The sequence below is a fragment of the Sphingobacterium sp. B29 genome (assembly GCF_001952815.1).
In the GTDB taxonomy this organism is placed as follows: Bacteria; Bacteroidota; Bacteroidia; order Sphingobacteriales; family Sphingobacteriaceae; genus Sphingobacterium; species Sphingobacterium siyangense.
Genome location: NZ_CP019158.1, coordinates 2,306,857 through 2,364,527 on the forward strand (window position 1 = coordinate 2,306,857; position 57,671 = coordinate 2,364,527).

At 38.5% G+C, this 57,671-nt stretch carries 48 protein-coding genes, 2 tRNA genes and 1 pseudogene (1 of these 51 running past the window's edge); 25 read left to right on the top strand and 26 right to left on the bottom strand.

The window, feature by feature from the left end:
* Positions 1 to 7: 7 nt before the first annotated feature.
* Together BV902_RS09550 and BV902_RS09555 are read left to right on the top strand one after the other, a co-directional pair.
* The gene (locus tag BV902_RS09550; RefSeq protein ID WP_075991732.1) at positions 8 to 349 is read left to right on the top strand and encodes a hypothetical protein; all 342 of its coding nucleotides are present in this window, start codon (positions 8 to 10) and stop codon (positions 347 to 349) included.
* Between the two features lie 46 nt (positions 350 to 395).
* On the top strand, positions 396 to 3,128 hold the full coding sequence (locus BV902_RS09555) for a carboxypeptidase regulatory-like domain-containing protein (RefSeq protein ID WP_237242053.1): 2,733 nt from the start codon (positions 396 to 398) through the stop codon (positions 3,126 to 3,128).
* A gap of 255 nt (positions 3,129 to 3,383) precedes the next feature.
* On the opposite strand, the gene BV902_RS09560 is transcribed toward BV902_RS09555, so the two are convergent.
* Complete coding sequence (locus tag BV902_RS09560) at positions 3,384 to 3,965, bottom strand: thymidine kinase (RefSeq protein ID WP_075991734.1); 582 nt, start codon at positions 3,963 to 3,965, stop codon at positions 3,384 to 3,386.
* A 234-nt stretch (positions 3,966 to 4,199) separates the two neighbouring features.
* Here BV902_RS09560 and BV902_RS09565 point away from each other — a divergent pair, with 234 nt between their 5' ends.
* The gene (locus BV902_RS09565; RefSeq protein ID WP_075991735.1) at positions 4,200 to 5,246 is read left to right on the top strand and encodes a hypothetical protein; all 1,047 of its coding nucleotides are present in this window, start codon (positions 4,200 to 4,202) and stop codon (positions 5,244 to 5,246) included.
* Positions 5,247 to 5,314: 68 nt separating this feature from the next.
* Here the strand turns inward: BV902_RS09565 and BV902_RS09570 are convergent, their stop codons facing one another.
* A complete protein-coding gene (locus BV902_RS09570; RefSeq protein WP_075991736.1) occupies positions 5,315 to 5,941 on the bottom strand; it encodes a hypothetical protein in 627 nt (208 codons plus the stop codon).
* 185 nt (positions 5,942 to 6,126) lie between these two features.
* Here BV902_RS09570 and BV902_RS09575 point away from each other — a divergent pair, with 185 nt between their 5' ends.
* The gene (locus BV902_RS09575) at positions 6,127 to 6,441 is read left to right on the top strand and encodes a YbaB/EbfC family nucleoid-associated protein (protein WP_075991737.1); all 315 of its coding nucleotides are present in this window, start codon (positions 6,127 to 6,129) and stop codon (positions 6,439 to 6,441) included.
* 10 nt (positions 6,442 to 6,451) lie between these two features.
* The gene (locus BV902_RS09580; RefSeq protein WP_075991738.1) at positions 6,452 to 7,135 is read left to right on the top strand and encodes a metal-dependent hydrolase; all 684 of its coding nucleotides are present in this window, start codon (positions 6,452 to 6,454) and stop codon (positions 7,133 to 7,135) included.
* A gap of 80 nt (positions 7,136 to 7,215) precedes the next feature.
* On the opposite strand, the gene BV902_RS09585 is transcribed toward BV902_RS09580, so the two are convergent.
* From BV902_RS09585 to BV902_RS09595, 3 genes are all read right to left on the bottom strand, one after another.
* Positions 7,216 to 7,833: a UDP-2,3-diacylglucosamine diphosphatase gene (locus BV902_RS09585; protein ID WP_237242055.1), complete on the bottom strand. Its 618-nt coding sequence runs from the start codon at positions 7,831 to 7,833 to the stop codon at positions 7,216 to 7,218.
* 625 nt (positions 7,834 to 8,458) lie between these two features.
* Positions 8,459 to 9,322: an N-acetylglucosamine kinase gene (locus tag BV902_RS09590; RefSeq protein WP_046671899.1), complete on the bottom strand. Its 864-nt coding sequence runs from the start codon at positions 9,320 to 9,322 to the stop codon at positions 8,459 to 8,461.
* Between the two features lie 241 nt (positions 9,323 to 9,563).
* Complete coding sequence (locus BV902_RS09595; protein WP_075991739.1) at positions 9,564 to 11,291, bottom strand: MFS transporter; 1,728 nt, start codon at positions 11,289 to 11,291, stop codon at positions 9,564 to 9,566.
* A gap of 305 nt (positions 11,292 to 11,596) precedes the next feature.
* On the opposite strand from BV902_RS09595, the gene rho reads away from it, so the two are divergent.
* Together rho and pssA are read left to right on the top strand one after the other, a co-directional pair.
* Positions 11,597 to 13,096, top strand: a complete 1,500-nt coding sequence (gene rho, locus BV902_RS09600; protein ID WP_075994695.1) for a transcription termination factor Rho — start codon at positions 11,597 to 11,599, stop codon at positions 13,094 to 13,096.
* 74 nt (positions 13,097 to 13,170) lie between these two features.
* Positions 13,171 to 13,857, top strand: coding sequence for a CDP-diacylglycerol--serine O-phosphatidyltransferase (gene pssA / locus BV902_RS09605; protein WP_075991740.1), 687 nt, complete (start codon positions 13,171 to 13,173; stop codon positions 13,855 to 13,857).
* Here the strand turns inward: pssA and BV902_RS09610 are convergent.
* Both BV902_RS09610 and folK read right to left on the bottom strand, forming a co-directional pair.
* Positions 13,854 to 14,198: an Hpt domain-containing protein gene (locus tag BV902_RS09610; protein ID WP_075991741.1), complete on the bottom strand. Its 345-nt coding sequence runs from the start codon at positions 14,196 to 14,198 to the stop codon at positions 13,854 to 13,856. The genes pssA and BV902_RS09610 overlap by 4 nt on opposite strands.
* 56 nt (positions 14,199 to 14,254) lie before the next feature.
* A complete protein-coding gene (folK, locus tag BV902_RS09615; RefSeq protein ID WP_237242057.1) occupies positions 14,255 to 14,683 on the bottom strand; it encodes a 2-amino-4-hydroxy-6-hydroxymethyldihydropteridine diphosphokinase in 429 nt (142 codons plus the stop codon).
* A gap of 241 nt (positions 14,684 to 14,924) precedes the next feature.
* Between folK and BV902_RS09620 the strand changes: the two genes are divergently transcribed.
* The 4 genes from BV902_RS09620 (at position 14,925) to BV902_RS09630 (ending at position 19,134) form a co-directional block, all read left to right on the top strand.
* A complete protein-coding gene (locus BV902_RS09620; protein ID WP_335682264.1) occupies positions 14,925 to 16,178 on the top strand; it encodes a S49 family peptidase in 1,254 nt (417 codons plus the stop codon).
* Positions 16,141 to 16,692 (top strand): S49 family peptidase, encoded by a 552-nt coding sequence (locus BV902_RS28545; protein ID WP_335682275.1) that lies wholly within the window; start codon positions 16,141 to 16,143, stop codon positions 16,690 to 16,692. The genes BV902_RS09620 and BV902_RS28545 overlap by 38 nt, the downstream gene beginning before the upstream one ends.
* 216 nt (positions 16,693 to 16,908) lie before the next feature.
* Positions 16,909 to 18,099 (top strand): phosphoglycerate kinase, encoded by a 1,191-nt coding sequence (locus tag BV902_RS09625; protein ID WP_075991742.1) that lies wholly within the window; start codon positions 16,909 to 16,911, stop codon positions 18,097 to 18,099.
* Between the two features lie 165 nt (positions 18,100 to 18,264).
* Entirely contained in the window at positions 18,265 to 19,134 is an 870-nt protein-coding gene (locus BV902_RS09630) for an endonuclease/exonuclease/phosphatase family protein (protein ID WP_083663543.1), read from the top strand.
* On the opposite strand, the gene BV902_RS09635 is transcribed toward BV902_RS09630, so the two are convergent.
* A complete protein-coding gene (locus BV902_RS09635) occupies positions 19,131 to 21,941 on the bottom strand; it encodes a hypothetical protein (RefSeq protein WP_237242059.1) in 2,811 nt (936 codons plus the stop codon). The two genes, BV902_RS09630 and BV902_RS09635, sit on opposite strands and share 4 nt — an antisense overlap.
* Before the next feature lie 684 nt (positions 21,942 to 22,625).
* On the opposite strand from BV902_RS09635, the gene mgtE reads away from it, so the two are divergent.
* The 3 genes from mgtE (at position 22,626) to BV902_RS09650 (ending at position 25,293) form a co-directional block, all read left to right on the top strand.
* Positions 22,626 to 24,002, top strand: a complete 1,377-nt coding sequence (gene mgtE, locus BV902_RS09640) for a magnesium transporter (protein WP_075991745.1) — start codon at positions 22,626 to 22,628, stop codon at positions 24,000 to 24,002.
* 245 nt (positions 24,003 to 24,247) lie between these two features.
* Positions 24,248 to 24,321, top strand: a tRNA-Asn gene (locus BV902_RS09645).
* A gap of 57 nt (positions 24,322 to 24,378) precedes the next feature.
* Positions 24,379 to 25,293, top strand: a complete 915-nt coding sequence (locus BV902_RS09650) for a PfkB family carbohydrate kinase (RefSeq protein ID WP_075991746.1) — start codon at positions 24,379 to 24,381, stop codon at positions 25,291 to 25,293.
* Here the strand turns inward: BV902_RS09650 and BV902_RS09655 are convergent, their stop codons facing one another.
* The 3 genes from BV902_RS09655 to murB form a co-directional block, all read right to left on the bottom strand.
* Positions 25,294 to 25,539, bottom strand: coding sequence for a cytochrome b5 domain-containing protein (locus BV902_RS09655; RefSeq protein WP_075991747.1), 246 nt, complete (start codon positions 25,537 to 25,539; stop codon positions 25,294 to 25,296). It abuts the gene before it with no gap.
* A 31-nt stretch (positions 25,540 to 25,570) separates the two neighbouring features.
* A complete protein-coding gene (locus tag BV902_RS09660; RefSeq protein ID WP_075991748.1) occupies positions 25,571 to 26,080 on the bottom strand; it encodes an RNA polymerase sigma factor in 510 nt (169 codons plus the stop codon).
* 263 nt (positions 26,081 to 26,343) lie between these two features.
* Positions 26,344 to 27,360: a UDP-N-acetylmuramate dehydrogenase gene (gene murB, locus BV902_RS09665; protein ID WP_083663802.1), complete on the bottom strand. Its 1,017-nt coding sequence runs from the start codon at positions 27,358 to 27,360 to the stop codon at positions 26,344 to 26,346.
* A 104-nt stretch (positions 27,361 to 27,464) separates the two neighbouring features.
* Here murB and BV902_RS09670 point away from each other — a divergent pair, with 104 nt between their 5' ends.
* Positions 27,465 to 28,082: a TetR/AcrR family transcriptional regulator gene (locus BV902_RS09670; protein ID WP_075991750.1), complete on the top strand. Its 618-nt coding sequence runs from the start codon at positions 27,465 to 27,467 to the stop codon at positions 28,080 to 28,082.
* On the opposite strand, the gene BV902_RS09675 is transcribed toward BV902_RS09670, so the two are convergent.
* Together BV902_RS09675 and BV902_RS09680 are read right to left on the bottom strand one after the other, a co-directional pair.
* Positions 28,075 to 29,055 carry a YpdA family putative bacillithiol disulfide reductase gene (locus BV902_RS09675; protein ID WP_075991751.1) on the bottom strand — a complete coding sequence of 327 codons (981 nt, stop codon included), beginning with the start codon at positions 29,053 to 29,055 and terminating at the stop codon, positions 28,075 to 28,077. The genes BV902_RS09670 and BV902_RS09675 overlap by 8 nt on opposite strands.
* 31 nt (positions 29,056 to 29,086) lie before the next feature.
* On the bottom strand, positions 29,087 to 31,279 hold the full coding sequence (locus tag BV902_RS09680) for an FUSC family protein (protein ID WP_075991752.1): 2,193 nt from the start codon (positions 31,277 to 31,279) through the stop codon (positions 29,087 to 29,089).
* 386 nt (positions 31,280 to 31,665) lie between these two features.
* Here BV902_RS09680 and BV902_RS09690 point away from each other — a divergent pair, with 386 nt between their 5' ends.
* From BV902_RS09690 to BV902_RS09715, 6 genes are all read left to right on the top strand, one after another.
* The gene (locus BV902_RS09690) at positions 31,666 to 34,242 is read left to right on the top strand and encodes a phosphoenolpyruvate carboxylase (protein ID WP_075991754.1); all 2,577 of its coding nucleotides are present in this window, start codon (positions 31,666 to 31,668) and stop codon (positions 34,240 to 34,242) included.
* A 75-nt stretch (positions 34,243 to 34,317) separates the two neighbouring features.
* Complete coding sequence (locus BV902_RS09695; RefSeq protein WP_070570475.1) at positions 34,318 to 34,860, top strand: hypothetical protein; 543 nt, start codon at positions 34,318 to 34,320, stop codon at positions 34,858 to 34,860.
* Positions 34,861 to 35,226: 366 nt separating this feature from the next.
* A complete protein-coding gene (locus BV902_RS09700) occupies positions 35,227 to 36,105 on the top strand; it encodes a Ppx/GppA phosphatase family protein (RefSeq protein ID WP_075991755.1) in 879 nt (292 codons plus the stop codon).
* A gap of 74 nt (positions 36,106 to 36,179) precedes the next feature.
* Positions 36,180 to 36,263 (top strand) — tRNA-Leu (locus tag BV902_RS09705).
* A 767-nt stretch (positions 36,264 to 37,030) separates the two neighbouring features.
* A complete protein-coding gene (locus tag BV902_RS09710; protein WP_157625992.1) occupies positions 37,031 to 37,279 on the top strand; it encodes a hypothetical protein in 249 nt (82 codons plus the stop codon).
* 203 nt (positions 37,280 to 37,482) lie between these two features.
* A complete protein-coding gene (locus BV902_RS09715) occupies positions 37,483 to 38,508 on the top strand; it encodes a hypothetical protein (RefSeq protein ID WP_075991757.1) in 1,026 nt (341 codons plus the stop codon).
* Between the two features lie 131 nt (positions 38,509 to 38,639).
* Here BV902_RS09715 and BV902_RS09720 read toward each other — a convergent pair whose 3' ends face one another.
* Positions 38,640 to 39,092, bottom strand: coding sequence for an SRPBCC family protein (locus BV902_RS09720; RefSeq protein WP_075991758.1), 453 nt, complete (start codon positions 39,090 to 39,092; stop codon positions 38,640 to 38,642).
* Positions 39,093 to 39,096: 4 nt separating this feature from the next.
* Positions 39,097 to 39,765: a DinB family protein gene (locus tag BV902_RS09725; RefSeq protein WP_075994696.1), complete on the bottom strand. Its 669-nt coding sequence runs from the start codon at positions 39,763 to 39,765 to the stop codon at positions 39,097 to 39,099.
* Between the two features lie 269 nt (positions 39,766 to 40,034).
* On the opposite strand from BV902_RS09725, the gene BV902_RS09730 reads away from it, so the two are divergent.
* Positions 40,035 to 42,020: a glycoside hydrolase family 97 protein gene (locus BV902_RS09730; RefSeq protein WP_083663546.1), complete on the top strand. Its 1,986-nt coding sequence runs from the start codon at positions 40,035 to 40,037 to the stop codon at positions 42,018 to 42,020.
* 102 nt (positions 42,021 to 42,122) lie between these two features.
* Here BV902_RS09730 and BV902_RS09735 read toward each other — a convergent pair whose 3' ends face one another.
* Entirely contained in the window at positions 42,123 to 44,486 is a 2,364-nt protein-coding gene (locus tag BV902_RS09735) for a glycoside hydrolase family 127 protein (protein WP_075991759.1), read from the bottom strand.
* A 285-nt stretch (positions 44,487 to 44,771) separates the two neighbouring features.
* Here BV902_RS09735 and BV902_RS09740 point away from each other — a divergent pair, with 285 nt between their 5' ends.
* Together BV902_RS09740 and BV902_RS09745 are read left to right on the top strand one after the other, a co-directional pair.
* Positions 44,772 to 45,362 carry a TIGR00730 family Rossman fold protein gene (locus BV902_RS09740; protein ID WP_075991760.1) on the top strand — a complete coding sequence of 197 codons (591 nt, stop codon included), beginning with the start codon at positions 44,772 to 44,774 and terminating at the stop codon, positions 45,360 to 45,362.
* Positions 45,363 to 45,561: 199 nt separating this feature from the next.
* Positions 45,562 to 45,906: a hypothetical protein gene (locus tag BV902_RS09745; protein ID WP_075991761.1), complete on the top strand. Its 345-nt coding sequence runs from the start codon at positions 45,562 to 45,564 to the stop codon at positions 45,904 to 45,906.
* A gap of 243 nt (positions 45,907 to 46,149) precedes the next feature.
* On the opposite strand, the pseudogene BV902_RS27100 reads toward BV902_RS09745, so the two are convergent.
* The 10 genes and pseudogenes from BV902_RS27100 to BV902_RS09800 form a co-directional block, all read right to left on the bottom strand.
* Positions 46,150 to 46,395: pseudogene (locus BV902_RS27100) on the bottom strand (heterodisulfide reductase-related iron-sulfur binding cluster); the annotation flags it as partial.
* 428 nt (positions 46,396 to 46,823) lie between these two features.
* Positions 46,824 to 47,618: a (Fe-S)-binding protein gene (locus BV902_RS09755; RefSeq protein WP_075994698.1), complete on the bottom strand. Its 795-nt coding sequence runs from the start codon at positions 47,616 to 47,618 to the stop codon at positions 46,824 to 46,826.
* Between the two features lie 7 nt (positions 47,619 to 47,625).
* Positions 47,626 to 48,924: a 4Fe-4S dicluster domain-containing protein gene (locus BV902_RS09760; protein WP_075991762.1), complete on the bottom strand. Its 1,299-nt coding sequence runs from the start codon at positions 48,922 to 48,924 to the stop codon at positions 47,626 to 47,628.
* 192 nt (positions 48,925 to 49,116) lie between these two features.
* Positions 49,117 to 49,791, bottom strand: coding sequence for a TetR/AcrR family transcriptional regulator (locus BV902_RS09765; RefSeq protein WP_075991763.1), 675 nt, complete (start codon positions 49,789 to 49,791; stop codon positions 49,117 to 49,119).
* A gap of 361 nt (positions 49,792 to 50,152) precedes the next feature.
* A complete protein-coding gene (locus BV902_RS09770) occupies positions 50,153 to 50,656 on the bottom strand; it encodes an OmpH family outer membrane protein (protein WP_237242062.1) in 504 nt (167 codons plus the stop codon).
* A 167-nt stretch (positions 50,657 to 50,823) separates the two neighbouring features.
* Complete coding sequence (locus BV902_RS09775; RefSeq protein WP_046671928.1) at positions 50,824 to 51,357, bottom strand: OmpH family outer membrane protein; 534 nt, start codon at positions 51,355 to 51,357, stop codon at positions 50,824 to 50,826.
* 423 nt (positions 51,358 to 51,780) lie between these two features.
* Positions 51,781 to 54,345: an outer membrane protein assembly factor BamA gene (bamA, locus tag BV902_RS09780; RefSeq protein WP_075991764.1), complete on the bottom strand. Its 2,565-nt coding sequence runs from the start codon at positions 54,343 to 54,345 to the stop codon at positions 51,781 to 51,783.
* 113 nt (positions 54,346 to 54,458) lie between these two features.
* Entirely contained in the window at positions 54,459 to 55,196 is a 738-nt protein-coding gene (locus BV902_RS09785; RefSeq protein ID WP_075994699.1) for an isoprenyl transferase, read from the bottom strand.
* Between the two features lie 310 nt (positions 55,197 to 55,506).
* Positions 55,507 to 56,391: an NAD kinase gene (locus BV902_RS09795; RefSeq protein WP_075991766.1), complete on the bottom strand. Its 885-nt coding sequence runs from the start codon at positions 56,389 to 56,391 to the stop codon at positions 55,507 to 55,509.
* Between the two features lie 46 nt (positions 56,392 to 56,437).
* Positions 56,438 to 57,100 (bottom strand): CBS domain-containing protein, encoded by a 663-nt coding sequence (locus BV902_RS09800; protein ID WP_075991767.1) that lies wholly within the window; start codon positions 57,098 to 57,100, stop codon positions 56,438 to 56,440.
* Positions 57,101 to 57,353: 253 nt separating this feature from the next.
* Here BV902_RS09800 and BV902_RS09805 point away from each other — a divergent pair, with 253 nt between their 5' ends.
* Positions 57,354 to 57,671: the 5' portion of a 1-acyl-sn-glycerol-3-phosphate acyltransferase gene (locus tag BV902_RS09805; protein WP_075991768.1), read on the top strand. Its footprint extends 516 nt past the window's final position; only the first 318 of its 834 coding nucleotides appear in the window; its start codon is at positions 57,354 to 57,356; its stop codon lies off the right edge, out of view.

Consider the following 57,671-nt stretch of genomic DNA (forward strand, 5'->3'; position numbering starts at 1 on the left):
TTGGAATATGACTGCAATTGAACATGAAACTCTGATTTTTGATAAACTCAAGAGTGTAGTGAACCAAAAGGAATTTATTGAAACACTAGAGAATCAACTCATCTTAATCAATAGTACTAAAGATGCTGTAACGCAAATTTCTAATCTAGGTAATGAAGTTATTAATGACTTGGAGAATAAGCTAGAAAAAAAGACTAGTGCAAAAGAAATCGCTAAAGAGGTGTATAATGAATTATTTATCAATAATACGAAAGTGAGAGCCGAGAATTTAGGTCAAAGCGAAAAGGAAATTAAGTTTAATTTGAAACTTCAAAAACAATACGCTAAAAAAAGTGGGCTGAAATTTTAAGGACACAATTTAGGATACATTGAATAATTAAATCACTAATAATTAGATGCTTAAGTTAAATACTATAAAACTGTTGACTTTATCGATAGGACTGTTAGGAATGGGGACGGCTTATGCCCAGACGACACCTACGTTGCCTATTAATACGATCGTAGAACGAGTTCAGAAATATTTTCAGGTCTACCCAGTTGAAAAGGTACATTTACATTTCGATAAGCCATATTATGCGGTAGGGGATACCCTTTGGTTTTCGACCTATTTATCCCGCAATTTGGCCGAATATGAGCCGAGTAAAATAGCTTATGTGGAAGTACTGAACAGTCGTGATTCCCTGATTCAGACACTAAAAATTCCATTGGATAAAGGGGTAGGAAATGGGCAGATTGTACTTGATCCTCAATTTATGTCGCAGGACAATTATCGATTTAGGGCTTACACAAAATGGATGGCCAACTTTGATAATGCCTACTTCTTTAATAAAGTGGTGCCAATCGGTGATGTTATCAATAAGAAATTGATTACAAACATTGAATTTCAAAATAACATTGGTGGCAATAAAACCCAAGCTGTCATACAGTTCCGCGATCGTACGGGAAAACCGATGATCAATTCAAAAATCAATTGGGAGTTTGTCTCGGGATGGGAAACGTTCGACAAGGGTAAAGGTGAGACGGATGGTCTAGGGAAAGTAACGATAAATTTGTCTGCAAAGGAAAAAGCAAATTTGGAGAAAGGACAACTGAAGATTAGCATTCAGGAGAATAAAAATGAAAAACCTTTGTCTAGTTCTTTCTTGCTCAAAAATGCCTTATGGGATGCAGACGTGCAATTCTTTCCTGAAGGGGGAGATATTATCGCCGGATTGGCAAAAAAAGTGGCATTTAAAGCCCTCGGATCCGATGGGAAAGGGCTAAAGGTAAAAGGAAGTATTTTAGATTCAAAGGGCAAGTCTGTAGCGGAGTTTGCGGACTTCGGAACTGGAATGGGCTATTTTTCTCTTCTGCCGCTCGCGGGAGAAAATTATCAAGCTGTTGTGAAGTTTGAGAATGGACAGGAACGCAAATACAAATTGCCGGCTGTTGTCAATGACAAGGCAAATGTTGTTTTTGTAAAACAGGATGCTACGAATGCTGAGTTTGCCGTGGTAACCAGTGAAGAGAATTTTTCAAAAAACCAAGGGCAATCCTATTATGTTTTGGTTCAGTCGAATGGACATCTCTGTTTTGGCGCGCAGGTGAATTTGAAATCTTCATCCGCATTGGTCAATATTCCGAAAGAGCGTTTACCAAATGGTATTGTTCAGGTTACCTTATTGAGTCCTGACGGAAAGCCTATCAGTGAACGCTTGGCATTTGTTCAAAGCGAAAAGCTTTTAAATATTCAGGTTACCAGCGATAAGCAAAGTTATAAGGCTAAAGACTTGGTCAATCTTAAACTTGCTGTAGACAACAATGGGCAGAAGTTCCCGGGAAGCTATTCAGTAGCTGTAATAGACGAATCCAAAGTTCCCTATAATGATCAGGCAGATCTATCGATTGTGAGCAACTTTTTGTTGACTTCGGACCTCAAAGGAAATGTAGAGAACCCTAATTCATATTTTGATGAAAAAAATCCCAATCGGGATAAAGCTTTGGATGCTTTATTAATGACGCAGGGATTTCGCCGATTTGACTACCCGACGCTCATAGCGGAGAAGTTGCCGCAGATCAGTTTTCTTCCTGAACAGGGAATCGAATTGTCCGGTATCCTGCGGATGAATACGGGACGTCCTTATCCAAACGGTGGATTACTTTTGACGATACCTTCCCGCAACATTAAGAAGGATGTGTATACAGATCAAAATGGACGTTTCGCCTTTAAGGATCTTGTGTTCCCGGATTCGTCCAAAGTAACGGTTAATGCCCGATCGAATGACAATTACCGAAGCTTGGTTATCAATATGGACCAGAGCTTTTACCCCGAGATCGATAAGAATAATGGCTATAAGAGTTATTTTGTACCTAATATAGACCAGGCTTTTGCTCCTTATTTGGCGAATAGCCGAAAAGAGTATCGAAAATCGATTCTCTTGGATGAGGTCGAAGTGACGGCTGTAGTGAAGAAAGTAATCACCAATAAAGATTTCCCTTCTATTTCGGGACTGTCCATGCCGGAACACCGTATTGAACCCGAACGTTTGACCGGTTGTAACGTGTTGACTATGTGTCTTCAAACGGTATTGACGGGCATTACCTATGATCCACAGACATTGAAATATTATGTTTCTCGTGATTATAATGCGGGTGGGCGTACACCTGTTCAATTCTTTCTGAACGGTATGGCTATTGATGAGCCCGGATTGAATAGCATCAATGTCGCCGATATAGAAGGTATCGAAATCTTCTTACGTGATGAATTGGGTACAGTCTCCAGAATGTATCAAAATAATGGTGTTGTGTCAATCTATACGAAGAAAGTGGAAGCGAAGAAACCACGGATGTCATTGAGTGAGATTGAAAGCTTATTGCCTAAATCAAATGTAATCGATATGTATCCATTGGGGTATATTAAAGAGCGGAAGTTCTATGTTCCGAAATATGATACGCCGGAAAGAAAGGCTGCAAACGATTTGAGAACGACCATTTACTGGAATCCTAAAGTCTCGATCACAGAGACCGGGGAGGCGGCTATTCAGTTTTATAATGCCGACGGAAATGGAAATTACAAGGTAATCGTCGAGGGAATGGATCAAACAGGGAATATTGGCCGTAAGGTAATAAACTACGGTGTTCAGCCTTAAACCTTGTATATAGGAGTTGATCAAAAAAAGAACGCTGTTCTCAGTCAAAGAGAGCAGCGTTCTTTTTTTATTAAAAAAACACCTCCTTGATGGGCAAGGAGGTGCTAACTAACCAATTATAAACCTAAATTATGAAAAGTATTTTGTCGCTATTAATAGCGCTAATCTTCTTATTTATAAAGTATATTTCAAATCTTATGCCAAATAGTTTTTATAGCACTTTTGGCAGATTTTTAGTTGACTTTTTTGATCAGGCTATTTATTCAAATGGAAATAACAGGGTCTACAACGTGGTTCATAAGCGTCTTTTTCACCTAAAAGTACGGTTTCCGTATCCTTGGTCAGGCGATAGGAATAATTCGCTGGAGCGCCACATTGCATGCAAACCGCATGTACTTTCGTAACGTGTTCGGCTACTGCCATTAGATTGGGAATTGGGCCAAATGGTTGCCCTTGAAAATCCATATCGAGCCCGGCAACAATTACCCGGATACCACTATTTGCCAATTTGACACACACCTCTGTCAAACCGTCATCAAAAAATTGTGCCTCATCGATTCCGACAACTTGGGTAGATGAACTCAAAAGTAGGATCGCTGAAGAATGATCAACGGGTGTTGACGGGATGCTATTACTATCGTGAGAAACGACCAACTTTTCATCGTATCGTTTGTCAACAGATGGTTTAAAGATTTCGACATTCAAACGTGCATATTGTGCTCGTTTGAGCCTGCGAATCAATTCTTCTGTCTTGCCTGAGAACATCGAGCCACAGACAATTTCAATGCTACCATATTGAGCGGGGCGCAAAGCCAAATTATGTTCGGAAAAAAGCATTTGATTAATTTAATTTTGTCGGAAGGTCTGCAAATAAGGTGATTTTTGTAAAATGACCTCCCATTATATTCTGTTTTTGACACTGCTAATATCAGAATTAAATATTAAATTTGGGTAGCAAAAAAGTGAACGTAAATCCAAATATTTCTAAATCAAAGGATTGAGTTTTCCACTTTTCGGTCGGTTGAAGGTATAAGTATTATAAATGATTAATTGGTGATTTCAAATAGAACTATGGGTACTAAAGAGGAAATTTTTAATAAGATAGGCGATTTATTACAGGATTTAAATGGACAGTATTTAAGCTTGTCAGAGCAGGGGAGTTTGTCCGAAATTAACGAATTAGTAACACTGGAAGCGAAAGCACAGGCTGTAGCGGCTTACATAACTTTACTCAAGACCAAGGCTGTTCTTCAGGAAGGTCAATCGCAGCATGCTTTAAGTAATGCAGCCTTGGACAGTAAGAAGATTTCTTTCAACGATTATTTTACCCCACCTTCTACCATTAGAACATCAGCGCAGCAAGTTGTTGCTGAACAGCCCCAAAAAGAGGTTCAAGAAGCTCAACCAGTTGAAGATTTCAGCCGTGAAAATGAAGAAGCGATCGTGGAGGAAAAAGAGACCCCATTTGTCTTTGAAAGTGAACCTGTAAAATCGAAAGAGCCAGAAACTCCATTTGTTTCTGAAAGTGAACCTTTACAATCGGAGGAGCCTAGTCCTGCAATTGCTGAACCTGTCGGTCCGCCAGTTGTTGCAACTCCGCCGGTTTTTGAAGCTGCTCCAGTGGAGGAATTAGCTTATCAGGCAGAAAAGGAAGTTAAAGCGCAAGTTGAAGAACCTACTGTCTTCGTTACAGAAGTAATCGAAGAACCAAAAGAGGTCGTTATTGAACAGCCGCAAGAAGTTCTTATTCAGGAGGAAATCAATACGGTCATTGAGGAAGCTCCAGCGAGACCATTGACCTTAAATGAAATTATCTCTCAACAGAAACAAGCTGGTGTACAGAATCGTGTTTATCAGGTGAATCAATCTGGACAGAGCGATAAACTCACGGATATTAAAACAGGGATAAGTTTAAATGATAAGCTCTTATTTATTAAGGATTTGTTTAATGGGTATAGTTTAGCATATAGTGAGGCTGTCGAATTGTTGAATAGGTTTACAAGCTACGCGGAAGCGGATGCATTTTTGCAGACAAATTATGCTATTAAAAATAAATGGGCAGATAAGCCGCATACCGTTGAAAAATTATACAATGTCCTGCGCAGAAGATATAACTAGAATTATAAAACATAAAAAACAGCTCTCGTTCTACCGGAGCTGTTTTTTTATGCCTATATTTTGGTTCTTTAGCTTAGTTGAAATTGTAGCCAATCGTTCCCTTCATGACCATAAACGAAATATTTTGGTTGAAGAATTTCGGCTAAGGATTCGAGTTCGCTCAAATAATTGTATCCGGGAATTTGTGCAAATTGTTCACTGGTCATAATAAAGACCTGATCAAGCTCGATAGCTTTGGATGAAGCGATAGCTGCCGTATTCAACAATTGTGGAATTTGGATAAATGTCTGTTCCCCATTGCCGATGACGATGATTTTATCGGCATCATGTTCTGTCGTAACTGGAATACCACCTGCAATTTTTATGGCTTCCTGCAGATAGGCAGAACGGTTTATTTCAAGGGGCTGTATTTGGTCCAGCACCAGTACTTTGGGCCTGTCAGTGGCCGAAATAAACTTAAGCTTGTGGATTAGAATACTTGTTTCGTCTTCAATTTTTTCAACCAGTTCAACTGTTTTATCGATGGCATCGAGATCAGTCCCGATACGTTTGATATAGGAGATCATATCATCGATGTCGACAAGTTGAGGGCGATCTGAAATCAATGTGTCGTAGGTTTCAGCTGGAATAGCTGCCGGATTTAGGTCCAACTGGTCCAAAATATGGGCGACTAGTTTTTCTTGATTGCTTTGCATGGTGCAAAAATACAAAACCTTCATGACTTCGAAGACACCAAGCGCAATGAAAGCGAACTGAAGGTTCTTTCTGGTCAATAAGACCAGTCACTTTCAGAAAAAAAAGGAGGCATTGGCGAAAGTAAATTAGCAATAGTAGGTATGCGCAGATTTTTGTAAATTGGCCTGAAATAAATGATATAAATATGTTTGACAAATTATTTCAAGCCCAGCAAAAGGCGGAGGAAATCAAGAAAAGATTGGATTCAATTTCTGTGTCTGGTGAAGTGGAAGGTGGTTTAATCCGTGTGGTAGCGACAGCAAACAAAGAGATAAAAGAGGTTACCATCGATCCTGTATTTTTATCAAACGCAGATAAGGAAGAATTGGAGGAGTTGCTTGTGGTTGCTCTGAATAAGGCAATTGCTCAAGCTGAGAATATCAGCCAGGCTGAAATGCAGGCAGCAAGCAAGGATATGTTGGGTGGACTAGGAGGACTAAGCGGATTATTTAATCAATAGCGATATTATCATGAAAGCAACTTATTACGGACAATCATGTGTGGAGTTTGATTTTGACGGAACGAAGGTTCTTTTAGATCCATTTGTTACGTATAATCCACTTGCAAAAGAAATCGATGTAAATACAATTAAACCGGATTATATCTTTTTAAGTCATGGACATCAGGACCATGTGGCAGATATGGCGACGATTCAAAAAAACAGCGGTGCCACTGTTTTAGCGATTGTTGAAACGGCAGGCTGGGTGAGAAGACAGGGAGTACCTGATGATAAAGTTATCGAGTTTAACTTGGGCGGAACGGTTCAACTACCTTTTGGTTCGGTAAAGATGGTATATGCCGCACATACCAATAGTACACCTGATGGTCAATACGGTGGGTTTCCTGTAGGTTTTGTCTTTAATGTAAAAGGCAAGCGAATTTATTTTGCTGGAGATACGGCATTAACCATGGAAATGAAATTGCTGGCAGACATGAAGCTGGATTGGGCATTTTTGCCTATTGGTGGGCATTATACAATGGATGTGGATGATGCAATTAAAGCCGCTGAATTTGTGAATTGTGCTCGGGTAGTTGGTATTCATTACGATTCATTTCCGCCAATAACGATCGATAAACAACAAGCTTTGGATAAATTCCAAAATGAGGATATTTCATTGTCATTGCCGGAAATCGGTTCAACATTTGAGTTATAAACAATACAACAAAAAGCCGAGCTAGCTCGGCTTTTTGTTGTATTGTTTTCTTGATTTTATGCAGATCTGCGTTGTGTTCATTAAGATATGACAATCTTTTTAAGATCTTCCAGGCTGAAAAGAGGGATATCGATGATTTTATTCTTCAGGATTTGTTCTTTGTTTTCTTCAAAATAGAACAGCTTCCATTCCCCATTTTTATATTCTAAACTACTGAGATTTTCAATCCAGTCCCCTGAGTTCATATAGGTGCAGGTTCCTTTTCGCGTTATAACTTCTTTGATTTGAGGTTGATGGATGTGTCCACAGATAACGAAATCGTAATTTTTTTCAATCGCTAGTTCAGTAGCTGTATGTTCAAAATCCGATATATACGTGACGGCCTTTTTAACCGAGTTTTTGATCTTTTTAGAAAGAGAATATTTCTCCTTACCCATTTTATCTAGGCAGTAATTAATGATATTATTGAGCTGTATAAGTTTGTCATAGCCCCATCCACCCAGCTTGGCCAACCATTTAGAATGATGAATGGATGCGTCGAAAACGTCCCCATGAAAGATCCAAACTTTTTGATTATTGAGTGAGAGAAGTAGTTTATTGCTCAGCTTGATATTACCTAATTTTAGATCGGTAAATTTTCGCAGCATTTCATCGTGATTGCCCGTGATGTAATGCACCTCTGTGCCCGAAGAGCTCATGTCAATGATTTTTTTGATGACTTTGAGATGTTCCTGTGGGAAATAACTTTTTTTTAAATTGCCAAATGTCTACGATGTCTCCATTGAGTATCAGTATTTTGGGAGATACGGATTCTAGGTAAAGTAAAAGCTCTTTAGCTCTACTACCGTAGGTACCTAGGTGTAAATCTGAGATTACAAGTATATCAAGGCTTCTTTTCATTTGCAATAAATTTGTTTATTCATCTATGTCTACAAAGATGTCTCAACCTTTGTTGATTTTGTTGTTTGCCCCGCTGTTGAGGACTATAGTTCACCTTTGACGGATTTGCCTGAAATGAATCGATCATGAGCGGTCTATTTTACCGTTTTTTGTATTATTGCATGCCACGATTTTTCATTCAATAAATCTGTTATCTTCTTTTACAAAAAAAGGATACTTTTATTTTGTACCGATGAAATTCCTGTTATTAAATCATTAAAATGTCTTGTAAAACGGTATGAATTAGTTTATTGGAAATTAATATTAGCGGGCGATTTTCATGGAGGAGAAGACCATAAAGTCAGGAGAGTGGGGGAAGAGCAACAAAAAAGGTATCCAATTTTATTGAATACCTTTCATTATGTTAAAGATTATTTTTCTTTTTTATTTGGCAGTTGCTGCCGCTCTATCGATGTGGAATTGTACTAAATCGTCGATAGGAGAACGTAAGATCTTGCCTACTTTCATTCCATATTGCTCAGCTTTTTCAGCCAAAACATTTCTGAAATTATAACCTACCGAACCGATACAGTTGAAAGTATAGCTTTGATAATTAGGGTATTTGCTAACAAGATTTCTGAAAAATGCTTCAAAAGCTTCATCAACGATATTACGTGTATATTCGATATTTACGTTGTTGTCATAAACAAATTTGCTAAAGCTAGCACAAAAACGATTTGGCATAGGTTTGGTATAAACCGCGTCCATAATTTCGTCTTTTGTCATTTTATACGTGTTATAGAATACTTCTTTAACATCTTTAGGCATCAAATTACGAACATAGTCTGCCAATAATTTTTTACCAATATAACTACCAGAACCTTCATCACCTAAAATGTAAGCACCTGAGTCGATGTTTAATGTGATTTCTTTGCCGTCATAGAGACAAGAGTTTGTTCCTGTTCCTAAGATTGCAGCAAACCCGGCTTGAGTTCCTAATAATGCTCTTGCTGCTGCAAGAAGATCGTGTCCTACTTCAACTTCAGCTGTAGTAAATACTTGTTTTAAGGCATCAACTACAATTTGTGCTTTTTCCTTGTTATGAACACCTGCACCATAATAGTTTACTTCTGAGATTTTTTCAAAAGGTAAATCTTGCGGTAGTCCTTTTTTTAGGGAGTTTACAATGTATTCACTATCAACAAAATAAGGGTTATATCCTTCTGTGTTGAAGTAGATTTTTTTATTCGAATCGTCTAACAAACACCAGTTTGTTTTTGTTGATCCCCCGTCAGCAATGATTATCATTATTGAGTAGTTTTAATTGTGTTTATCGTTATAAAATGAGTAATCAATTCATTAATCAATTCCCCGAAAATACATTTTTTAATTTTAAATATCATAATTTATCCACGTATTTTTCAAAAAATAAATTTTTGTACTTTGGTGACTATATAAAAAAACTGGCTTAACGATATTGTTAAGCCAGTTTTTGAGCTGTGTAATAAAATTGTTTAAATAGTGTACTATTTACAATTAGTGAGGGGTATTAATGGCCCCCTTCAGCCTCTATTTCGTCAATATTGATTCCTTGTTTTGTTAATATTCCCTTAACAAATATCGCAAAGAAAACAACATAACAAAATCCGATTAACGGTAGAATATACGAGTTATGGATGCCGATAATATCCGCTAATTTTCCTTGAATCGGAGGAAGAACTCCACCACCAAGAATCATCATGACAAGAAATGCCGAACCTTGAGCGGTATATTTACCTAAACCTACAATCGATAAACTGAAAATCGAGGACCACATAATTGAACATGCAAGACCGCCTGATAAGAAAGCGTAGATTGCAATAGTACCCGATGAGAATAGGCCAATTAACATCGCTATGATTCCAAATAATCCGAAAATAATCAATGTACGAGCAGGTTTTTCTTTACTTAGATAGAATGCTACAATTTGAAGAAGAATACATACTACGTAATAATAGAGATGTGACATTTCAAATCCTGCAAGCGTATTTACTCCGATGATAATGGAGAATGCAATCAGAGGAACGATAATTAATAATCCATTTTTAGCCGATTTACTCAAGTTAAAGGCTGTAATTGCACCGGCCCAACGACCAATCATCATACTCCCCCAATACATAGATACATAAGGTGTAATTTGCGATGATTGCAAATGACCAAATTCCTTCAATGTCAATAATTCCCCGAGGTTACTACCGATAGCAACTTCGATACCGACATAGATAAATAGGGCGAGCATACCCAAAGCCAATTGTGGATATTTCATCGCACCCCAGCCTTCTGGATTTTTTTGTGCACTCTTATTGGAGAACAATAAACCGCCGATCACAACGACCAATGCTCCGGCCAACCATAGCATACGTTGCATTTCGAGTGGTTTGGCAACTTCTTTAATGTGCAATTTGAGTTGGTCAATCTGAACCTGATCTGTTAAACTTGAAACCTGCTTATGTAACTGCTCTACCTGCAAGGCTAAATCGCTCTTATAGCTTAGAAAAACCGGTGTGAACATACCAAAAAGTAGTACGGTCATAATGATCAATGTACGTAAAGCTTTATTAGCCTTTTCCATTGGTTCATCACTAATGCCGGCAGGGACTTTTTTACTGAAATTAAATAATGCTGCAGCAAGTAGGAACAATAGACCAACACCTATGTAAAGATAAACCACCTTGTTTAGAGGAAGGTTGGCGATCTCGGAGTCAGAAATAGGCTCAAAAGTTCCGAATAAGGAAAATCCGATAACAAGAGGTCCTATTGTTGTACCAAATGAGTTGATACCACCACCTAGGTTAACACGGGAAGCACCTGTTTTTGGATCGCCCAATAAAACGGCAAATGGATTTGCTGCAGTCTGTTGTAATGAAAAACCAAGGGCTACAACGAATAGTCCCAACAACATACCAACATACAAGTTTACTTCGACAGCAACAATCATGGCTGCTGCACCCAAGGCCGAGAAAAGTAAACCGTAAACGATACTCTTTTTATATCCCCATTTTCCAACCAGGTCCTTTCCTCCGATTGAACTGAAGATAAATAGTAACAATGCACCAATATAATAGGCTGTATAAAAAGCAAAGTCTATTAACTGGGATTGAAACTGGTCTAAATGAAAGTAATTTTTGCAGAACGGTATAAAAACACTGTTCCCTGCCGCAATGAACCCCCAAAAGAAAAACACAATAATCAATGTGTAGAGTGCGGGGTAATTGGTTTTAGTTTGTTGCTGTTCCATATAAGGGATCTAAAAACTTAAATTTTGAAAGGTACGAACTTATGAAAAAAAATATAAAATTCAATCTAAAAATGTTGTTAAATCGTTTTACTAGCTACAATAGTAAATATTTTTTTTTGAAATATTTTGAAATAACAAAATTTGTTTTTTTTCTTTGTCTAGGTTCTCAATATTTAATCCACTTCGGGTTTAAAAGAAATCATTAAGTTCTTCATCACATTTAATCATGGAAACTTGTTTAAGTGTGTAATCAGAATTCAGAAAAAAGCTCAAAAAAAAATCCAAAAATCATACACAACACATTAATGGATATTAACGAATTAAACGCTAAACTCGTATCGGAATTGCGCGAGATTGCTAAGTTGATCGGTATCGCAGATGCTGATAAATTGCGTAAACAAGAATTAATCGAAAGAATTAGCAATACTGGTGGGGAAGAGGAAGCAGCTCCAGCGCCAGCTGAAAAAGCAGCTAAAGTAGAGGAAGATAACCAGGAACATGCTGAACGTACACGTAAACGTGTGCGGACCGTAAAGACTGCGGAACCTGTCACGGTAAGAAAACGTGAAGTTTCTGAGCAAGACGAAACCCCGGTTGCAACCGAAGACGCACCATCAGCAGATAAAGGTCCCCAACCTGAAAAAGCAACACAAACTCCTAAAGCAGAAAACACTTCTTCAAGTACAGATTTCGATAATGTGATCGTTAATGAGGGTGTATTGGAGATTATGCCTGATGGTTACGGCTTCTTACGTTCATCAGATTACAACTATTTGACTTCTCCTGATGATATTTATGTATCACAATCTCAGATCAAATTATTTGGTTTGAAAACTGGTGATACGGTACGTGGTAGTATTCGTCCTCCTAAAGAGGGTGAAAAATACTTTCCTTTGGTAAGGGTTGAAGCTATCAATGGGCAAAATCCTGCTGAGGTACGGGATCGTGTGCCATTTGATTATTTGACACCATTATTCCCTGATGAGCGTTTAAATTTGGATATGGGTGTTGGAAACTATTCGACACGTATCATGGATTTATTCACGCCAATAGGTAAAGGTCAACGTGGGTTAATCGTTGCTCAACCGAAAACGGGTAAAACAAACTTGTTGAAAGAGGTTGCAAATGCTATTGCAAAGAATCACCCAGAAGTTTATTTGATTATCTTATTAATTGATGAGCGTCCTGAGGAGGTTACTGATATGGCGAGAAGTGTGCGCGCTGAAGTTGTTTCTTCAACATTTGATGAGCCGGCTGACCGCCACGTGAAAATCGCTAATATCGTGCTTGAGAAAGCGAAACGTATGGTAGAGTGTGGACATGATGTCGTTATTTTGTTAGACTCAATCACAAGATTGGCTCGTGCATATAACACAGTTGCGCCTGCGTCAGGTAAAATTTTGTCAGGTGGTGTGGACGCTAACGCTTTACATAAGCCAAAACGTTTCTTTGGTGCTGCCCGGAATATCGAAAACGGTGGTTCATTGACAATTTTAGCAACAGCATTAACAGATACAGGTTCTAAAATGGATGAAGTTATCTTTGAAGAATTCAAAGGTACAGGTAATATGGAATTACAGTTGGATCGTAAGTTGGCGAACAAACGTATCTTCCCTGCGATCGATATCACAGCTTCCAGTACACGTCGCGATGATCTATTGACTGACAAAGAAACATTACAACGTATTTGGGTACTTCGTAATCACTTATCTGATATGAATTCTACAGAGGCCATGGAATTTTTACAAGGTCAATTGCGTGGAACTAAATCAAATGAAGAATTTTTGATCAGTATGAATGGGTAATCCCATCAAATTTTGATATTTTAGCCATCATTTTTAATCGAATGATGGCTTTTTTTATAAAATAGATCCTGTAAATGAAAAAACATATCCCAAATCTACTGACTTGCCTAAATTTATTTAGTGGCTGTATCGCTGTATTGATGGCATTGCAAGGCAATATTCAAGTGGTTACTATTTGTGTTTTTGCGTCAGGGATATTCGATTTTTTTGACGGAATGGTGGCGCGGCTTCTTCATGTTAAATCACCAATCGGAAAAGAGCTTGATTCGTTGGCCGATATGGTCAGTTTCGGGTTTTTACCTGGGACAATCATGTTTACCCTATTGACAAAGGTATTTCCTGATGGCTCTCTGTTGCCTTATCTAGGGTTTATCATTACTGTTTTCTCGGCCTTACGTTTAGCAAAGTTCAACCTGGATGAGCGTCAAACTTCTGATTTCATTGGCTTGAATACGCCAATGAATACATTTTATGTACTTTCACTGCCTTATATTGCAGACAAGTACCCGCAATTGGTTTTAAATCCGATTGTATTAATCGTTAGTATTCTTCTAACCAGTTATCTATTGGTGAGTGAAATTAGGTTGTTTTCGATGAAATTTAGTTCGATGGACTGGAAAACGAATAAGTTTCGCTTTATATTTTTGATCATGACGTTGATCTTGTTTGTTGTTGGTCAATTTATGGCTTTACCGATTATTTTAGTTTTATATTTCCTATTATCGGCATTGCATTTCAATAAAGAAAACGATCTGGTTTAGATCGTTTTTTCATATTGTTCCAATTCAAACAGGAGCTCTTTCATTTCGATATCTATAATATCGAAGGTGGCCTGAAGGCCCTCGAGAGACTCTTCATATTTTGCATTGGTCTCTAATTCCTCAAATTTTTCTTTTAAGTGAAAGGCACCGATATAGTCCATTGTCGGTTTGATATGATGGGCTGTATCACCAATCTTTTGAAGATCACCTTCAGCTACCGCTTGTCGGAGCTTGTCGAGATCCACAGGTGTTTGGATAAGATACATGGATACAAATTGTTTGATTAATTCGTGGTTGTCAAACATGTTTTGGCGGATCAGTTCAATGTCGATATGGTTCATCGTCGCTAATTTTCTTTACGGGTAAGTCGTCTTTGCATTTATCCATTAAATATACGTTATTTTTTTTTGTAAACGGGATGGATATAGCCCGGAGCTATTTCTACCAATGGTTCGAGTGTGAACCTCCGTTCGGCGATATAAGGGTGTGGAATCTGCAGTGCGGGCAAGTCGATGATTTCCTGATTAAAGTAGAGTATATCGATGTCAATTACTCTTTCACCCCATTTTTTTATACGGATACGTCCTAATTCCTGTTCGATATGTTGTGTTAGATTTAAACATGCCAAAGGCTGTAACTCGGACGCTACTAAAACGACCTGATTCAAAAAGGCTGGTTGGTCCTCGACTCCCCAGGCCGCTGTTTCATAAATCGAAGAAACTTCAATAATTTCTCCAACGCGTGTTTCAAGTTGTTTTCTCGCTAGATCAAGCTGTTGAAAACGGTCTCCGAGGTTAGTGCCCAAAAGTATATAAATCTTATTCATAATGCTAAATTAAGCTTTTGGGGAACTTAGTTGTTTGAATTTCGGCTATTTCTTTGGATTTAGGGTATTGATGATCTTTGGATAGGTAGATTTCTTTCAGGCTAGGCTCCTTAATTTCGCGAATAAAATGTGGTGTAGATGAAATAAAAGACTGGGTGAATAAAAAATATTGCCTTACCTTTAGTGAAAAATAGGTCTTTCTCTTGGAAGATATCTTATGGATCGGATTTAATTACAAAATATGAAATCATTTTTTAAGTACGTACTGGCAACAATTACGGGGATTGTGATCTCTTTTGTTGTGTTGTTTATTGTTTTGATGGGGATAATTGGGGCGATTATCAGCTCGGCGTCCTCTGATCAGGAGATTGTTGTTAAAAGCAACTCGGTTTTATACCTATCTTTTGATTATGATATTACAGAGCGAAGTGAAGCGAATCCTTTGGGTAGTCTCAATCTTCCAGGTTATTCTACTAAAAATATTGGGTTGGACGATATTTTGGCGAGGATCAAGTATGCAGCTACGGATGGGAATATTAAAGGGGTCTATTTAGATGCTAGTCATATCGGAGTTGGTTTTGCGAGCTTAAAGGAAGTCAGGGACGAACTTTTGGCCTTTAAGAAAACCGGGAAATTTGTTGTTGCTTATAATGCCGGGTATGACCAAAAGGCCTATTATGTAGCGAGCACCGCCGATAAAGTATATGTTAATCCACAAGGCACGATTGATTTCAGAGGCTTGGCAAGTTCTACTATGTTCTATAAAGACCTCTTGGATAAGGTTGGAGTAGAGATGCAGATTGTGAAGGTGGGTACATTTAAAAGTGCCGTTGAACCTTACTTTTTGAATAAAATGAGTGATCCCAATCGTTTGCAGGTAACATCATATTTGGGAAGTATATATAATACTTTTATTAATGAAATAGCAGCGAGCAGAAATATTGCTGCCGATTCATTACGGGCTATAGCAAATGACTATCGCGTTCGGGATGCGGACGATGCGGTAAAATATAAGCTTGCGGATGCCAAGCTGTATAAAGACGAACTTTTGTCAGACTTGAGAAAACGTTTGAAAATTTCGGAAAAAGATGAAATATCGTTTGTCTCCTTATTGGATTATAATAAAAAGATAAAAGACGATGCGAGTGGATCTGAAGTTGCGGTTCTTTATGCTGCCGGAGAAATTGTTGACGGTGAAGGAACGGGACCTGGAATAATCGGCGGTGATAAATTCTCCCGCGAACTACGAAAATTAAGAGAAGACGATGCGGTTAAAGCTGTTGTTTTGCGCGTCAATTCACCCGGTGGATCTGCTTTGGCTTCAGATATTATTTGGCGGGAGGTTATCTTGACCAAGAAAGTGAAGCCTGTCATTGTTTCCATGGGAGATTTAGCTGCATCGGGGGGGGTATTATATCTCAGCGGCAGCGGATTCGATATTTGCCGAACCTACTACGATTACAGGATCTATTGGCGTATTTGGCGTGATTCCTAATTTCCAAAATCTGATGAACAATAAGATTGGAGTACATTACGATGGTGTAAAAACGGGTAAGTTTGCCGATTTGATGACTTCTTTTGATCGCCCGTTGACAGCGGAAGAAAGGGATATCATCCAGCGGGAAGTTGATAAAGTATATGGTACATTTACGAAAGTTGTTGCAGACGGCCGTAAATTATCCATTGCTGATGTTGATAGTATTGGGCAGGGAAGAGTTTGGACCGGTGCGCAAGGACTGAATAATAAATTGGTTGACCGTCTCGGAAACTTGGATGCCGCTATTCAGGCTGCCGCTAAAAAGGCCAACTTAAGCAAATACAAAGTGTCCCAGTATCCGGAGAAAGAAGATCCTTTTACCTCAATATTGAATAATTCAAAAGAAAAAGTACAAGTTTGGGTTGCAAAAGAGCAAATGGGCGAATACTATCGTTATTTTGATGTCATGAAAAAAGCTACTGCACAGACGGGTGTGCAGGCGAGATTGCCTTATAGCGTTGAGATTCACTAGCAATTGATTCGCAAAGCGAGTCCAATCGTCGGATGGTTGTAGATTATTATGATTTATGACGATGTAGGTAATTCTTACGTTGTGTGACGAGTAGTTCGATCCAAGGTAAGAATTGCCATTAATAAATAATTATTTCTAATGAAAGCAAATGCTTTTTTTTATATTTAGCTGTTCGTTTGACAAAACGACCTAATCCCAAATCAATAAAGTTACATAATGAAAACAGTAGACGATTTAAATTTTGCAGGTAAAAAAGCCTTGGTACGTGTGGATTTCAACGTGCCTTTGGATGAAAATTTCAATATTACGGATGATAATCGTATCCAGGGAGCGGCTCCAACAATAAAGAAGATTTTGAATGATGGTGGAAGCGTGATATTGATGTCCCACTTAGGAAGGCCAAAAGATGGTCCTACTGATAAGTATTCATTAAAACATATTGTTGCTCATCTTTCACAGGTTTTAGGTACTGATGTTCAGTTTGCCAATGACTGTATCGGCACAGAGGCTGTAGAAAAGGCTGCAGCTTTACAAGCTGGTCAGGTTTTATTGCTAGAAAACCTTCGCTTCTATAAAGAAGAAGAAAAGGGAGATGTTGAGTTTGCAGAGAAGTTGTCAAAATTAGGTGATATCTATGTAAACGATGCTTTCGGCACAGCGCACAGAGCTCATGCTTCGACAGCAATTGTTGCACAATTTTTCCCGGGAGCTAAATATAGCGGTTACTTGATGGCAGCAGAAGTTGGAAATGCGGAGAAAGTATTGAATAATCCGGTTAGACCTTTTACAGCAATCATGGGTGGTGCAAAAGTTTCTGATAAAATTCAGTTAATTGAGGCCTTATTGGATAAAGTTGATAATCTTTTGATCGGTGGAGGCATGGCTTATACGTTTATCAAAGCTAGAGGCGGTGAAATTGGTCAATCATTGGTTGAAATCGATAAACTTGATTTAGCGAATGAGTTGGTAAAAAAAGCGAAGGAAAAAGGTGTAAACCTGGTTATTCCTACGGATGCTCAGATTGCAGATGCATTTTCAAACGATGCCAATGTGTATGATGGACCAAATGATCAAATTCCTGCAGATTTGCAAGGTCTTGATATCGGACAGGAGTCTGCAGCAAATTTCGCAGCGATCATCAAAAATTCTAAGACAGTTCTTTGGAATGGTCCGATGGGTGTTTTTGAATTTGATACCTTTGCGAAGGGTACCAAAGCTGTTGCTGATGCTGTTGTGGAAGCAACGAAGAATGGTGCATTCTCTTTAATAGGGGGTGGTGATTCAGCTGCTGCGGTAAGTAAATTTGGTATGTCTGAGGATGTAAGTTACGTCAGTACCGGTGGTGGTGCGCTTTTGGAATACATGGAAGGAAAAATTCTTCCAGGTGTGAAGGCACTTGAAGATTAATATAAATCAAATTTTAGGTAAAGGGATGACGGAACGTTGTCCCTTTTTTGTTTAAAAAATGCTGTATCGCGCGGTGAACTATTGATGTAATGTCAGATTAAATCAATTATCTGTTAAATGTTTGTGTAGTACTGGTGAGTTTTTATTGTATTTGCTAAATTTATCATGACGTGGTTATATATGCAGATATTGATGGATGCTAATAAAAGTAAAGAAAAAGGTAATTCTGGTTTTTTTTCGGTATTGACGTATAATGTCGCGGGTTTGCCCGGGATTATTTCTTCTGCGATTACAGGTAGAAGTAGAAGTATTGCTGAAATTGGAAAGAAGATCAATCCTTTTGATATTGTTAATGTACAGGAGGATTTCAATTATAATAGAAGTTTATATTGGGGTGGGAATTCACATCCCTATCGCACGAAAACCAAGGGACGTGTTCCCTTTGGTGATGGTCTCAATACCTTGTCTCATTTTCCAATGACCGATGTTGTTCGCGTGCCCTGGAAGAAACGTACGGGAGCAGATTTTCTAACACCGAAGGGCTTTACCTTAGTTCAGATAGAAATCGTTCCTGAAGTCTGGTTGGATGTTTATAACGTTCATGCGAATGCGCAGAATAGCAGGAAAGCTTCAAGCGCACGTCGGGATAATCTCAATCAGTTACGTGATTATATCGGAGAACATTCGAGCGATAAGCCGCTTATTGTCATGGGTGATTTTAATGCACATTATAGTTTTTGTGATGATAACCTGCATGATTTTATGGATTCCACAGCTTTGGTTGACAGCTGGGTTGAGCTCGAAAATGGAGGTTTAGTGCCAGAGGTGCGACATGAGTTTAAGCCTCCACATATGTTGTCTATCGGTAATCAAAGCGAATCTATCGATAAGATTCTTTACCGGAGCAGCAGTCACCTAAGTCTTGCTGCCCGGGATTATAATATAGAAAATAACCTATTCACCAATATGAAAGGGCTGCCTCTGTCGGATCATTATGCCTTGGCACTGAATTTTAACTGGGCTATTCATCCCTAATAAGTGTAGTTTAAACTGAATGTTGGAACAACACGTTGCGTTGCCGTGTTGTCATTGATATAGGTGGCCTTAACGACGAATTCGAAATCTGGAAGTGGGTATCTGAATGCATTGAAATCAAGCGATAGATAGGCTCCAAAACTTTTTGGTGAAATCTCCCTGTGTTTGTGTATGTTTTGATAATCGGCAAATATTCCACCTTTTACGCGTTTAATATAAGCTAAGGATCCTAAACCAAGGTCGGGATAAGCTATGGGGAAACGATAGTTGACCAATAACGTATTTTTTATTTTTTCATATTTGTAGTAGCTAAATCCACTCACTAAAGGGATATCGTTGATATATTGATAAATTCCTGATCCTGTTTGGGCGCTCAGTCTGATTTGAAAGCCGTGATTGCTCATGAATCCAGGTAGATAAAATACTGTTCGTGCTGATAAAATTTCACCTTTTGCATTGTTTTCGAAGGGGGTATGCCGATAGGTGACGCTAAAATTTTGCCCCCATCTTGGGTAGAGATCCATACTGGCCATACGCGCATTGCGATTGAGGTAAAGCTGGTATGTTAATGGAAATGCAGTCTCGTAATTAAAGTTTTTGACATCTGTTCGGCTAAGATCATAGCGCCTTAGATAAGCTGTTGCGAGGTTGAATCCAGTGGAATAGACGTAGTCTCTTCTGTAAAAGGAGAGTGGGATGGAGATCTGTGAGGATATATAATGCTCGCGCCAGTCGAAACGGATGCTACTGTCCGGTTTATTGGGGATGCTTGCTGCTGCGATTTGCCCTCTGTTTTCATAACGTATTGAGAATTTTGGGAAGTACTTGTTGTAGGTCAGTTCTGCCGAGTATACTCCTTTTCGAATGTCGGTGTCATATTCATATCCCAGTGCAATTTGTGTGGTGTTTAAGATATTGTTTGATAACCAGAAGACGCCGGGTTTAAAATTGTCGAAGCTTTCAAAATTGCTGCTACTTAGCGAAAGACTATGAAAATTGAAGGTTCTACCTAGTCCACGATAGGGAACAATTTGGTAGTGTTGACTAGTATCAACTGAGACTGAAGCGATATTTTTTACGCTGTCTTTCATTAGTGCTGTGCTATAGTAATGCGAAAAATAATCTGTTTCGGGACGGATATCAAATGTTGTGTCTATGGATGTTTGGGCGATTTTGTAGCCATTGTATTGGTAATCGTTGAAGAATAATTGCCTTGTGTCCTTGTCGTAAAAAGGGTTGAACGCGCCAAACTGTGCCTTTGTCAGCAGCTGTTTTTTACCAGATAAGAGATCAATAGTGTAGATATTATCGATACCATTGAAGTTAGCTTTTGTGATAATCTTCATACCTGAAAGGTATTGCGGTCTTTCATATTGTTGGTTACCCCATGGTGTCAGGTTGGTGATTTTGTTATTATTCAGGTCAATTTCACATAATGCGGTTCCATATTGGGATAATCGTATACCTATTATTTTATCTCCTTGGGGGTTGAAAGCTGGGTGTTGGAGCTGTTCGGCATTACCTATTTTAATCCGTTTGATGATACTGTTGTTTTTAAGGTTTATAAGCGTCAGATAGCTGTCGTTGGATAAATCTACCTCAACACAGGCGATGGTTTCGTCTAGTGGGCTAAAAATAGGTGAATAATATCTCGTCTGTTTGCTGAGCTGGTTAATTTTCCCTGTTTTGAGATTCATGATATTGATGACGCTGTATGTTCTCTTGTTGAAACGCGGATCTTTATGCAGCTCATCCCATAAGATGTAATTGCTGTTTACGTCAAAATGTGGCGTCAACTGTATGCCGGTTTTGACGAGCCTATTTTCTGTGTTTGTTTCCGTATCATAGGTGTAAATTGCATTGGTCTTTTGTGGATTCTGTTTAATAAAATAGATCAGACCGTTCTTGTGTTTCGGCAATAAATTACTGTTGTAATAATTGTTGTTTTTTTTGTTTATTTCTGTGTACTTCTGGTATTGATAATCGCTTGTTTTTTTATTCCATATGGCATCTAAATTTGCTATTGTTTTCTTGTATAAATAGGCACTATTTCCACCTATTTTTTTCTTTAAAACGCGATTGATATTATAGGGGTATAGCGGTTTTTTGTTAAGCTCTGAAAAGAGGTCGGCTTCATAATTCGAGGGTAATTCTGATTTTAAAGTGGAGGTCATCAGATAGCCGATTGTATAGTAACTCGGGACAATATCTTTATAGGATCCCAGTAAATATTTATTAAAACTATAGTTGTGATTCGATTGAAAGTTTGCTTTGATTGGCATTTCAAAAGCGGGTAATCTTCCTCTTCCTCCCTCCGAATATATCGTTTCTGTTAGCGTTGCATCCCCTTCGAAATACCAAGAAGGGACGGTCAGTCCATAGTAGGCTAGGGCTAATTGTTCAAAAAATGGAGCGCGTAGTTTGCCTGTCAATTTGTCAAATTGACTTACGTGTCTTGACTCATGCAGGATCAAATTGGGTAGCCAGGTCTGATTGTCTGGCTCTGCTCCGGCGGTGCTGTACAGTTCAGATTTACGTGGAGACAACTGTACAAAACCATTCGTTTGTAGATTCGTGTTATGGATAATGAATGGAATTTTCCGTGGTGTTATTTTGTAGTTTCTAGAAGTTGTACGCAGCGATCGGTTAACCTGGTCAGCTAGGGTAGGGGCCTTGCTCTTCATTTCTTCGGGGAAAATAAGTTGAAAATTCTTCGTTTCAATCTTATACCATTTTTGGCTTAAAGGGGCTTGGCTGTCTTCAAAAAATTGAGCCGAACTTTTTTGTGAATATATTATTAATGACAATAATGATAATGTATTGATAATTATGTTTTTATGTCTCATTAATTTCTGTATATCGTGTGTTTGCTATTTTTTTTAGTTTTATTATTCCTGTTTATATGAATTTTAGGTTCTGTTTTAAATTGTTTTTTCTTTGAATATTAGGTCTTTATGTTTTTTATGTTTTGCTTTTTTTATCCTGTTTTTTCTTTAAAATAACCTGATAATAATGGGTTGTTCTGAAAAAATGCGCTATATTGAACAGGTTAAAGCATACGGCGAATATACTTAAATAATTGGCGATTCTAAGACTGTGTTTGGAAAATTTGTTTGCTTTTTTTGTATAAAAATCTGACGACCGTGGGTTGTTGCTTTTGGGGGCGCTGTTGGTGAGTTGGGTGTCGTCTGATTTATTTTATTCGATAAAAAAATGGATCGGTGATTAGACGATAAATTTCGTCGTCTTTCTTTTGTCTAGACCTGTTGAAGTTATTGGCGAGAACGGTTTTCTCTTTAATTTTTGTTGATGACAAACTGTCTTGTTTTTGATTTGAGCATTGAACGTTGTGCGGGGGTATTTATCCCAATTACAGCGACAGGCAGCAGGTTTTTATTATTTATTTTTTTATGCAGAATTTACTTTAAAAAAGCGATTTTTGTAACATATAAATTTTGTGTAGATGTAGGATTTTTAAATTGATAGGAGATATGGAAGAACTGGAAATGCAGGTGAATCAAATAGAGCAATTGATAGCAAGTGGAGATCTTGTTGGGCTGGAAGAATTTTTGAATGAATTAAATATTTCAGAAGTAGAGGAGCTGATTGATGAGTTGCCCGAACATGGCTCACTATTTATTGAATCATTAAATTTGAATCGCGCAGTTAACGTTTTTCGTATTCTGGATTTTCCTACTCAAAACAGGATTTTTAAGAAGCTTTCTAAAGCGAAAATTAGCGCACTAATTAACGAGTTACCCCCCGACGATCGGACTTCTTTTTTTTCAGAAATGAAGGACGATATTAAGCATTTAATTTTACTATTACCACCCAAAGATCGTGTTGAAGCATTGGCGTTGTTGGGCTATCCAGAAGATAGCGTTGGGCGTCTAATGACCCCCGATTATATTACCGTAAAAGAGCACTGGAGTATTGAACGAATATTGGGACATATTAGACGTTATGGCAGAGATTCGGAGACGATAGATGTACTCTATGTGATTGATGGAAATGGGAAGCTGGTAGATGATATTCGGATTAAAGATGTGCTGATGGCGGAGCCAGATAGAGTCGTTGGCGAACTGATCGATCATCGTCTGATTTCGCTTAATGCTTACGATCCCCAGGAGGAAGCTATCAACATCTTCCGGATGAATAACCGAGTGGCCTTGCCTGTTGTCGACGAACAGGGGGTTATGTTGGGGATAGTGACTGTCGATGATATTCTTTGGGTAGCAAACGAGGAGTACACGGAAGATATGCAGCGTATCGGGGGAACGGAGGCTTTGGACGAGCCTTACCTGGATGTGTCTATTAAGAACTTGGTCAAGAAAAGAGCTGGTTGGCTTATTGTGCTTTTTTTGGGGCAACTTTTGACCGCTACAGTTATTGAGCACTTCGAGGAGCAAATGGCAAGTGCGATTATGTTGTTTGCGCTGATGCCTGTTATTATTTCCAGTGGTGGGAATAGCGGTTCGCAAGCGTCAACATTAATTATTCAGGCGATGGCCTTGGGGGAAGTTACCTTGGGGGACTGGTGGCGTGTGATGCGAAGAGAGATTCTGTCGGGTTTACTGCTGGGACTTATTTTGGGAGCGCTGGGTTTTATAAGGATTATGGCATGGCAGTCTTTTGCGCATAGCTATGGTGAGTATTGGGTGTTGGTTGCATTGGTTATTTCTTTGTCCTTGGTGGGTGTTGTCCTCTGGGGGTCGTTGACGGGGTCTATGTTGCCTTTTGTTATGAAACGGCTTGGGGCCGACCCTGCGAGTTCTTCAGCGCCTTTTGTGTCGACATTAGTCGATGTAACAGGTTTGCTGATTTATTTTAGTGTAGCGACGCTTATTTTGAAAGGCGTGCTACTATAATCGTACTGAATTTACAATATTGCCATTGATCAGCTAATAACTATTGAAGGTAAAAGAAGGATAATGTTGGTTTAAGTGCTGAAAAGGGGATTTTGTGGAGCAGTATGAAAAATAAAAATAAATTATTCTAATTGGAATTTAGGAAGTTGTAAAAAATGTGCTCAAAAAATTTGTAGTATTCTAATAATCTTCCGATACTTGCATCACGGAAACGCGATAGGGTCTCCGGAAAAATTGAAAAACACTCCTGAATAGCTCAGCAGGTTAGAGCATCTGACTGTTAATCAGAGGGTCGCTGGTTCGAGCCCAGCTTCAGGAGCAATATTGAAACCGGCTTTACGCCGGTTTTTTTGTTTACCATGCTTATTAAAAAACTATGAGTTTAGTAATTATTGGTACGGTGGCTTTCGATACAATAGAAACACCGTTCGGTAAAACTGACAAAATTCTGGGTGGTGCCGGTACATTTGCTAGTCTGGCGGCATCATATCTATGTGATCAAATCAAATTGGTCAGTGTTGTTGGGGAGGATTTTGGAAATGACAATCTCGATCTTATCAGGAACCGTGGTATAGATGTTACGGGTGTCCAGGTGATTACTGGTGGGCAAACTTTTTCTTGGTCAGGCAGGTATCATAACGATATGAATAGCCGTGATACCCTGGCGACAGACTTAAATGTATTGGCTGATTTTGATCCAATTATTCCTGAAAGTTATCAGGATTGTGAGTATCTTCTCTTGGGTAATCTTACACCTCAAATACAATTAACAACGTTGGAGCGCTTGGTACACAAACCTAAGCTTGTGGTTCTGGATACGATGAACTACTGGATGAATGTTGCCATGGATGACCTAAGAAAGGTTCTTCTAAAGGTTGATGTGTTAGCCATCAATGATTCAGAGGCGAGACAGCTATCGGGAGAGTATTCTCTGGTTAAAGCTGCAAAAGTCATTTTAGCAATGGGACCTAAATATTTAATTATCAAAAAAGGTGAACACGGTGCGCTTCTTTTTGGAGAGAATCAGATTTTTTCTGCGCCAGCTCTACCATTAGCAGATGTGTTTGATCCAACGGGCGCGGGGGATTCCTTTGCGGGAGGTTTCATTGGCTATCTTGCCAAAGTAAAAAGTATAAACTTTACAAATATGAAGAATGCGTTGATTTTTGGTTCTGCGCTAGCTTCATTCTGTGTAGAGAAATTTGGAACAGATCGTTTGGTTGATCTTACCGAAGAGGACATACAAAAGCGTTTGAATGCTTTTGTTGCCCTATCTCAGTTTAATTTATAATCATTGATCTTTCAGTTTTCCGACGATCTGAAATTTTGAAAATACAGATGCTGAATGAGGGGCTTCTTGGAGCTCCTCAGTTAGATCTTGTCCGGCCCAATGCTCGTAATGCATCCCGTCTTTCCACAGTCTACTTTCTCCGACATCATAGATAAATCCGCGATAGGCAACCCAGATCTGTGGTTTGTCCTGACCATTACGTAAAGCCAGTTGGCTTTTGCTGTATTCCGATAATTCTTCTGCCATTCGTAATTGTAAAAAGGCGAAGATAGAAAAACTAGGCTACTTTATATGCCGATAGTGATCTTTTCATTAATTTTCTAGCGACATGTATTCTTGTTTTTACCGTTCCGATAGGGATATTTAAATGTTCAGATATCTCGTGGTATTTAAACCCTTCAAAGTACAGTGAAAATGGGATGTAGTATTCTTCGGAAAGACTAGATAAAGCTTCATGGATGTCTTCCATGACAAATTTGCTTTCGCCCTGATTTGAGGAGGCGGATAATAGGAGGTTAGAGTTAGAAATATCCTCGTCTTTCGTAATGAAAGAATTGGTTTTCACAATACGTCTATAGTTATTAATAAACGTATTTTTCATGATGGTGTAAAGCCATCCTTTCAAATTGGTTCCTTCTTTGAAATTTTTAAAATAGGTCACAGCTTTCAGGATAGTGTCCTGAACGAGATCGTTGGCATCTTCGTAATCACTGGTAAAATTTCTGGCGTAGAGTTTTAATGAGTCCGATTGCTCAATAACCATGGTGTCAAATTCATTCTTTGTCATAGCTTAATGAATTATAACTGTTCTTTTTACAAAACAGTACGTTTATAAAATGCGGTTCATTAAGTATGAGGCAAATAATGCGCCAAAAATAGCAAAATTAGATTTGTTAATATAATTTTAAGATTATTTTAAGCAGAGCAAACGTTTGCGCAGGCTAACTTTAAGTAAATAAAATTAGCTCAAAGTGATGTTTTACTAAAGTGAAGCCTGTTTTTCTTTCACTTTCAGATTTAAAAAAAAATATTTTTACTTTTTTTAAATCTTTACAGTAAATTAACCTCACGCTCCAGCTTAATGCCAAATTTGTTGGCTACATCACTTATGATTTGTTCCGATAGATTATAAATTTCCTGTCCTGTAGCGTTTTGTCTATTTATTAGTACAAGTGCCTGATTTTTCCATACACCTGCTTGTCCATATTCTTTTCCTTTCCAACCGCATTGTTCTATTAACCATCCAGCAGCCAATTTTGTTTCATTATTAGGCATTGGATAATGCGGTATTGTGGGGTATTCTTTCTGAAGAGGCTCAAAAGTCGATGCTGTAACTACGGGGTTCTTAAAGAAACTTCCGGCATTTCCCACTGTACTTGGGTCAGGGAGCTTTTCTACACGGATTTTGGAGACAATGCTTGCGATATCGGCAATACTTGGGTTCGTTATATTTTCTTTAGCGAGTTCGGCTTCTATTGCACCATAAGTTGTATTGATATGAGCTGTTCGGCTAAGCTTATAGGTTACCTGGGTAATGATAAACCGTCCTTTATGAGCTGTTTTAAAGATGCTGTCACGGTAGGAGAAATTGCAATCTTCTTTTTTGAATGTGGCAAAGTTGCCGGTATGCGTATCGAAAGCCTGACATTCGTGAAAGACATACATTAACTCCGTACCATAGGCACCGATGTTTTGCACGGGTGAAGCCCCGACAGTGCCGGGAATCAGGGCCATGTTTTCAATGCCAGCGTAATTATGTTCGATACAGTACCAAACGAAGTCATTCCAGATCTCTCCAGCTTGCGCTGTGACATAGACATCGTCGCCATCTAGATTTGCTTGTATACCCTTGCTGTTCATTCGAATAATATATCCTTCGAATGCTTTGGTGAAAAGGACATTGCTACCAGCTCCAAGAACAAAAAAGTTCTCTTTAAAAATATCATTTTTAAAAATTTCGGTCAATGTTTCATTGTCATTCACTTCGATTAGAAAATTTGTCTTTTCTTCGATTCCAAACGTATTGAAAGCTTTTAAAGATATATTCGATTGAATGTTTAATTTCATATTGACTTTAGTTTTCAGAAATTCAAAAAAATCAGCTATCTTTAGCATGATAATCGGTAAAGATAGTATAAACCGTTTATTTAACGATAAAAAATATAAGTTTAATGGGTAATGCAGATGTAAAAAGAATCAAAATTCTAGAAGCTGCGACGAGGCGCTTTGCACATTTTGGAATGGCTAAGACAACGATGTCGGAAATAGCCAAAGATCTCAATTTCTCAAAAGCATTGCTGTATTATTATTTTCCGGATAAGAATAGCTTATATTCTGCCGTTTTCGAATACGTTATTGATAAAATGATCGAGGATATCGAGGATGTCATTGCGCAGGGAGGCGACTTTGAGGAGATCATGATGTATTCTATTGATATGCGGGTCAAGATTATCAATCAATATTATAATTTATTTGAATACACCATGAAGATGGTGAAAGAGCTTCCGGATGAGTTGGAGCAGGTGTTCAAAGAATCTTATCTACGTGAAGTAGAAATTATTGAGAAGATTCTCAATATTGGTATCGATGCTGGGGAGATACAGGTTGAAGATATCAATGAAACTGCGCGGATTCTTCTGTATTCACTATTCGGTATGCGTATGGGCATATTAAAGGATATGAAAAACATGTTGTTCCCAACAAAAGAAGAATTCGATCATATTCTCAGTTTACAGAAGAAAATGATGAAAATCTTCTTAAATGGTTTACGTTTTCAAGTCGTTAAATAAGTGTTGAGCGAACATGTTCGATAATCTGTTTGGCATGAATTCGTGAATTTTCAATAAACCAAAGGTGGGTATTTAAGCCACCACAAACGACGCCTGCCAAATAAATCCCGGCTATATTTGTTTCCATTGTTTCTTCATTATGGCTAGGAATGCAAGGTGCCTCTTGGGGAATATCAATTCCGATCTTTTTCAAAAAATCAAAATTCGGGCGATAGCCGGTTAAAGCCAGTACAAAATCATTATCGAGTTCGACGATACCGTTTGGTGTTTGGATATGTGCAGTAGTTGGAGTAACTTCTGTTAAGTGGCTATTATAATACACATCGATTTCACCAGCAGCAATTCGATTTTCAATATCAGGTTTAACCCAATATTTTACCCGACGGCTGATTTCGCTACCACGGATCACCAAAGAAACTTGCGCTCCTTTTCGGTAGGTTTCAAGCGCTGCATCAATGGATGAATTACTGGCGCCGACAACGATCACCTTCTGGCTGCTATAATAATGTGGATCATCGTAGTAATGCCTAACTTTGGGAAGTTCTTCGCCCGGGATATTGAGCAACATCGGTATGTCATAAAAACCTGTGGCGATGATGACTTTTTTGGTCAGGTACATGCTTTTGTTGCTACTGACCAGGAACTCCGTATCCTCTTTCTTAATTTCCAGTACTTCTTCAAAAAGATGGGTATTCAGTGCGAACTTTTGCTGTATACGTCGGTAATATTCCAAAGCCTCCATGCGTTTTGGCTTGGGGTTGGTTGTGACAAAGGGAATATCACCTATTTCTAATCTTTCGGAAGAAGAGAAGAAGGTCATATTTTGGGGGTAATTATACAGTGAGTTGACTAAACAGCCTTTTTCAAGAATAAGATAGCTTAAATTTGCTTCTTTGGCTTCTAAGGCGCAAGCTAAGCCAATTGGCCCGCCGCCAACTATAATCAGGTCGTACCGTGTTATCGTATCGCTCATGGTATAAATGTCGAGAATTTTAAAGAATAAATCAGCTTAAAGCTTTAGACAGTTCAATTTCTGACATTGCTGTGCTTTTAGCATGAAGGTCCTGAACTATTTTATGCAGGTCCTGCGCAATTTTATTGAGAAAGTCCAGCTGTTCGGTCAATAGCTGCCCATCAACCGAACTGACATCTGTATTATCAAATTGGTCGTTGGGAATTTCGATCGCCAAAGGAATAAATGCATTGACGCTATCGTCAGAATGTAGCAGTTGAATGGACTGCTCCAAGGAGCTTAATATTTTTCGGATCGTCCGGACATGGTCCTTATTGATATAATTATTGTCCATTTCGTCGAGATGGTTCATTAATGTCACCGAAAAAGAAGCTAAAATATGGTTGAATATGACGAATTTATTGACTTCCTTACTATATTTTTGACGTTTCTTGGGTTCGGTAAGCATGCGCTGGAACGTCGAACCCATATTGGCCGTTTCGACGTAGACTGCCTTGCGGGTTAGTTTGTAATCCGTGATGGAAGGCGCTTGGCCTGCAATTTCTTTCAATGCCTGAAAGATGTAATTGTAGTTGGCAATGAGTAGCTTTCGCATGGACTCTTTGACTTGCATGCTTTCCCAGTTTGGGAAAATAATATAACTGGATAAGAATGCAATCATGCCTCCGATAAAGGTGTCCAATATGCGTTCCTTCGTGACGTCCAGGGTATTGGCGCTGACGAAGCTCAGCATTATTAATACATAGGGTGTCATAAAAAGTACGGCAATAACATAGTTGACGCGGAATAAACTATATGCCGTCAGAAAAAAGAATACCAAGAGAACAAATAGTATAGTTGGGTCATGGATGGTTAACAGGATGAGGGCTCCGATGAGGCCACCTATCGTTGTGCCGATGAGACGCTGGATATTTCTCTCCTTTGTGAGTCCGAAGCCAGGTTTTAGGATAACCATGATGGTGAGGAGGATCCAATATACATTATTGGTGATATTGGTGACCTCAAACACGTAATAGGTGACCGACATGACAATCGCCATACGGCAGGCGTGTCGAAAGATGGTGGATTTTAGGGTAAGATTTTCGCGGAACTTTTTAAAATCAATTGCAGAGCTTTGAACAAAGCGTTTTGCGTCATCAATTTCTTTTCGTTTGACATCGTCAGGTTGTAGATGCGAGTAACCATAGATATTTTTGATCCGGCGAACCAGGTCACGTAAATTAATCAGCACCTTGCGTAAAGCAAATGTACTATATTGTTGATTTTTATCCAGTTGATCAATTTTAGTGTGAAGACGACTGAGATCCGAGTCGAAATCATACAGTGGTTTTGGCTGTGTATTTGTATTAAGCTGATAGGCTAAATTGTCAAGCTCATTGGTATATTTTAAAATCACATTTTTGAAATCTTCCAAGATTCCTGTAGGTCCAAAGCGTTCGCTGATGGTATTGTAATCATAGTGCGCCGCCATACTTTGCTCAAAGAGATCGACGATATCGTTGAAAACGAGGGTTAAATAACGTCCTACCTTTGTGGTGTCTTTTATCGATCGTTTACTTTGAAACAATACATCCCGTAGGTTTTCCTGATGCTGATTGACTTCAACTTGTTTGTCGATCAGTTTGAGGTAGTTTTTATCATTATCAATTTTAGCATCGTAAAAATTAGCTTTTAGCCGGATGTAATCAGCAACATAGCGAATTGTTTCTGATAGTTCCTGTTCGGCCAGCCTGTAAGGACGTGCTTGGGTGATGGAAAGACTAATGGCGATATACCATAAACCACCTAAAGTGTAGAAAACTAGATAGTTGATGGCCTCTGCAAGAGGGTAGTGAATCTGCACATGGATCAACATCATCAGGATGCACATGAGACCTACGTTGGCGGCTCTTCCATTGAAAACCGCAAACATGGCAAATATAAAGCAGGCTACGCCGATAAAAATTGCTAATAGATATACATTTTGATTGACTATATTGGTTAAAATAAAAGTTAAAGTAGTTAATATCGCACCCGCAATCATTCCTTTCCTTCTATGGCTAGGGGCACCGGGGGTATCCGATAAGCCTACTAAAAGCGCTCCCAGAGAGACAATGGTTCCATTGGTAAATTGCCCGATGGTTGCAAAGATCAGGACAGGCACGATACATCCGATGGTAATTCGGAGTCCATCTGCAAAATATTGGCTATAGAAAAAACTTTTTATTTCTTGTGTCTGTTTCATAATGTGTATAGTACAAACTTAGATAAATTGCTTTTCATATTAAAAACAATTGTTCTGCTATGTTTGCTCTTTTTTGTACGGATGATAGCGATATAGCTGGTTGGTTTCTGTCTGACCAAGAAAGGTTCATTTTGTAGCCGGGATTTATGAACTAAGGGATCGACACTGGTCGTTTCCATATTGTACTATGTTAATGTGTTAAAAATGAAAAATTACTAAAATTTGTTAGTATGTTTTTAAAATTTTAATTGTTTTTTTGATTAATTTATATTTTTTTATTTGTTTAGCTATAATATTGTTATATTTGGAGCCATAGGGTAATTTCAGAGACATTACAAAATTCAAGAGTCACCTAAACTCTCTTGACCACTTTCAAAGATTTAAATATGAAGCAAAGTAAAAATGAAGCCGTCTTTCAGGACGAGGTATTGACACGCTTTGAGCTTTTCAAAAGTTTGTTTTTAACATTGCCATTTCAACGTGTTAAAGATACCGGTACTTTATTACCATTTTTTGCAAAGCAATGTGAAAAGGGTGTGGATCAGCATTTAACTCCTGATGAGATCATAAAGAGTTTCTTCGATCAGCATGAGGAATTTTCTTCGGAAGAGCAACGTATTGATTTGTTATTTCGATTTGTTCAATATATAGAGCGTCAGGTTGTTTTATTTGATGCGATCGAAGACTCGTCATTTCAGATGGTGGGTCGTGGCGATGATGAAAATGTCTTAGGGGCATTAATTAAAAACGCCGAAGGTAGCGAAGATATGCGCCGTAAGATTGTGTCAAAATTGAAGGATTTTTCTGTACGTCTTGTATTGACTGCACATCCTACGCAATTTTATCCGGGACCGGTATTGGGTATTATCAACGACCTGATCGATGCAATCAAGACCAACGATATTCATAGTATTCACCTGCTGTTACAGCAATTGGGGAAAACGCCTTTCATCAATAAAAATAAACCGACTCCAGTTGATGAGGCAGCGAGCTTAGCTTGGTTTTTGGAAAACGTGTTTTATAAAGTGGCATCGGAGATTCAGTCGTTCATTGATGATGAATTGGATGTCGATACCGAAGAGGTAAAACAATTGATTGAGCTTGGTTTTTGGCCGGGGGGTGACCGAGACGGGAATCCTAACGTAAGTGTTGATAGCACCAAGAAAGTTGCCGCATTGCTACGTACTATCTTATTTAGATGTTACTATAGAGATTTCCGTATCGTTAGACGACGCATCACATTTAGAGGTGTGGAGGAGTATATGGAAAATCTGCAGACATTGTTCTACGAAAATAGTTTTAACCCGGTCGAACATCCTGCTGACGAAACCGATAATATCATCACGAATCTAAAAGCAATCAAAAATGTTTTGGAGGAATATCACAACGGGCTTTTTGTAGAGATCGTTGATGATCTACTCCGTAAAGTGATGACTTTTGGTTGTTTCTTTACCACATTGGATATCAGACAAGACAGCCGCATATTACGTGAGGCTACCAATTATCTGATTCAGCACAACCAGGAAAAGACTGGAATGCCATTGGATTATCTGGAGCTTAGTGAAAGTGATAAGCAAAAAGCATTAAAATTCAAAGAACTTGACTTAACGGTGGGAGAGGATGCGGATCCGTTAACGAAAGATACTTCGGGCGTGATAAAATTATTAAAGGAGATTCAACGTTCCGGTTCTGAGCGAGCTGCACAACGCTTTATCATCAGTAATTGCCAGCAAGCAAGTGATATTTTGGGACTGCGTCAATTATTTTTATGGTCTGGATGGAAGAAGGATGCTTTAACGATCGATTTTGTGCCCTTGTTTGAGACCGTTGATGACTTGACGAGAGCAGCGGACGTGATGAAAACCTTGTACAGTAATAAGGAGTACAAGGCACATTTGAAACGAAGAGGAAACAAACAGACGATTATGTTGGGTTATTCTGATAGTACCAAAGACGGTGGATATCTGATGGCGAACTGGTCGATCTATCGTGCAAAAATCGAACTTACGGCGATATCACGCGAATACGATGTTGATTTGGTATTTTTTGATGGTCGCGGTGGGCCTCCAGCACGTGGTGGTGGTAAAACGCAACGTTTTTATGCATCTATGGGTAAGGAGATTGCCAACGATCATATTCAATTGACGATTCAGGGACAAACAATCAGTAGCCAGTACGGATCTTTAGATACAGCGCGGTTTAATATTGAGCAACTTTTGCATGCCGGCATTATTTCAGATTTAAAACAACGTGTGGGCGATACTTTAACCAAACATCAACAGGAGATCATTGATAAGCTAGCTGAGTTGAGTCATCATAAGTTTATGGATCTACGCACGAATGAATTGTTTTTACCATATTTGGAGACGATGTCGCCATTGAAAGCGTTATCCTCGATCAATATTTCAAGTAGACCTGTAAAACGTAACTCAGGCCGTGAATTGCGACTGGAAGATTTGCGGGCGATTAGTTTTGTAACTTCATGGAGCCAGTTGAAGCAAAATATTCCTGGATTTTATGGTGTCGGAACAGCATTGCAATGGGCTGAAAAAAATAACCTCTGGAAGGACGTACAGCAATTATATGTTTCATCGGGATTTTTCCAGACATTGATTGACAACTGTATGATGTCGATGACAAAGTCAAACTTTGATATTACAGCATATATGAAAGATGATCCTATTTATGGTGATTTTTGGAAAACTTTATATGCCGAGTACCAGATAACAAAAGAATATTTGTTAAAATTGAGCGGAACCTCAAAATTGATGGAGAACTATCCTGTGGATCGTGAGTCTATTTTAGCGCGCGAGGGAATTGTATTACCGTTATTGGTTATACAGCATTTTGCGATTCGTGCATTGAATTCGGATCAGCTGACTGATGCACAACGTGAAGATTATTCGAAGTTAATAGCGCGTACAATCTTTGGCGTGGTGAATGCCGGAAGAAATGTTGCGTAATTTTTCTTTCTTTTCACGGATAGGGTTTCGGAGAACATATATTTTATCTACTTTTGTATAGTTAACAAAATTGATATGAAGATTAATAAGTTATTTATTGTTGCGGCTTGTGCGGGTACATTATTTGCATCTTGTGGTCAAACAGCTGCAGATAGACAGCGTCAATACTCTAATGCATCCTTAGCGGATGGTGATGCCTTTGCAATGATTAAATTCGTTGGCGAAAATGGAAACTATTTGGTAAATCTTGCCGATGTAGCTGCAAAACAATCTACCTCAGCAGAGGTGAAAAATGTAGCTGCAAAGATTAAAGAAGCTTACGCAACAGTGTTGCCAGAATTAGACAATTTAGCAAAAGAATTGCATGTTGGCGATGCGCAACGTGGTGTACCTGCATTTCAAGTTCCGGCTTCAATTGGTTCGGACAGTACAGCGGCATTCAACGATAAAGCATTTTTAGCACTAGTGGTTGAAAAACAAGGTGAGATTAATACAAGATTGTCTCATGAAGAACACAATACAAACAAGGATGTTATTCACCTTTCGGAGGAGTCTTTGAAAAAAGTGGAAGAGATCTATAAATTAGCTGGTGGTAAAGTTGAAGAACACCATCACTAAGAAATAAGGTAAATAGAAGGAAAGGAGTATTCATTAAAATGAATATTCCTTTTTTTATGAGTTTTTTGCTGGCAATAATGGATTTTCTGTATGGAATTGAACCAGGTACTTCATTTCGATAGGATGTGCTACCTGTATCCTGAGTCGGTTGATTGTCAGCGAGATGAATTTATCGGGAAATGAGGTCATATTTTTGATCAAACCGGAATTTTAGTTGTTATAAGACTATATCAGGTGTTTTATGCGCAAGAATTCCTTGTAATAATCGTTTGTTATTTGTTAAATTAATGATAACTTAACATTTGTATAACATAGTTTTTAATAACTGTGTTTATTTTAGCGTAATTTAATGAAATCGTATATAAAGTGAGATACGCCGCAATAGATATAGGCTCCAATGCAGTCCGTCTTTTGATAGCTGACATTATAGGACAGAAAGATCAATATAATTTTAAGAAAAATACACTGTTACGTGTTCCACTCCGTTTGGGAGATGATGCGTTTATTCATCAGGAAATTTCACCAAGGAAAGCCGAGAGTTTGATCAAAACGATGAAGGCTTTTCGGGAGTTGATGGATGTTTATCACGTGGAGGATTATATGGCCTGTGCGACGTCGGCCATGCGTGATGCACGAAATGGGGCCGACATTGTTGCGGAAGTCAAGAAAAATGGTATAAACATCGATATTATCGAAGGGGCAAAAGAGGCTGAGATTATTTATAATAGTCATTGGGATAATAAGATGGAGAAAGATAAAGTTTATCTTTACATTGATGTTGGTGGTGGTAGTACTGAATTATCGTTATTCGCCAATGGTGTCTTGGTAAACTCTAGATCTTTCAACTTAGGGACGATCCGTATTTTGGACAATCAGGATAAGACAGAAACCTGGGATGAATTGAAAGAATGGGTGCGAAGCAATACGCACATGTATAAGCAAGTGGTTGGGATCGGTACTGGCGGAAATATTAATAAGCTTGCGCGTCTTTCCAATGAAAAATTGGATAAACCATTATCTTATGCCAAATTGAAAGCGGTATATGAGCATTTATCTTCCTTTTCTTTGAAAGAGCGTATTATTTTATTGGGTTTGAACGAAGATCGTGCGGATGTAATTATACCAGCAAGTGAGATTTTCCTGACGATTATGAAGCACGGCCGCCTAAAACAAATCATTGTTCCACGGGTTGGACTTGTCGACGGTGTAATTAGAACCTTGATCAATAGGAATTTAGTAAAATAATGCTGTAAAAAGCGATTTTCGACTTGTAAAAGAGCGAAAAATCTTTATTTTTGTGATACCAAAGGTGAATATGAGCCCAGGTGGCGAAATTGGTAGACGCACCATCTTGAGGGGGTGGCGCTCGCATGGGCGTGGCAGTTCGAATCTGCTCCTGGGCACTTAAGGAGACACTAGTCAATAGTAGTCTCCTTTTTTTATGAACAAAAATATATCTCACATCCAAGGCATATGATAAATTTGATAATAATAAAGCATTATTGGTTTATTTGGATAAAAATTTACACCGGGGCCGGTTCGAAGTTTATGGACCTAGTCTTATAAGAAGCTATTCTATAATTTATTCGTGGTATTTATCTTGTATAGATAGGTTTTCCGGGAAACCAATTAGCGCCATTACCACCACAGGTAAATAGAAAATAGAGTAGGATAACGATATAGGCGAGTATAGTAATGCGCCAAATGATGTGTAAGCCGCGAGAGCCTTTATCGCTTTGTTTTCTTTTTTTGTACCTTATCTTTCTGCTTTCTCTATTATTTTCCATTTTCTTATAAAAAGCAATATTTACGGTTCGCTATTCTAATTTTTTAACCCCATTTGCGCTAGTATATTTGGGCATTGTTAACGAATTTGTCCGATGCTGTAATAATTGGGCCGCTGAACTGTAGTTTATTTTGAATCAGACCCCTAAAAATACAAATAATGCTGGAGACATACAATGTATAAAAATAAGACTCGCTGTAATGATTAACCTATACAGTACAAACAGTCGTATTGCAAATAATAGACTATCAACCACGAATAATGAAGGGGCTATAGCAAATAATAAATCACCGTAAAATTAGTTAAAGACGTTTCTATTTTTACTTCCATAAAATAATGGCCTGCTTCAAAAGCATGTCATGGTTTAACAAAAAAATAGAAACAATGAAAAAATTAATGATGAGTTTGATGGCGGTTGCGCTGCTATCTACAGTGGCTTCTGCAAAGACAACAGAAAAGGCTCCAAAAGAAAATGTCAATGTTAAAACGACGACTTACCGCCTTCCTAAAACGAACACCCTCGCGAAGGTCACCGAAGAGGTCAAAGAAAGTAAGGGCCGAGTGGTGGTTGTGGATCGTTCTTTAGAGCGTGTAGAGCTTTTTGGGGTGTTTAATGCAGTCGCTCGCTCTTGATTTCAACCAGCTGAGAGGCTTCTGCATTTTCACGGTGTTACAAAAGATTAATTCTAAGCGGGGTGAAAATCCCCGCTTTTTTTGTTTTGGACTGATGAAAAAAAAATGTTACCTTCGATTATTATATTTAATTTATCAGATAAAAAAGCACACGTGATCCCTGTTTTTAATGATAACAGAATTTGAAACCGAAGAACTTCAATATGCACACTAGAAATTTTTTACTTCTTCTTAGCTCACTGATATGGCTAAGTTGTACAAAAGATCCCATCGAGCCAACGATAGAGCCCCCAGAAGTGGTCCCCACGGATACCACCAAAAATAAACCAACCGTCCCTACAGATAAGTACGAAATTCGAAAAGTAGAGTTTCAGATGAATAAACTGTTCGCCGATGACTATATTGATGAAAAGGTTTTTCTGGGTGGACTTTGGAGCCTCAAAGATACCCTTGATGGTCCGCGACTAGAAAGCCTGGAAACAAAAGCAAAAAAAGTTAAATTCCATTTTTTGTCTTACAACGATTTCTCCGTAGATATGGGGTTCTTTGAACCAAGCTATGCGAATGGCCTTGCTTATGCCAATAAGTTCGAAAAATCGAAACAGGCGAGCAGCATAAATTTCTCCTCTAGCACTTTTGAAGATTACGCCGAAATACAGGGATTTCTTGGTAATTCGAAGGATGTAAAGAAGGCCTTATCCCTTGTGAGACATGCCGACTCGACGACGATCAGTAAACCCAATAGTATGCTTCGGATAGGCAATGTCAATAAGCTTACAATTTATATTGATCACACGGAATATTTTGACGCCTACCCCGAATCGGAGGTTGCGGTTTTAACTAAAGCCGGCTATTCTCCTTATGTGCTTGCTTCGGTGACTTATGGTACTCATATGATTCTGATGGGAGAAACTGATTCAACACGGGCAAGACTCAATACAGCGATAGACAAAATATTGGAAAAGCAAGCACTGGATGATATAGATACCAAAGTCCTCGATTGCAGTAATTTGCTGATCTACTATCGTGGTGGCGGGAAGAACAGTTTTATTCAGTATCCAAAAGGAGCCCAGGCTATTGGGACAGCACTCCGCGATATGCTCCTTTATGTGAGCCAGACTGAAAATATCTTTAATTATCCACTTACTTATGACTTCATGAGTCTGAAGGACTATAGTACCTTAAAGTATTATAATATATTCGATATTAGGGTTAAAAAACAACAGTAAACGAGCAAAAGAAGGCATCCGTTAAATACAAAAACGCATCTAATACTAGATGCCGTTTTTGTATTTAACCGACAAGCTGCTGACCTGTGTATTGATATCGCAAAGCTATTCAATACCTAGGGGTATTTTACTTATTCCGTTTCACTAATTTCCTTTAGCAGTTGCAAAGCATCTGGCCAAGCCTCATTAAAGTAATCGATGTATTCGTCGTTTGTATCGACATCTACTTTCAATTCAGTATATCCATCGATTGCTGTAAATGAATAGTTTTCTAATGCTCCTGCCCAATCTTCGACGGCCGGTCCGGATAAAATTTCCTGGCCCTTATCTAAGATGCCAAGGTGGCGAATAGATACATATGAATTTGGAATATATTCAGCAATCTCTGCTACCATTCCGCCTTTTTCACCATTTTCATTGACGCCGGTAAAATGAATTCTTTGTCCCTTTTCCCAAACGCCTTCGAAATCAGAACTCGGATTGAACGCACTGGTCCATTGTTTGTACGTTTCTTTATCGAGCATTGTTTTAAAAACTCGCGACACAGGAGCATCAATCTTAATTTGATAGGTCAATTTTTTCATCTTTCTATTGTTTTGGAAAATTGGGATCGGCTTTTATTTCAGCGATCTGTTTGGTATGACGTGCACAATGTGCAGCAATAAACATCAGGGCTTGGTAACCATCAATTGGACCGGTTGGGGAGTCGCTGACATGATTTCTAAGATCTTCCGCATCAGCTTTTTTGATATAATCAAGTACTGGCTGACGCGCGGCATTGAAATCAGCGAGTGCCGTTTTCACATTTTTATAAATGCCCTCTGGTTGGAGTTCCTTGGGGGCCTGATATTTGTGACTCCTGTCTGTGAGTGCATTCTTGAGATTGTCGTCGGTCATCTTGATCTCTTTCCGCCTTTCAGGTTGTGGATCTTGATCCAGACCTTTTTTTGCCATGTCAAATATCATTCGTTCTGAACGAATGATATGTTCAAGGCATTGACTGATAGACCATTTGTCAGGCGCTGGTTTAAATTGGAGCTGCGCTTCGCTTAACCCCGCAACCTGCTTTTCAAGTTCTGCAGTTGTTTGATTAAAGTATTGTAATAGCGAGTCGGTTCCCACATAATTACGTTTTAAGGCCTGTTTTTTTAATATCAGTGCAATGTTTTGGTTCTTTTGCTCGAGCAATAATCGTGATTTAGCTGACAATGGAGCTAAGGAAGCAGTTGCTATACTTGCAATTGCTATCATGTTCATAATTAGATTCATAGTTTAATGCGTATTAAAATCGTAAAAATAAATGTCACTACTTCTTTACAATTATAACACATTTTTGTTTTCTATATCTTTCCATAAGGCAAGAAAAGGCGGGAGGGCAGGCTCCCTAACAAGAAGGTCATAATTCCTTAGATAGTGGCATCAAGTGCTGGATAAGTGACGTATTGTATGATAAGTGTTTTTTATACATTTATTAAAATAAAACCTTATCTTTAACAGCATAACTAACCTACTATTTGAGTTAATCTATGTTAAATCACAATTATACGCGCTATTTTAGACGTTTACCATTAAAACCTTATGTTTTAGTATGTATCGTGTCTTTATTGGGCACAATTGCTGTAGCACAGCAGACATCGGTATCTAGTCCTGATGGAACTTTGATCGTTAAGTTGGATATAAAAAACGGCAATCTATTTTATAAGGTTGAACTGGAAGGGAAAACGATGTTGGAAGCTTCTCCGCTTGGGCTACAAAGCAAGACGATAAATTTAAGTGATAATTTACATCCAATAGCAGAAAAAAGAGCTGAAATTTCGACTAATTATAACGAATCAAAAATCAAACGCAGTCAGGTAGCGTATAAAGCGAATGAATTGCGTTATTTGTTGGAGAATGCTTCAAAGCAACAGATTGAGGTTACTTTCCGTGTTAGCAACAACAATATTGCCTTCCGATATTATGTGCCTCAGGTAGGCGAGCCGGCCAACTTTGCATTAATAAAGGAGGAGAGTGGCTTTAAATTTCCACTTATTACAACAACATTTTTAACAGCCCAAGCTTCCCCGATGATAGGCTGGATGAAAACAAAACCAAGTTATGAAGAGGAGTATCAGGCAGATCAGGCCTTAGGGGTACCTTCGAAGTATGGTGTTGGATATACTTTTCCTGCGCTCTTTCATGTTGGGGATCGTGGATGGGTACTTATTTCGGAAACGGGTGTATCAAGTGCTTATTGTGCATCCAAGTTAAGCGAAGGCACCAAGGACGGTCTTTATAGTATTGCTTTCCCGGAAGAAGGGGAGAACAATGGCATTGGACGTGCAGCTCCCACAATTTCATTACCCGGTTATACACCTTGGCGTACACTGACTATCGGGAGCAATCTAAAACCCATTGTGGAGACGACCATTCCTTTCGATGTTGTTGAGCCGCAATATCCGGCGTCGAAGGAATACGAATTCGGACGGGCAACGTGGAGTTGGCTGGAATGGCAGGATGGTAGTATTAATTTTGAAGACCAAAAGAAGTTTATTGATCTGTCAGCTTCAATGGGGTATGAATTTGTATTGATCGACAATTGGTGGGATACTAAGATCGGCCATGAAAAAATTGAACAATTGGTGGCTTATGGAAAGGAGCGGGGCGTAGGTATTTGCCTGTGGTATAATTCGAACGGATTCTGGAACGACGCACCGCAAACCCCAAAAAATAAAATGAATACTTCGATCGCACGTAAAGCCGAGATGCAATGGATGCAGCGTGTGGGCATTAAAGGAATCAAAGTTGATTTTTTTGGAGGTGATAAACAGGAAACACTTAAGCTTTACGAAGATATTCTTTCGGATGCAAATGATTATGGATTAACAGTTATATTTCATGGATGTACTTTACCGCGGGGTTGGGAGCGTATGTATCCGAATTTCGTGGGTAGCGAAGCTGTATTGGCCTCCGAAAACTTGATTTTCACACAACATGCAAATGATACAGAGGCCTTTAATGCGACTTTACACCCATTTATTCGCAATGCCGTGGCGGCAATGGATTTTGGTCCGGTTTTGCTGAACAAACGTCATAACCGTGAGAATAACGGTGGTACTATTCGCAAAACGACAGAAACATTTCAATTGGCAACCGCGATTTTATTTCAGACTCCAGTGCAAAATTTTGGATTAACACCCAATAATTTACAGGAAATGCCAGCCCATGTGATTGATTTTATGAAACAGGTACCTACAACCTGGGATGAAACAATTTTTATTGATGGTTATCCAGGTAAATATGTCATACTTGCCCGGAGAAAGAGTGATACATGGTATATAGCGGGTATAAATGCCGAGGGCAAAGAAAAGACAGTATCGGTGAATTTGCCCATGTTGAGTACGGATGCGGTACAGCTTATCGACGATAACATCGCCCGGGAATCAAAACAGAAACAAATTCGACTTTCCAAAACAAAGACCATCAAATTGACATTACAACCGGATGGCGCAGTTGTTTTAATCGGAAAATAAATAACAGCGCTCTTCTGACGAACTGAATCGTTCTTGATTAACTCAGTTAATCAAGACTAAGTGAATCCCCCATGACTAGTGGAAACTTTTTCAAAGCTTCCACTAGTCAGGACGAAGAGTTCGGATTTCTAGGATCTTGTGACTTGTAGATCCTGCCCCAGCCTTAATTTTTAGTTCTATTTTGGTTTTCCCTGTACCATCATTGGGAAGCTGTATACGGATTGTTTTAATGGTTGACTTCTCATCCTTGTCTTCCAGTGTGCTGATGGTTTTACCATCGACCATAACCTCCGTTACCCTTGATGAGTTGTCTGCCAACAATTTGATTGCTATCAGTTGGGTCTCGGGCGTTACTTTCATTACATAACTAAACCAGTCTTTTGTATCGCGCCAGCGTGTATCGCCGAATGCCCCAGCATTGCTATTTTGCTCGCGAAAAAAGTGATCTGATTCCGGTTGTTGCTCTCCAGCGACGACCTTATCGACTGTTTTGGCAGCTAGCGCCAAGCTTTCTATTTCATCACTGTTCATTTTCTCCTGTAACGCCTGTAGTTCCTTTTCTGTTGCTTGAGGCCAATAGATCATATAACGGGAATCATGAATACCGAAAAAGGGTTCTAGTTCCATTTGAATACCTTTTTTTCCCAAATAAAGATCTGAGAGCGTAAAGTGTAGGAGCTTTGATGCTATTGGTTTTACAAGTGCCGGAATATTGTTCGGCTCAGCTTTAAGAATTGGGAGATCACGTAAAGGGATTTGTTTTCCCGATGCAATGTGCCCCATTCGGCTGTCATCGGCCTGAAGTCCCAAAAGATCTTCCTGTCCAGTACGGGCACCCAAAACAAGAGGTCCATATAAAATACTATAATAATTACTTTTATCAGGCAACTGCTCAGTATGTATCCCCATAGGCAATTCAAGACTGACGATATCCCCCTTTCGCCATGTACGTTTGATTTGGATATGCTCATTCGTTGAACTGAAATTGTGGTAAGGCTTTCCATTGATCAACACATGTGGAGCTGCGGTCAGCCAGTTGGGTTTACGAATAAACAAGCTGAATGAAGTTGGTTTTTTGGGGTTGATTCGAATGCTTGTTTTGGCTTCTGTCGGAAAGTTCGTTTCTTGAATGACTTCGGTGTTTTTCTCTTTCCAGTCCAAGCGTGAAGGAATAAACAAATTGACGAATAAGTCATTGTTGCGTTGTGCATAGATCATTTCACCATATTTGGCGTGGTTTTCCATCCCTGATCCAACGCAGCACCACATACTTGTCTGTGTTTGTGAATAAACGCGATAATGCCCCGGACGGATTTGTGTGAAATAAACTAATCCACCATGTTCGGGATGTTGTGTCGATAAGATGTGGTTGTAAAGAGCACGTTCATAAAAATCGAGGTATTTTCCTTGCGGATCAGTTTGGTAGAGCATTTTTGTGAGCCGTAACATATTGTACGTATTGCAGGTTTCAGGTCCCTCAATGCTGTATAACATTTTTGAAAAATCGTCTGTTGGGTTAAAATGCTCACTCACACTATTTCCACCAATGGCAATCGAGCGATGTTCGACAACATTATCCCAAAAGTACCGAACAGCCTCAGCCCATTTTTCGTTGTGGGAAAGGTCGGCGATGCGTTTAAAACCGAGAACTTTTGGAATTTGTGTATTTGCGTGCAATCCTGTTAAATGATCTTGATGCGCTAATAAGGGCTCAAGTATGGATTGATGACTGAATTTACGAGCCAGCTCGAGATAAGTTGGGTTTTGGGTAATTGCAGCGACATCAGCAAAGGTTTCGTTCAGTCCACCGTGTTCACTTCGTAACATCTCCTGTATTTGAGCTTCGGAAAGCTGGTCAACCAACTTAAGCGCCCAATCAGTCATCTGAATAAGCATGTCTTTCGCAGATTCATTGCCTGTCAACAAGTAGGCATCTCGCAGGCCAGCATAGGTTTTATGTATATTATATAGCGGTACCCATTTTCCATTCAGGTTAAAGCTACCGGCGTTGATCCGGCCCTGTTGAATCTCTGTCCAAGTAATTTTACCCCCAGGTACCCCGCCAATGTATCCGTTTGCATTTGCTTCCTGACAACGTTTCAAGTTGGCCAGCATGTAATCCAGGCGGTCCTTGATGCGAAGATCTCCTGTAGCGGCATACATATGAGCAAGCGCAGATAGATAATGACCTCCGATATGGCCATCTAATCCTGTATTTTCCCAATTGGTATAAGAGTCTTTTTTAAGCGGTAAATTGGCTTCGCGTAAAAATGGAGCCAACAATCGGTCCGGGTCCATTTCCAATAAATAAGTGATGTCCAGGTCTTCAGCATGTTTAAAAACACCAGGTAACAACCTTACATCTCTTAAATCGAAATAATTTAATTGAGGAGTTGTTTGAGCAGATAGCGCCAGACTAAATAAGCTTAAAAGAGCACTGTGCAAAAATTTGTTTTTGAAGATCATATGGACTGAAATTATCATTTGTTATTAACAAGATCTGATGAGCTTGTCTGGTTAGCCGTTATGTATAAAAAAGACCGGTAAATCAAAGATATTAAATGTGTTATTTATTTTAAGTGTTTTTTTTACATTTATCTATGCGAGAGAAAAAGGATGGATAGTTTTAAGTTGTATTTGTCTGATAGTTAGTGTTTTGCTTATTTTTTGTTTAGGAAGGTAAAATCCTGGCCTGCTGATAAGATCGCTATAAAAAAGAGCTGATCCGTTTATTTTTAGCTATACTTGTATATGAATAAAATTAATAGTATTGTTATTTTTTGCGCTTCCAGTTTAGGGAATTCGGCCGTATATGAAGAGCAAGCCTCCTATGTGGGAAAGGTTTTGGCTGAATACGGTATCCGTTTGGTTTATGGTGGTGGAAGGGTTGGCCTAATGGGGGCTGTTGCGAATGGAGCTCTTGCGCACGGAGGTGAAGTAATAGGTGTGATTCCCGATTTTTTGAATTCGAAAGAAAGAGAGCATAGGGGTGTAACCAAACTGATTACTGTAGATACCATGCATGATCGTAAACGAATTATGAGCGATTATGCCGAAGGGGTTATTGCGCTGCCGGGCGGTTTTGGTACATTGGAAGAACTTTTTGAAATGATTACATGGGCTCAATTGGGTTTACATAAAAAGCCAGTTGGTTTATTAAACATCAATGGATTTTATAATCATCTAATTCAATTTATTGATCACATGGTCGAAGAGGGGCTTCTTAAGCAGGAAAATCGAGCAATGCTATTGGTCGCTGATACGATTGAAGAGCTGATCGAGAAGATGCAACAGTATGAAGCACCACTGGTTCCAAAATGGATTGAGAAGGATGAAATTTAGGACTTCAATAAATTCTTATGTCATCTTAATCCCGCTCTTAATTTATGACTAATAGCATTCTTATCGCTTTTTAATTTCGATTTAGAGATTTGTAACAGAATTTCTTATTCCTCCATATGTTACAATCTCGGTTTTTTTAGCCTGTATTTTTATCGTTTCTCCGTTTGGGCTTATTGCTCAAACAGTATCTCAGGATACCATGAAATCGTTCAGAATTGACGAAGTCGAAATTAGTTCGAAGTATTATAAAAGATATAATCCGAAACAACTGTCGGAAGCATTGTGGCTAAAAGCCTCATTGTTAAATATACCACAGCATATTCAAGTGGTGAACAGCGAGATTTTTAGGGATCAAGCGGTACTCAACCTCAATGAAAGTGCTACCCGGAACAGCAGTGGTACATTTCGTGAGGCACTGCACAATGGTATATCTCCAGATATCTATTCCCGTGCCGGCGATATCAGCGCGCAGCGTAATGGTGTTGATATGCGTCCACTGGGAAAAGGGCCTAAATATCATTTTTTTTCAATGGTTAATTTTTGAACAACATTTTGGAAGAAATGAACAACAATCAATCGAATTAGAGGTGATACCTTTGTTATGGCTAGATGTTAGAGTTGTTTGATCAGCATAAATACAGCGCTGATCTTCGATTCGGGGGAATCCCCTATATTTTAACCGGCTTTGGGATTCCTCTAATTTAAGCGTGGACAGGAGATATTCTTCTCCCTACACAAAAGGCCCGATCGTATGATCGGGCCTCTTTTATTTCATAATTAATGTAATTTACAATTGATTTGCTCGGGCAGTAATTTCCGCAATGTCCAAAACCTCAATCTCTGATTCTTTTTCTTTTATTTTTACGCCATCTTTTAACATCGTCATACAGAAAGGACATGCTGCAGCGACAACTTGAGGCTGTGCATCGATGACTTCTTCGATACGTTCGATGTTAATGTCTTTTGCTCCGGGCTCTGGTTCTTTGAATATTTGTCCGCCCCCAGCACCACAGCAAAGTCCATTGCTCTTACAACTTATAGGCTTAATGGTAAAGAAAAGGCGGACAGAATTATAAATCTATTGTAATGAGCTATCGAATGACCACTTATGAGATAAAGCACGTGCTATCTAACGCGACTAGAAAGATGCTTTTAGGTTTGTTACTTAGTTGAATGGCTGGAAATAAATATCATTTTTTTTCAATGGTTAATTTTTGAACAACATTTTAGAAGAAATGAACAACAATCAATCGAATTAGAGGTGATACCTTTGTTATGGCTAGATGTTAGAGTTGTTTGATCAGCATAAATACAGCGCTGGTCTTCGATTCGGGGGAATCCCCTATATTTTAACCGGCTTTGGGATTCCCCTAATTTAAGCGTGGACAGGAGATATTCTTCTCCCTACACAAAAGGCCCGATCGTAAGATCGGGCCTGTTTTATTTCGTGATTAATATAATTTACAATTGATTTGCTCGGGCAGTTATTTCCGCAATGTCCAACACCTCAATCTCTGATTCTTTTTCTTTTATTTTTACGCCATCTTTTAACATCGTCATACAGAAAGGACATGCTGCAGCGACAACTTGAGGCTTTGCATCGATGACTTCTTCGATACGTTCGATGTTAATGTCTTTTGCTCCGGGCTCTGGTTCTTTGAACATTTGTCCGCCCCCAGCACCGCAGCAAAGTCCATTGCTCTTACAACGTTTCAGTTCGATCAACTGGGCATCCAAGCTTTCCAATACTTTTCTCGGTGCCTCATAGACCTCATTTGCACGGCCAAGATAACAGGGATCATGATAGGTTATCTTCTTTCCTTTGAATACGTTGTTATCCGCTGGTTTTAATTTTCCTTCATCGATCAGGTTTTGGATCAATTGTGTATGATGAATGACCTCATAGTTGCCACCTAGGGATGGATACTCATTTTTCAAAGTATTGAAACAGTGTGGGCAAGCCGTTACTATTTTTTTGATTTCATAGCCATTGAGTACTTCGATGTTCATCATGGCCTGCATTTGAAATAGAAATTCGTTTCCACTTCTTTTCGCAGGATCGCCCGTACAACTTTCTTCTGTACCTAAGATGGCATATTTTAAACCGACATGTTGTAATATTCTGCAGATATCGCGCGTAATTTTCTGTGCACGTTCGTCAAAACTCCCTGCACAACCTACCCAAAATAGTATATCAGGAGTTTCTCCTTTGGCCAACAGTTCTGCAACTGTGGGAACTTTTAATTCATTTTCCATCATAAAACTATTGTTGTTGAGTCCAATTGGCGCGGTCCAATTGCGCATATTTCCATGGGGCACCATTGTTCTCAATATTTCCAAACATATTATTTATACTCGCAGGAGCTTGTGATTCTTCCATAACAGCAAAGCGGCGTAGCTCAATAATAATATCCAAAGGATTAATATTGACCGGGCATTGTTCTACACATGCATTACAGCTGGTACAGGCCCATAACTCTTCTCGACTGATGTAAGTGTCAATGAGAGATTTTCCGTCATCCTGAAAGCTTCCATTTGTTTTGATATTCGTACCAACTTCAGTGAGTCGATCCCGTGTATCCATCATGATTTTTCGTGGGGACAGCAGCTTTCCCGTTATATTTGCGGGGCAAGAAGATGTACAACGTCCACATTCAGTACAGGTATATGCATCCAATAGGCTCTTCCAGGTTAAATCCTGGACATCTTTGGCTCCAAAACGTGCATTTGCATCTGCTGGAGGCGGGGTGAAACTCGGATCAAGCATTGCCTTAACCTCATTGGTCACAGCTGGCATATTGGATAGTTTGCCTTTCGCGTTCAGATTAGAAAAATAGGTGTTCGGAAAAGCCAAAATAATATGCAGGTGCTTGGAATAGGGGAGGTAGTTCAAGAAGGCAAGTACACCTAGGATATGAAACCACCAACAAGACCGCTCTATTAAAAATAAGGCCTCCGTCGAAGTAGGAAGGTACGGAAGAAGATAATGGCTTACTGGAAAGGAACCTACCGATTTAAAATGTGCAAAGCCATAGAGTTGCAATTTAAGATCAGAAGCGTTCATCAGCAGGAAAGCCGACATTAAAAGAATCTCTGTGATTAAAATAATATTTGCATCCGTCTTGGGCCAATGTTTCAATTCCGCGCTATTTAAGCGAGCTACTTTAGCGATATTTCTCCGAATTAAAAAGATGACACAGGATACCAGTACACCCAGCGCAAGCCACTCAAATGCCCCAATCAGAAAATTATAAAAACTCCCTAAAAATGAAAAGATACGATGTGTACCAAAAAGCCCGTCTATGACAATCTCCAACATCTCAATATTGATGATGACAAATCCAAGGTATACAAATAAATGTAGGACTGCGGGGAAAATTCGCTTAAACATTTTCTTTTGTCCAAAGGCGACGAGGAGCATCATTTTCCAACGCTCCGCGGATCTGTCCGAACGATCTGTCGGTCTGCCTAGCTTGATATTACGATAAATCTGTTGTGCATTTTTGCTAAAAAGAAACAATGCTACAGCGAAACAAACCGCAAATATTAGTTGACCTATCATATGCTTGTATCTTGGTTATAAACAAATATACTATATTATTTTGTTATGCTAACATAGTAAAAATAAATCGAAAATGAGGACCTAACACGATAAATTATTGGAAATTTTTAATGGTGAATTTAGGCTGTAATGAAAAACGTCCAAGAAGGAAATATTTCTTCTTGGACGTTTTCTTTAGTTGTATCTGAGAGACTACAGCTCAACATCAGAAAATGTCTGTTCTAATATTTTACGCATCGTTTTCTGAATCCGTTCTTTTCCTGCTTCGGTATTTACATCAATACCACAAAATGTACTACCTGTAGATTTTGCCTGAAGGCTCAAATAATAAATTGAACTGACTAAAATCGCTAATGTCGCTCTAAGGTCGTTTTCGGAGTTTTCGAATTTTGAATCGACATGCTTAAATAGTTCTTCGCCGAGCAATTCTCTTCTTTCGGCTATATTTTTAAGCGCTTTTGTCTTTTCGCCCAGTCCCCAATGGATAACTTTTTGTTTCGTCTTATCCTTCAAAAAAGTGTTAAATTGAGATTTAAGCAATTCTTCTATCAAGGAAATGCTGATGGAGCCCGGGTTTGTGATCATTTGTTCCAATACGCCCTTGTCTCCGATTTGCCAAAAATCTTTTTGTGTTAGGTAAGCTTCCACCAGTTGATCGAGACCGCCAAAATAATTCCATATTAATGCTTTGTTCAGTCCACATTCCAAAGCAATATTAGGCCCATTCAATGCATGGTATCCTTTTTTCTGAATTACCTTTCCGACAGCAGCGATCATTCGCGCCTTGGTGCGTTCCTTGTCGCGAATAGGACCGGAAGTTACCTTTCTTTCTTTTTTAGGATTATCCTCAATTACTTTCTTTTTCATGCGAATAAAATCATTTTAACGACGAAGCGTTCCTGGGTACCTTATATTCGTCAGTTAATGAACAAATTTGGGGCCATGAAGTTTTCATTAGGGTAGATATGTTTGTTTTCCGAACCAATATCTACAATTTAGCTGGTAAATGCAAGAAAATCAAGCAGCAGATTTTTATTTACACTATAATTTGACTGATTCGATAAGCTTTTGAGTTTACCTTATTCTTTTGGCTGTAGAACTAGAACGTATTTGGTGCTGTCGGCGCTGTACGCTGATTGCGATTCACTTGCCATTGGGAAAATAGATAGGCAATAAAAAAGGGATTATCGATATCGATAATCCCTTTTTTATTGCCTTGCCTACTGGTTTATTTTCTTGCTGGAGCAGCAGGAGCAGCTGTAGCTGAAATACCTAATTTTGTTTTAACAGCAGCAGTTAAGTCTTCTCCACCTTGGAAATAAGGAATATTTGTACTAGAAATATCAAATACATAAGCCATGCCTTTTTCTTTAGAAACAGCATTTACAGCTTCACCAACTTTTCTGTGTATAGGTGCAATTAATTCTTCTTCTTTTTTGTTTAAGTCTTCTTGAGCAGCTTGTTGTGCTGTCTGAATACGCGCTTGGATATCTTGTAATTCTTGACCTATTTTGTTGATTTCTGGATCAACAGTTTCTTTATTTGCTTCACTTCTGTTACGCAATTTATCGTTTGCATCTTTTTGTTTTGTTTGATAGATGGTAACCATATCTTGAATTTCTTTGGTTTTACCATCGCTCAATGTTTTCAACTGCCCTTCAGCTGCTTTAAATTCAGATGTAGACTGAATAATTTCAGCAAAATTGATATGACCAATTTTTTTGCTGCGCATTTGCGAATTGAGTTGAGAAAAATACTGCCACTAAAGCAACCGCACCCTTTAATAAATTTTTCATGCTTTTCATTTTAATCTAATGAGCCATCTTTATGGCAATCTTTTAGTTTTCTAATTAATTACTACTATTACTATTTGTGTCCACAATGATAATAAACTCCCGCTTAGTTTGCAAGACTCGGATTGGGTTTATATCCTAATTTTGTAATGACATCATTACTTTTATTCAATTTTGGATTGGCATAGAGAAAAGTAGACTCATTGCCCTTGTCCATAATAAAATCAATTCCCTGCGCCGAAGCAACATCTTGGATAGCTTTTGCTACACGGTCTTGAATAGGCTTCATCAATTGAGTACGTCTTTTAAAGAGGTCGCCTTCAAATCCAAACTTTTGTTTTTGATAGTCTTTTACTTCTTTTTCTCTTGTCACGATTTCATCCTCACGGCGACGACGCATATCTTCATTTAATAAGACCTGGTCCTTTTGATAAGCCTGATATAGTTTTTCAATCTCAGCATATTTCTGATCCACTTCTTCCTGCCATTGCTTAGAAAGGTCATCTAACTGTTTCTGTGCAGTCGTATATTCAGGAATATGTTTTAGGATATATTCTGAATCAGCATATGCAAGTTGTTGGGCAAATGTCGCTGTAGCACTAACGACTACAAAAGCTATAACTAACAATATTTTTTTCATATTTCCTGTAAGTTTTTATAGACTATACTTTTTATTATTTAACACTAATTTACCTTATGACTTCGGATAATCCCAAAAGTTTAATTCGAGAAAACCGCTCTACGTAAATTTACGGCTCAAAAATAAGAAAAAAAGAAGCAATCTAACAGATATTTCTCGGGTTTAACACTATTTAACTTGTTGAAGAATGCTCCAATGCTAGTTGCCTGAGTGCTGTTTATGGCTTCTTTTTTCGGTGATCATAACCGCACTCAATATAAGAAATTTATAAGATATATAGGGTTATTTGGCATTTAATCCGATCGGGTGGAAATGAAAGAAAAATGCATGATTTACTGGAAAATAATCTTAAAACAAAAAAGCTATCTACAATTTCTTGCGATAGCTTTTTATTCTATTTCGATAGGATTGGATCAACAAAGATTAGAATCCACCCATATTTTGCATGATACTAAATGTAAAGTTTTGTTTCCATGTACTGCTTGGTAAACCCGGGATAGGGTCGAATGCATGGCCGTAATCTATTCCTAGCATACCGAAGATCGGTAAGAAGATACGGGCACCAACACCTGCAGAACGACGTACTTTAAATGGATTGTATTCGGTGAACTTGTTCCAGGTATTTGCCGCTTCAGCGAAAGCCAATACGTACACTGTTGCCTGATCATTTAACATCACCGGGTGACGTAATTCCATTTGATATTTCGTATAGATTGGACTACCTGAATTTCGTGCCACATTCACATTTTGTGTTCCTTCAGGAATGATTACACCATTTGCATAACCACGTAATGCAACAATTTCAGATCCTTGTAGGTAATCAAACCCTTGCATACCATCCCCACCGACTTTGAAACGCTCGAAAGTTGATATTTCAGTTTTGCTGGAGTATTTACCCAAGAAACCAAATTGAGCTTGTGCTTTGAAAACAAGTTTTCCCGCAATTTTTGCATACCATTGCGAGTCAAATTTCCATTTGTGGTACTCTGTCCAACGGTAGCGTTCCTGAGCCGAACCATTTTTATAATCAATGTTGTTGAACAATGAATATGGAGGCGTCAATTGCACCGAGAATTTGATGTTTGAACCCGAAGTAGGATAGATAGGAGCATCGATCGAATTACGGCTAAACTCTTGCGTCAAGTTGATGTTATAGGCTGTACCATTATCAAATAGGAAGTAATTTCCATAATTCTGAAGCTTATAACGTTGGAATGACAAGGAAGTATTTGCCTGGAACCAGTTGTCTGGCCATTGTAAGCGTTTACCTAATGTTGCGGTAATACCAGTCATCCAAATACGGTTCAACTCGGAATCCTTAACAATTTGCTCGCCAGTATAGTAGTTAAACCCACCATATGATGAACTCGAAGTATAGGCGCTCAAACCAAAATAAATTGGTTTTTTACCACCTAACCAAGGCTCGGAGAAAGAGAAACTATACGATTGATAACGTTTACCCGAAGTTTGACCACGGACACTCAACTTCTGTCCATCTCCACGTGGTAGCGGTTTCCAGGAACTTTTGTCAAAGAAATTGCTGGTAGAGAAGTTGTTAAATGTTAAACCTAAGGTACCGATGATCTGACCGGCACCATAACCACCCGAAAGTTCGACCTGATCCGAAGGTTTCTCAGTAACATTATAAACAATGTCCACTGTACCATCCGCATAATTTAGATTTGTCGGTACTGGGTTTGTCTTTTGCTCATCAAAATTTCCCAACTGCGCAATCTCACGCACACTGCGCATAATTTGTTCTTTTGAGAATTTTTGACCAGGTTTTGTATAAATAGAACGTAATACAACACGGTCGTTGGTTACATCATTACCTTTAACAATAACGTTATTGATGGTATATTGAGCACCTTCATATACACGTAAATTCAAATCGATGGTATCGTTGTAAATACGCGTTTGTTCGGGGTCTACTGAGAACGTAAGATAACCATCGTTCATATAGATTGAAGAGATGTCATCACTATTTTTTGTAGGACCCATCAATTTTGCTGTTAATTTTTCTTCCGAAAAAACATCACCACGTTTGATACCTAAAATTTTATTTAGTAAGGTGTCAGAATACTTCGCATTACCTGTCCAAACAATATTACCTACATAATATTTAGGACCTTCATAGATGTCAAAATTAACCAACACATTTTTTTCACCCTCGCGAATAACCGTATCTTTCAAGAGCGTCGCATCACGATAGCCTTTGGCTGCCATTTTCTTGATTAGGTTTTCTTTACCTTCTTTGTATTTTTCTTCCTTGAATTTTCCAGGACCGAAAATACGGTACCACATTTTTTGCTTGATTGGCTTGGCCATTTTTCTCAATTCTTTTTGAGAAAAATGTTCATTCCCTGTAAAAGTCATTTTTTTGACTCTTACCTTATGTTTTTTATCCACATCGGCAATAAGTATTTCATTATTAGCCTGTGCCGAGTCTTTCACTGTTTTTAGGGTGATCTCCGGATATAAAAAAGCTTTTTCTTTTAAGAACCTTTGGATTGTAGCACGTGTGGTGTTCATCAAGTTTTCGTTGACAATCTTACCAGTGTTGCTATTTAAACGTTTGCGAACTTCTTCGGTCTGGCTTTTACTTAGACCGTTGATATCAATACGAGTTAAACGAGGACGTTCTACTACACGGATGGTCAAAAATATATTTTCACCTTCAATTTTATCTGCCCATAATTCGACATCATCAAAGAGGCCTTGAGCCATCATATCCTTCACTACTTTTGCAGTCGCCTCACTTGGAACTTCCAAATATTGACCTACTGACAATTTAGAGATCGTAATTAATACATTTTTATCTAAAAATTGTGTTCCAGTTATATCAATAGCACTAATTACATAGTTTTTAGGATTGAGATAGCTGATTTTTTCTGGGTCATTTAAATTGAAAGCACCTTTGTCTTGTCCGTAGACAAGCTGCATTGATGAGAGACCAAAAAATAGTATTACGGGTAGTATACGCTTCATTTATCTATAATTATTGGCGCTAAAGTACACCAATCGTTTGTTAATTTTTGTTAATTAAGAAAATTTAACCAGCTTGCTTTTTTTCAAATCAGTTGTCAAATTTAATAAAATCTTTATAACTGTTCACTTGTTTTTCCAAACCTTCTTTCGCGTTGCTGATAATCGACGATGGATTTAAATAAATCTTCTTTCGTAAACTCAGGCCACATCTTATCTAGGAAGCATAATTCTGAATAGGCAATTTGCCAAAGTAGGAAGTTACTTATTCTCAATTCTCCGCTGGTACGTATCAGAAGGTCAGGATCGGGTAGATTTTGTGTATAGAGGTTTGCAGCGAATAATTCATCGTTAATTTCGTCTGCATTGAGTTTTCCATCTTTTACTTGTTGGGCTAGATTTCGGGCAGCGTCCACAATTTCTTGTCGGGAACTGTAGCTCAAAGCCAATGTCAATGTACAGTGTGTATTTTCTTTCGTTGCTTCAATGGTTTCCTGCAGCTTTCTTTGTGCATTTGAGGGTAATTTGGTGATATCACCAATAACATTCAAGCGGACGCCATTCTCCTGAAAAGTTTTGATTTCTTTTTTAAGGGAAGTAACCAATAGTTCCATCAGTGCCATCACCTCAAGTTTAGGTCGATTCCAGTTTTCTGCAGAAAATGCATAAAGTGTCAGAAATTTAATATTGGCTTTTACACATCCTTCTAATGCTTCTCGTACCGCTTTTACACCATTTTGATGCCCAAATACACGAAGTTTCCCCTTCTGCTTTGCCCAACGGCCATTGCCATCCATGATGATGGCTATATGCTGTGGCAATTTAATAGTATCTATCTGATCTAAAAAACTCATTTTTGCTGTTTTCAATAAAATTAACACCTTAGCCATAAATGCTATTTTGGCGTTTTAAAACCTATTTTTGGTTTCCTGTATTGCTATCAATGATTATTGTTTGTTTAACGCACTTTTCATTGATTAATTATTGCACCTGGATTTCTATTATGGATATTCTTATTCCGTCTTCCTTTATTTCTTCCAAATATCGATTTTTAATTGGAAATTCAGAAGTACAATATGTAGAAAGATTGTTTGAAACATCTTCATCTAGCAGATTATCTCTTTTCCTGCGTGCAAAGCGAGGCTGTGCGAAGCTATTAATAGCCTAATAGTTTCTGACATCGATACCCCAAAGTAATTTTTCCCGCAGCGTGCTGAAAAAGCTTTCATGCGGGAGCCTAATGAGATTAATGGTAAATGGAGCCTGTTTAATGGTTAATTTTACAGATGTATCAATGGATTCGTTTTTGGAATCACAGCTAAGGATGTATTGATTGCTTCGACTCTCTATTTCCAATTCAAGGGTAAACTGATTTGAGATGACAATGGGTCTCACATTGAGGTTGTGCGGAGAGATGGGGGTAATGACAAAATTGCCGCTTTCTGGCATAATAATAGGTCCGCCGCAACTCAATGAATAGGCTGTGGATCCGGTAGGTGTAGCGATAATTAGTCCATCTGCCCAGTATGAATTCAGTAGTTCGCCATTGATGCGTGCATTGACCGTAATCATGGCCGAGCTGTCATAACGAAATACGGTAATATCATTGAGCGCATAGTGATTGCCTTGGAACAAATTAACCTGTTCAGATTCAACAGAGAGCAACACGCGCTTCTGTATCGTAAAACGTTGGTTCAGTATAGCGTCGATAGCATCCTCAAAATCATTTTTATTGATGGAAGCTAAAAAACCGAGGCGTCCAAGGTTTATCCCTGCAATTGGAATTCCGGAGTCTTTAATCAAGGAAACAGCAGATAACATGGTTCCATCTCCGCCCAGACTCAACATAATGTCAATATCGTCTTTGATTTCTTGATAGGTATTGTATGTTGAGAAATTAAAGGCACATTCAAATTGTGACAGCAGAAATTCATGAAATGGATCATAGACCCAGATCTCAATATTTTTATCGACAAGATATTCAAATAAGTGTTTCACATGTGGTATAACAGAGGGCTGAAACTCTCTTCCATATATTGCGATTCTCATATTGTTTTCAATTTATGGGGCAAAGATGAGAAAAAACTAATCCTAATCAAATGTTAATATAATTCATAAGCTGCTGATAACGGTCGGCAGTGTCGTCAAATGCAGCTATGGTATTATGGGTTTCAAGAACTAAATAGTTGTGTCTTAGGAATGAATTCAGTAATGCATTAATGTTTGACTTGTCGACTTTAAGGGTAACTTCAATATGGTCACTTTCCAAATTTATTTTGGTCGCACAATTAAGTATTCTGCAATTGTCACTTTCAACAAGGTGCGCAATCTGTGAAAGTGAAAAATCATGTAAGCCAATTGCCAACACAATAATAGCCCCAGATTCATTTTGCGATTGAATTGAACTTATTGCCTTTAATATATCTAATTGCGTTGACACACCAATATATTTGTTGTCTTGATCTAAAACAGGAATGATTGTACTATTATATACAGTTATCATCACCAAGGCATCGTAGGGGTGTTGATTAAACTTCAGCTGTATGGGGGCTGTATTTATTTTTATGGATGAAAGGGGAGCGTCTTCATCTTCCGCATCCAATAAGATGGTTTCATTAACCAGGCCAATATAGTCGTCACCATTTAAAACGACTAATTCTTTACAAAGCATATCTTGCAGCTTCTCTAGCGCTTGTTGTATTGAATCAGCATTTTGAATACTGAAATCAGCATTTGAAAGAAATTGACTTATTAGCATACTCAAACTTAATAAAAAAAGTAGGTGAAAAGAAATTTTACAGATCAGATTTATGCTTAATTCATTGATTGCTTGTAATACCTAAAATACGAAGAACAGCGAAAGATTACATAATTGCAAATAAGTACAATTTTAAAGTTTAAAATTGTACTTTTATTACCATTCTGTTATTATTTTTGTCAACGAATTGGAATAGGCATAAAACGGGGGCCTAAATGGAGGAGAAGTATTTTTAATTGGAACAGTAAGATTGATGATCACAGGCGAGAGTAAAAAGTTTATTGATATACGTGAAGTTATTCACAAAAAAAATGCGGGGCTTGCTAAATGGATTCCGTCTTTTTTACTTAATTATTTAAAAAGGACAATTCATGAAGACGAGATAAATGATATTATGACGCGCTTTGCAGATCTTCAAGGCTTGGATTTTGTTGATGCATTGATCAACGATCTGGATGTCAAGGTCAATTTGTATGGGGCAGAAAATATTCCCGTATCCGATCCGGTTATTTTTGCGTCCAATCACCCTTTGGGAGGATTGGACGGTATTGCATTTATGCACGCTATAGGT

Bases quoted from the DNA above. Each gene is read 5' to 3' on its own strand.
- BV902_RS09550 (WP_075991732.1), top strand. From the start codon at position 8: ATGACTGCAATTGAACATGAAACTCTGATTTTTGATAAACTCAAGAGT.
- BV902_RS09775 (WP_046671928.1), bottom strand. From the start codon at position 51,357: ATGAAAAAAATATTGTTAGTTATAGCTTTTGTAGTCGTTAGTGCTACA.
- BV902_RS09680 (WP_075991752.1), bottom strand. From the start codon at position 31,279: ATGAAACAGACACAAGAAATAAAAAGTTTTTTCTATAGCCAATATTTT.
- BV902_RS09690 (WP_075991754.1), top strand. From the start codon at position 31,666: ATGAAGCAAAGTAAAAATGAAGCCGTCTTTCAGGACGAGGTATTGACA.
- BV902_RS09695 (WP_070570475.1), top strand. From the start codon at position 34,318: ATGAAGATTAATAAGTTATTTATTGTTGCGGCTTGTGCGGGTACATTA.
- pssA (WP_075991740.1), top strand. From the start codon at position 13,171: ATGAAAAAACATATCCCAAATCTACTGACTTGCCTAAATTTATTTAGT.
- BV902_RS09630 (WP_083663543.1), top strand. From the start codon at position 18,265: ATGACGTGGTTATATATGCAGATATTGATGGATGCTAATAAAAGTAAA.
- BV902_RS09590 (WP_046671899.1), bottom strand. From the start codon at position 9,322: ATGATAATCATTGCTGACGGGGGATCAACAAAAACAAACTGGTGTTTG.
- BV902_RS09675 (WP_075991751.1), bottom strand. From the start codon at position 29,055: ATGAGCGATACGATAACACGGTACGACCTGATTATAGTTGGCGGCGGG.
- BV902_RS09710 (WP_157625992.1), top strand. From the start codon at position 37,031: ATGAAAAAATTAATGATGAGTTTGATGGCGGTTGCGCTGCTATCTACA.
- bamA (WP_075991764.1), bottom strand. From the start codon at position 54,345: ATGAAGCGTATACTACCCGTAATACTATTTTTTGGTCTCTCATCAATG.
- BV902_RS09570 (WP_075991736.1), bottom strand. From the start codon at position 5,941: ATGCAAAGCAATCAAGAAAAACTAGTCGCCCATATTTTGGACCAGTTG.
- BV902_RS09555 (WP_237242053.1), top strand. From the start codon at position 396: ATGCTTAAGTTAAATACTATAAAACTGTTGACTTTATCGATAGGACTG.
- folK (WP_237242057.1), bottom strand. From the start codon at position 14,683: ATGAATAAGATTTATATACTTTTGGGCACTAACCTCGGAGACCGTTTT.
- BV902_RS09735 (WP_075991759.1), bottom strand. From the start codon at position 44,486: ATGATCTTCAAAAACAAATTTTTGCACAGTGCTCTTTTAAGCTTATTT.
- BV902_RS09580 (WP_075991738.1), top strand. From the start codon at position 6,452: ATGAAAGCAACTTATTACGGACAATCATGTGTGGAGTTTGATTTTGAC.
- BV902_RS09760 (WP_075991762.1), bottom strand. From the start codon at position 48,924: ATGATAGGTCAACTAATATTTGCGGTTTGTTTCGCTGTAGCATTGTTT.
- BV902_RS09610 (WP_075991741.1), bottom strand. From the start codon at position 14,198: ATGAACCATATCGACATTGAACTGATCCGCCAAAACATGTTTGACAAC.
- BV902_RS09595 (WP_075991739.1), bottom strand. From the start codon at position 11,291: ATGGAACAGCAACAAACTAAAACCAATTACCCCGCACTCTACACATTG.
- BV902_RS09800 (WP_075991767.1), bottom strand. From the start codon at position 57,100: ATGCTAATAAGTCAATTTCTTTCAAATGCTGATTTCAGTATTCAAAAT.
- BV902_RS09565 (WP_075991735.1), top strand. From the start codon at position 4,200: ATGGGTACTAAAGAGGAAATTTTTAATAAGATAGGCGATTTATTACAG.
- BV902_RS09650 (WP_075991746.1), top strand. From the start codon at position 24,379: ATGAGTTTAGTAATTATTGGTACGGTGGCTTTCGATACAATAGAAACA.
- BV902_RS09720 (WP_075991758.1), bottom strand. From the start codon at position 39,092: ATGAAAAAATTGACCTATCAAATTAAGATTGATGCTCCTGTGTCGCGA.
- mgtE (WP_075991745.1), top strand. From the start codon at position 22,626: ATGGAAGAACTGGAAATGCAGGTGAATCAAATAGAGCAATTGATAGCA.
- BV902_RS09745 (WP_075991761.1), top strand. From the start codon at position 45,562: ATGAAATCGTTCAGAATTGACGAAGTCGAAATTAGTTCGAAGTATTAT.
- BV902_RS09585 (WP_237242055.1), bottom strand. From the start codon at position 7,833: ATGAGCTCTTCGGGCACAGAGGTGCATTACATCACGGGCAATCACGAT.
- BV902_RS09765 (WP_075991763.1), bottom strand. From the start codon at position 49,791: ATGAAAAAGAAAGTAATTGAGGATAATCCTAAAAAAGAAAGAAAGGTA.
- BV902_RS09620 (WP_335682264.1), top strand. From the start codon at position 14,925: ATGAAATCATTTTTTAAGTACGTACTGGCAACAATTACGGGGATTGTG.
- BV902_RS09740 (WP_075991760.1), top strand. From the start codon at position 44,772: ATGAATAAAATTAATAGTATTGTTATTTTTTGCGCTTCCAGTTTAGGG.
- BV902_RS09725 (WP_075994696.1), bottom strand. From the start codon at position 39,765: ATGAACATGATAGCAATTGCAAGTATAGCAACTGCTTCCTTAGCTCCA.
- BV902_RS09730 (WP_083663546.1), top strand. From the start codon at position 40,035: ATGTTAAATCACAATTATACGCGCTATTTTAGACGTTTACCATTAAAA.
- BV902_RS09785 (WP_075994699.1), bottom strand. From the start codon at position 55,196: ATGAGTTTTTTAGATCAGATAGATACTATTAAATTGCCACAGCATATA.
- BV902_RS09575 (WP_075991737.1), top strand. From the start codon at position 6,127: ATGTTTGACAAATTATTTCAAGCCCAGCAAAAGGCGGAGGAAATCAAG.
- BV902_RS09655 (WP_075991747.1), bottom strand. From the start codon at position 25,539: ATGGCAGAAGAATTATCGGAATACAGCAAAAGCCAACTGGCTTTACGT.
- BV902_RS09660 (WP_075991748.1), bottom strand. From the start codon at position 26,080: ATGACAAAGAATGAATTTGACACCATGGTTATTGAGCAATCGGACTCA.
- rho (WP_075994695.1), top strand. From the start codon at position 11,597: ATGGATATTAACGAATTAAACGCTAAACTCGTATCGGAATTGCGCGAG.
- BV902_RS09670 (WP_075991750.1), top strand. From the start codon at position 27,465: ATGGGTAATGCAGATGTAAAAAGAATCAAAATTCTAGAAGCTGCGACG.
- BV902_RS09795 (WP_075991766.1), bottom strand. From the start codon at position 56,391: ATGAGAATCGCAATATATGGAAGAGAGTTTCAGCCCTCTGTTATACCA.
- BV902_RS09755 (WP_075994698.1), bottom strand. From the start codon at position 47,618: ATGGAAAATGAATTAAAAGTTCCCACAGTTGCAGAACTGTTGGCCAAA.
- BV902_RS09715 (WP_075991757.1), top strand. From the start codon at position 37,483: ATGCACACTAGAAATTTTTTACTTCTTCTTAGCTCACTGATATGGCTA.
- BV902_RS09770 (WP_237242062.1), bottom strand. From the start codon at position 50,656: ATGCGCAGCAAAAAAATTGGTCATATCAATTTTGCTGAAATTATTCAG.
- BV902_RS09560 (WP_075991734.1), bottom strand. From the start codon at position 3,965: ATGCTTTTTTCCGAACATAATTTGGCTTTGCGCCCCGCTCAATATGGT.
- BV902_RS09625 (WP_075991742.1), top strand. From the start codon at position 16,909: ATGAAAACAGTAGACGATTTAAATTTTGCAGGTAAAAAAGCCTTGGTA.
- murB (WP_083663802.1), bottom strand. From the start codon at position 27,360: ATGAAATTAAACATTCAATCGAATATATCTTTAAAAGCTTTCAATACG.